Source organism: Pseudomonas sp. FFUP_PS_473 (assembly GCF_002858665.1).
Lineage (GTDB): Bacteria > Pseudomonadota > Gammaproteobacteria > Pseudomonadales > Pseudomonadaceae > Aquipseudomonas > Aquipseudomonas defluvii.
Window position 1 is genome coordinate 173,015 of sequence record NZ_PJQQ01000005.1, and the last position, 42,786, is coordinate 215,800.

Here is a 42,786-nt window from a genome sequence, read left to right on the forward strand (position 1 = left end):
TGCCGCCATCGAGGCTGCACGAGCCGGCGAGCAAGGGCGGGGTTTTGCCGTGGTAGCGGAAGAAGTCCGAAACTTGGCGCAGCGCACCCAGGCATCCACTGGGGAAATCACCACGATCATACAACAGCTGCATCACCACTGCCGCGAGGCGAGCGAACGTCTACTCGGCAGCCAGTCACTCTCCTGGGACTGCGTCACGCTCGCGACCGACGCGCTGGAAATGCTGCAGAGCATCGCCACAGCGGTATCGGCCGCGGAGCAAATGAGCCAACAGATCGCCACAGTCGCGCAGCAACAAAGCCATGTAGCAGCCGAGGCTGGCGACAGTATGGAGCGGGTACGGGACATAGCCAGCCACAGTGGCTCGGCGAGCATGCATCTGCTGGGAACGGTGCGAGAATTGGGGGTCGTGAGCGGGACCCTGGGTGCGGCCGTGGGTGGTTTGCGCACCTGAAGATCAGAGCCACCGCCCGCAGTAGACAGCCAGCAACCCGCAAGCAAAAATCAGCCAGGCCACCGGCGCCGTCGTGCCGGTGTAGCACAGGTTGAGCAGCAGGCCGACGAGCATGCCGCCACCAAATGTCGCACTGTTGAGGATCGCCGCAGCCTTACCCGCGCGGCGCTCCTGCGCGGCCATCGCCAGGGCCGAGGCATTTGGGTTGACGAAGCCCACCGCGATCACCGCAAGGAACAACCCCGGCAACAGCAACCACAGGGTACTGTCGACAAGCTGCGCGTTTATCACCAGCAAGGTACCGCCAACCATCGGCAACAGCAGTGCCGCGCGCAGGATTTCCAGCGGCGTGAAGCGAGGCAGTAGCAGGCGGTTGCAGTACCCAGCGAGCATCACCCCCAACGCATTGGCGCCGAAGAAATAGCCGAAATGCTCGGGCGTGATACGGTGCACGTCAATCAACAGCAGCGGCGAGCCGATGATGTAGCTGAACATTGCGGCCATGACCACGGCCTGGACGCTGACGAATGTCATGAAACGGCCCTCCGCCAACAACGCACGGTACTCGCTGGCCACCGCAGCGAAGCCAGCGCCGCTGTGGAGCGGCCGAGGGTCGTCGAGCACCCGCCACACGCCCAGGAACATTAACCCGCCAAACACTGCCAAGCCCCAGAAGATGCCGCGCCAGCCGGTCACGGCGATCACCCAACTGCCGAGCAAGGGCGCCACCACCGGCGCTGCACCCATGATCAACACCAGCAATGACAGGTTGCGCGCGCTCTGCTTCAGGTCGCAACGGTCGCGGATGATGGCAAATGTCAGCACTGCGCCAGCGCAGCCGCCTATGCCTTGCACGAAGCGCCATACCACCAGCGTGGCCAGGCAGTGGACTTGGGTAATTGCCAGCCCCGCCAACACGTACAATGCAAGCCCGAACAACAGTGGCCGCTTGCGCCCGAATTGGTCGCTGACGGGGCCATAGCAGAGCATGCCGATCAGCATGCCGATGAAGTAGGCGGAAAAGCTCAGCTCGATCTCGCCCGCCGCGGCGCCAATATCAGCGCGGATCAGGGCGAAGGCCGGCAGGTACATATCGGTGGACAACGGGGCAATAGCGGCGAGGCTGCCGAGCAGCCACAGCAAGGAGGCCGACACCGGTCGGACGAGTGTGATCGAGGTGTTCACAGGTCTATCCTTTATTGGGGAACGCCAAGGCAGTACGGCACAATCGCCTGCAGGGGCGGCCTTGTGCCGTAAAGGGCCGCGCCTACACAGGGGCGGCGGAGTTTTCGAGAAGGGTTAACGACGCTTGAGCAGATCCAGCGACACATCCACGATCATGTCTTCCTGACCACCCACCATCCGCCGCCTCCCCAGCTCCACCAGGATGTCGACGGTTTTCAGGCCATAGCGCGCCGCGGCGATTTCCGCATGGCGCAGGAAGCTCGAATAGACGCCGGCATAGCCCAGCGCCAGTGACTCGCGGTCAACCCGCACCGGGCGGTCCTGCAAGGGCCGTACGATGTCATCGGCCGCGTCCATCAGGGTGTAGAGGTCGGTGCCGTGGTTCCAGCCGAGGCGTTCGGCGGCGGCAATGAACACCTCCAGCGGCGCGTTGCCGGCCCCCGCGCCCATGCCCGCCAGGCTGGCATCGATACGGTCGCAGCCCTCCTCCACCGCCGCGATCGAATTGGCCACGCCAAGGCTGAGGTTGTGGTGAGCATGCATGCCTGTCTGGGTCTGAGGATCCAGCACTGCCTTGAACGCACGCATGCGATCGCGCACGTCCTGCATGCTCATGGCGCCACCGGAGTCGGCCATGTAGATGCACTGGGCACCGTAGCTTTCCATCAGTTTGCCCTGGGCCGCCAACTGCTCGGCCGGGATCATATGGCTCATCATCAGAAAGCCCACGGTGTCCATGCCCAGTTCTCGGGCATATTCGATGTGCTGCCTGGACACATCCGCTTCGGTGCAATGGGTCGCCACACGCACCACGCGGGCACCGGCATCATAGGCCGCCTTGAGATCATGGACGGTGCCAATGCCCGGCAGCAGCAGTGTGGCGATCTTGGCGTGGCTGAGCACATCGGCGACTGCCTCGATGTACTCAAGGTCGGTGTGGCGACCAAACCCGTAGTTGAAGCTTGAGCCTTGCAAGCCATCGCCGTGAGCAACCTCGATGGAATCGACCTTGGCCTGATCCAGCGCCCGGGCAATGTCACGCGCATTGTCCAGCGTGTACTGATGGCGGATGGCATGGCTGCCGTCGCGCAGGGTGACGTCGGAAATATAGATTTTCTTGCTGTTCATGGTCGTCGTTCCTCAGCCGTTGATCATTGACAGGGCCATGCGCTCGGCGGTGGCCATCGCAGCGGAGGTCATGATGTCGAGGTTGCCGGCGTAGGCCGGCAGGTAATGGGCGGCGCCCTCGACTTCGAGGAACACCGAGGTTTTCAGGCCCGAAAAAGTCCCCTGCCCCGGGATCTTCAGGTCGCGCACCTCGTCGAATTGCACCTTCTGCTTGAGGCGATACCCTGGCACATAGGCCTGCACGGCTTGGGCCATCTCCGTGATGGACGCCTCGACCTGCGCCTGGTCGGCTGCCTCGGACAGCACCAGCACGGTGTCGCGCATGATCAGTGGTGGCTCTGCCGGGTTCATGATGATGATCGCCTTCCCCTTGCTGGCGCCACCGATGACCTCGATGGCGCGGGAGGTGGTTTCGGTGAATTCGTCGATATTGGCGCGCGTGCCGGGGCCCGCCGACTTGCTGGCGATGGACGCGACGATTTCGGCATAGTGGACCTTGGCGACACGCGACACCGCCGCGACCATGGGGATGGTCGCCTGACCGCCGCAAGTGACCATGTTCACGTTCAACTGGTCGAGGTTCTGCTCCAGGTTCACCACCGGTACGCAGTAGGGACCGATGGCCGCCGGGGTCAGGTCGACCAGGCGGATACTCGGCTTGATCGACCGCAGGAAGGTATCGTTCTTGACATGGGCTGCGGCGCTAGTGGCGTCGAAGACGAAGTCGATGTCCTGGAACTGCGGCATACGCACCAGCCCCTGCACACCTTCGTGGGTGGTGGCCACGCCCAGGCGCGCGGCGCGCGCCAGGCCATCGGAGTTCGGGTCGATACCGACCATCACCGACATGTTCAGGTGCTGCGCATGGCGCAGGATCTTGATCATCAGGTCGGTACCGATGTTGCCGGAACCGATGATGGCGACGTTGAGTTTGTTGTTCACAGGCAAGGCTCCAGCCAGGCCGGCCCTGGCGGCCGACCCTGGCGCTCAGTTTGTTTTGCCGACCTTGCGCAACACCAGGAACACCCCGATGAAGCCGCTGAGCAGGCCGCTGATGAAACCGCTGATACCATTACCCAGCGAGTTGTCCAGAACACTCTGCGGGAAGGGTACGAGGTACTGGTTGACGAGGAAGGCCAGGCAGGCGGCGATGGCACCGCCGATCAGACCGGCCAGCACCGATTCCTTGAGTACGAAGTTCATGACAGGTCTCCTTGGCGCGGTATCAGGTGAAGCGTACCGAGCAGGCGCCGACGCCACCGATGGATACCTGCAGGTTGTCACCGGCCTTGACCGGCACCATCGCGCCCAGTGAGCCGGAGAGAATCACCTCCCCGGCCTTGAGCGGCACGCCCAGGCGCCCCAGGGTATTGGCCAGCCAGGCCACGGCGGTGGCTGGCGACCCCATGCTGGCAGCACCGGCGCCGGTGGCAACGACCTCGCCGTTCTTCTCCAGCACCATGCCGCACAGGCTCAGGTCGACCTCACTGAGCGACACCAGCCGGTCGCCGAGGACGAACACCCCACAGGAGGCGTTGTCAGCCACGGTGTCCTGGATGGCGATTTTCCAGTCGCGGATGCGTGAATCGACGATCTCGAAGCACACCATCACCCCTTCGGTGGCGCGCAGCACATCCGCGACGCTGACCCCTGGCCCTTGCAGGTCATGCTTGAGCACGAAGGCCAGCTCACCCTCGGCCTTGGGCTGGATCAGCGTGCTGCTGTCGATGGCCTGGCCGGGGTTGACGGCCATGGCATCGGTGAGGATGCCGAAGTCCGGTTGGTTCACCCCCAGCAGGTTCATCACCGCCTGGCTGGTCACGCCGATCTTCTTGCCCACCACCTTCTCGCCATCGGCCAGGCGTCGCTCGATCAAGTGTTTCTGGATGGCATAGGCCTGTTCCAGGGTCAGTTCCGGGTAGCGCGCGGTCAACGGTGCCACCGACTGTGCCTGGCGCAAGGCGAGGTACAGTTCGGCACCGAGGTCGTGCAGCAGCGAATCATCAAGGTTCATGGCAATCTCCTGGTCAGATGGGCTGGCTGAGGGTCAACAGGGCACGCTCGACCACCTTGGTCTGCTCTTCCACCGGCGCCCGCGCCTGTTCCAGGCGGCCCAGTTCCATGGAGCACTCGGTGACCAATCGGCAACGTCCCTCGCGGCGTTGCATGAAGCGGCCGAAGACGTCGGCCGCACCGCCGCCACGGGTCAGTTCCTCGGCCAGCACCAGTGCGTCCTCGATGCCCATGCCGGCACCGGAGGCCAGCTGTGGCGTGGTCGGGTGCGCCGAATCGCCGATCAGCAACACCCGGCCCTGGTACCAGGGCGCCGGCAGGATGAAAGCCTCCAGCGGGCGGAAGTTGATGGCCGGATTGTCCTTGGCGCCCAGGCTGTCGCGAATCTCGGCGAGGATGCCGCCGTAGCCTTCCAGGCGTTGCGCCAGTTCGTGGTGGAAGCGCTCGGGTTCGATGAACACCTGCGGCGTGCGCTCGAGCAGGAACATATACATGTGGCTGTCGGACACCGGGGTGAAGCCGACCTTGTGCGGACCACCAAGGAAATAGGTACGCCGCTCAACCGAGGCCGGCCGCTCGAGGAACAGCCGCCAACAGCTCTGCCCGGTGTACTCCGGCTTCGGCGCCTGCGGGAAGATCAGGCCACGGACCCTTGAGAACACCCCATCAGAGCCAAGCACGATGTCGTAGCGCCCGTGGCTGCCATCGGTGAAGGTCACATCCACGCCGTGGTCGTCCTGCTCCAGCACCTCGACGCTGAGGCCCAGGCGGATGTCGCAGCCACCGGCGCGCACATGCCGGGCAAGGATGCCGTGCAGGGTCGGGCGCATGATGCCACCGCTGCCCAGGGTCGGGCTGTCGGTCGGCATCGGCGTTTCCAGCCGGCGCAGCGGTTCGCCCTGAGGGTTGCAGACCTGGATGCCCTCGCCGACATAGGCCTCGTCGGCCATGTCCGGGTAGACACCGAGCTGGTGCAGCGCGCGCAGGGTCGGCCCGGTAATGGTCAGGCCGGCGCCCAGGGCGCCCCATTGCGGGTTGCTGTCGATCAGGTCGACTTCGACGCCGATGCGCCGCAGGGTAATGGCGGCGGCCATGCCGGCCGTGCCGGCGCCGACGATCAGGACCTTCTGTACAGTGTGTTGCATGGCGTTTTTCCTTGTTCTTGTGGTTCGCTACGCAGGGGTTTTCACTCGGCCGCGAGGAAGTGCCTCACCAACTGGCCGAAATCACGGGCATGCTCGATCTGGGTCCAGTGCCCGCAGCGCCCGAAAATGTGCAACTGGCTGTCGTCGATCCATTGCTGCAGGGTCAGCGAAGTGGCCAGGGGGATGACTTTGTCGTCGCGCCCGTGCACCAGCAGGGTTTTGTGGCGGATCCCACGAATCGCCGCTTCGTCATGGGCCATGGCATCGACCCAGCGCTGGCGTGGGAACGGGAACATGGCGCTGTAGGCTTCGTGGACACCAGCGCGTCGGCTGGCCTCGAAACGCATGCGCACCAGGTCGTCACCCACCAGGTTCTGGTCGTAGGCGAAGATGCGCATGATGGCGCGCATGTTGTCTTCGGAAGGCGTGTATCCCCACACGGCATCAAGCCCCGGGGTCAGCTCGAAAGGCACGCCGACGCTACCCATCAGGATCAGCCGCTTGACCCGCTGCGGGTGATGGATCGCCAAGGCCAGGGCCATGGAGCCACCGAAGGAGTTGCCGATGACGTTGACCTGTTCCACCCCGAGCGCATCGAGGAAGTCGACGATCTGCTGCAGCCACAGCTCGCGGGAATAGACAATGCCATCCGGTACCTGGGTAAAGCCGAAGCCAGCCAGGTCCGGCGCCAACAGGCGGTACTGGTCTTTCAGGCCCTGGATGCTCAGGCGCCAGTTGGCCCAGGCACTCACGCCAGGGCCGGAGCCGTGCAGCAGCAGGACCGGCTCTCCGGCGCCGACATCGTGGTAGTTGGTAAGGATCGAACCGGTATGCAGGCTTTGCCCGACTTCGGAGTTCTGTTGGCTGTTCATGGTGGTATCCCTTTTGCTCAGATATCGGCGCGGCGCCAGACCAGGCGCGCACTGCGGGCTTGCGGGGTGCCTTCCTCGAGGCGGGCGCTGAGGGTCAGGGTGCCGTCGGCGTTGACCTGGAAGCGGCGCTTCTGCTCGCCGCCGACCCAGTTGGGAAACTGGCTGATGTCGACCCTGTGGATGATCACGTCACCCTGCACCTCGTAGCGTCCGCCGTAAGCCAGCATGCTGGTGTAGGCGCGGGCCTTCTCGCTGTCGCTGGCGTTCCACTGCCCGCCGGTCTCGAAGTTCGGCCGTTCGGCACGGGCGATCATGCAGGCCATGTGGCCGCCGGCGGTGTAGAGGATGAAGCCGTTGAGCTGATCGCCCATGGGCAGTTCGCGCCGCCCATCGTCAAAGGCCTGTTCCCAGGAGAGGATTTCCCAGCGGCCGACCGGGTTGAGAGAGGATGTGGACATGGTGGAAATCTCCATTCAGCACTGCGCCTGAAGAAACGCGGTGACGACTTCGTTGTGCTCGGCTGCGCTTTCAAACTGGGCCCAGTGCCCGGTATCGCTGGCGCAATGGAAAGTGCCACGCTGGACCTGGGAGGCGATGTGCTGACCCAGGGCCGGTGGCGTGCGGTTCTTGTCGCCCCAGTAGACCAAGGTCGGCGGGCTGATCTGCCGGGCCAGGGCATCGCTCACCAGGTGCTGGCGAATGGTCGGACCGGCCAGGTACTCGCTGATGAACTGCGCCTGCACCGCCGCCAGGGCCGGCTGGCGATACAGCGCCTGGCGCACCAGCACCGCCTCGTCAGTCAGCCGCTCAGGGTGCGCGAGGATCCGCGTCATACGCGTCCTGACGTTGGCGAAACTGGGATCGCGCAGCACTTCCAGGGAGCTGGCCAGGTTGCTGGACCAGTCCGGCTCGACATAACCGTCAATGGCGCCGGGGTCTGGCGTGTAGCCCATGGTGGTGGTCAGCACCAGCGCCTTGACCCGCGACGGATGACGCAGGGCCAGTTGCATGGCGACCCACCCACCGAGCGACTGGCCTTCAACGAACGCCGTGTCAACGTGCAGCTGGTCCATGACGTCGATCACCTGGTCCACCAGCGCGGGGATGATTTCGGGCTGGTAACCCTCTGTCTGCGATTTGCCGTGCCAGAGAAAATCCAGGGCGATAACATGGAAGTGCCGCGACAATTCGGCAATGTTCAGGGCGTAGTTTTCTGCATGGCCTCCAGTGCCATGCAGCAGGATCAGGGCCGGCCCTGCGCCGGCTTCGATGATGCGAGTACGGTATTTGCCGCGCAGTTCCCTGACCTGGCAATGCAGCAGTTCAATCCAGTACGGCGTGGGCGCGGGGTTGGGCTGGGACATCAAAGGGCCTCCAGAGGTTTCCCGATCAAGCCGCCCCCCTCACCGTCGCAAAGGCGACAGTGGGCGGGCAGTGGCGAACGGGTGGTGGAACGAATGAAGCCTTAAAGCTTCTGTTCCTTGCTATGGGAAATCGGCCCCTTGAGGGTGCCGTCGGATTTTTCCAGACCGAACGTCCATTCCGAGAAGATGTGCGAGACGGCCGCGAAGTCCTGAGCCTCCCACTCCTCGGTAACCATGTCTTCGTCGGCGGCATATTCCCAGGAACCACCGAACGGCGACTGGAAGTACCAGAAGCACGCCGAGGAAATGGTATGCCGGCCGGGGCCGGCAAAAGTGCTCCAGCCCAGCGACTCCAGGTGCTGGCCACCGCCGATCACTTCGTGGATATCACGCACCTTGAATGCGAGGTGGTTGAAGTGGGTACCGGGCACCCGCGCATTCATGAAGAACACGTGATGATGGTTACCGGACGCCGAGCAGCGCATGAAAAGACCACGGTTGGCGTAGCGGTCGGAGACGATGAAGCCCAGGCGTTCGACATAGAAGCGCGCGGCTTCGGCGGCATCGTCCACACCGATGGCGATGTGGCTGATTTCACGCGGCATGGCGACCTTGTACACCTGGGCACGGCGGTTGATGCGCTCAGCCTGGCCGGGGGCGTTGTAGCGGGTGACTTCGTAGTTCACCGGCTTGCGCCGGGCGACACGAAAGCCCAAGCGGATGCCAAGGTCGTCGACGCTGTGCAGGGTACCGTCGGTGCCATACTCGACCTTGCGATCACGACCCAGCTCCTCGGCCAGGGCCGCCAGCGAGGCCTGGTCCTCGACCCCCCAGATAATCTGGCACAGGCCGCTACCACCCCCGATCGGCGTGCGCTCAGGTAGCGCAGGGTCAGCGCACACCACCTGCACTTCCGACCCATCGACGGCCCGGAACACCTTCACTTCGGGATCGCTCGACGGCTGGTAGGCGAGCCCCCAGTCGGCTGCGAAGCGACATGCCTCGGCCAGGTTCTCGACCGCGAACCTGACCCCCTCGACACCGGTGAAACGAAATGAATTGCCCGTCGCCATGATTGCCTTCTCTGCTGTTCTCGTCGTAATTCGTCGTAGCCCAGCCTGTTGCCTGCCAGCGGGCTGTTCGATGAGGGTGATGTTAGGTAGCGTGTTGCAACTGAGCCAGAGGGATTCCCTCAAGGCAGTTATCCAGGAAATGCAAGGCTGTGTGAAACGCGCAAAGCCGCGCACTACATGGCCTCGCACAATGCGAGCGGATCAGGCGAGGCCTTCTGCGGCCAGTGCAGCACGCACTGCCGGACGGGCGCCGATGCGCTCGCGGTACGCTTGCAGATGGGGCCACGGCGACAGGTCGATACCGATCGGTGCCATCCAACGAAGGGCGGTGAACAGGTAACCGTCGGCAACGCTGTAGTGCGCCCCCAGCAGGAATTCGCAACGCCCCAACTGCTCGTCGAGGTATGCCAGGCGTCGCAACAGATTGGCCCGCGCCGCGGCCTTCCAATCGTCCCCGGCAACTGGGTTGAAGAAGGCCCCGCAAGACTTCTGCAATTCGCTGCCGATGAAGTTCAGCCAACCTTGCAACTGGTAGCGCGCCCGGCTGCCATGGGCGGGTGCTAGCGCCTTGTCCGGTACTTGGTCGGCAATGTACTGGACAATGGCCGGGCCTTCGGTGAGCAGTTCGCCGTCGTCGAGCAACAAGGCCGGGACGTAGCCCTTGGGGTTGATGGCCAGGAAATCGGCGCCGCTGGCAGTGCGTTTGCTGTGCAGATCGACGGCTTCGATTTCGAACGCCAGGCCAGCCTCGGCCAAGGCGATATGAGGGCTCAGCGAGCAGGCGCCGGCCTTATAAAAGAGTTTCATGGGGGACTCCAAGAGGGTGACGGGGCTGATGCAAAGCCCCGTGGATCAATCAGGCTGCAGAACCCGCAGGCTTGCGTGGCCCGTTGAACGGTGCCCAGTTCTCTTCGAGCATTTCCATCAGATAGGCCTGTGCGCTGTCGGCATGCAGCGGCTTTTCCCGTGGCACCCAGCTGTCATCATGCTTGTCCATGTCGGCGTCGTACTCGAAGCGGCAGCCCAAGGGACTGTCGAAATACCAGAACCAGTTGGAGCCAAAGCCGTGGCGCCCCGGCCCCCAGAAGCTGCTGTAGCCCAGGTCGCGGAAGCGGTTGCCGGCCTGCATCACCTCGCTCGGCCCGCCGAGGTGGAAGGCCATGTGCTCAATGCCCTTGAGCTGCGGCGGGGTCTGGATCAGGAACAGGGTGTGGTGCTCCTGGGTGGCTTTGGAGCGCATGAACGGGCCGCCGCCGAGGCGGTCGTTGACGCGGAACTGCAAGCGCTCCACGTAGAACGCCTCGGCCTTGGTCACGTCCGGCACGAACAGGGCGAAGTGCCCAAGGCTGCGCAGTTGGGGCACGACCACGGCGTCGTCGACACCAACGCAGTTGACTGGCCGTTGCAGCGGCGAGCCGGGGGCGTTGATCTTTTCCGCGGGCAGGCTGAACTCGCGACGGCGAGTGAGCTGGAACACCAGCGGGATGCCCATGTCGTCGCAGGCTTCGATGGCGCCATCGGCCAGGCGCTTGACCTCGCGGTCCTTGCCCAGCTCGGCGGCGATGGCGTCCAGGCTTTGCAGGTCGGCGACGCCGTAGACGATCTTGCGTGCCTTGTTGGTCGGGCTCAGCGGCGGGGTCAGGCCTGGCGCGTCGGCCTGGCAGATGATCACCCCGGTGCCGTCGAGGGTTTCGAACAGCAGGCCGTCGCGCACCTGGCCGGCGGCTTTCAGGCCGAAGTCGAGCATGTAGCGGCTCGCAGCGTCGATGTCATCCACAGCGAAAAGCACCGCATCGGGACCGATGATATTCATGAAGGGTTGCTCCTTGGGTTCGCACAATACTGTTCAGGGGGCTGCTCACCCCCTACGGATCAGGACGTGATGCTGACGTTCTCGCCGCGACGCAGGGCCGCCATGCGCTCGTTCAATTCGCCATCGACGTAGTACAGCTCGGTGTAGAAGCCGATCTGCTCACGGGTGTCCCAGTAGCTCCAGCGGCAGTTGCCGAACGGTCCCTGGAAGAACCCGGCCATGGCCTTCTCGATGCCCAGGTCGCGGTAGTGTTGCTCGGCCAGTGCATATTCCTCGGCGCTGGCCTGACGGAAGCCGATGTGATGTGGGCCGTAGCCACGGCTGTCGATCCAGTCCTTGTACAGGCTGTTGCCGCCGTCATGACGGGCCAGCTCGATCAGGGTGTCGCCGGCAAAGCCGTAGGCGCAGCTGAACTGGAAATCCCCCGGCTGGCCACGGTACTCCTTCTCGATCTGCTCGCGGGCCAGGCCCTCGGCGACATTCCACACCGCGACACCGTTGGTCTCGCTCCACATGCGCATGGCGGCCTCGAGGTCCGGGACGACGAAGCAGATCTGGTCGAATTTGCGGCCGATCAGGTTTTTGGCGATCTCACTCATGGGTGGCTCCGGTTCTCATTGTTCTTGTACGACACGCAGGCTGATGGCCGCCGCCGGGCAGTCGCGCACCAGCTGTTCGAATTCTTCCTTGCGCGAAATATCGACGAAGCGCTGTTTCAGCACGGCGATATTGGCTCCCGAGTCGAGTTCAAACACGTCGTCCGAGCCCAGGCACAGGCCATAGCCCTGGCACTTCTGGGTATCGAGGATCACTTCTACTTTTTCGCTGGCCATGGCTTGGCTCTCTTGTATTTGTCGGTCAGAGGAAGACGCCCAGGTTCGGCGTCTGCAACACGGCATGGGTGATCAGCGCGCGGCGGCGCAGCAGCTTCACGCCATCGGCGGTTACCCGCAGCACGTCGTGGCGGCGCACCGGGATCACGTCGCCCAGCTCGTCGTGGCCACGCTGGCGGTAGAGGATCATGGCGCTGGTCACCGCAATCTCGTCAGCGCGCTCGGTCGCCTCTACCAACACGCTGCCCACCACGCGCAAGGTCCGCGACGGCGGTACCTCGGCCCAGGCATGATCGCTTTCCAGGCGGGCGATGCGGGTCTGGATGTGCGCCTTGCAGTCCTTGATGCGGAAGGCCCCTTGGGGAAACTCGTCGGCGTAGTTGCGCATGGCAATGCGGATCGGCACGTCGTAGTCGATCTCGTCATCGAGCAGCGCGAACCAGTCGCGGAAACGGCGTTCGTCGAGGATCAGCGCCTCGCGGGCGAGGAATTCATTGGCGATTTCACGCATTTCGTGCAGGTTTCCCATCACTCGCAGCCTCCCTTGTCAGCACACGGGTCGACCGGCTTGGCCACCGGCTTGCCTTCGCTCATCTCTTTTACCCAGCGGCGCCAGAAACGCTCCTGGCTGTATTCGCCATAGATCGAGCGGTGGAATTCGCCCGGCCCTTTCCAGTCCGGGTCCGGCCCGCTGCGCTTTTGCTGGTAGTTCAGCTGCATCTGCTTGGTACGCCCCCACGGGCTGCTGGCGACCTTGGCGATGCCCTCCCAGACGGCCGTGTCGTCCTGCTCGAAGATGCCACCCGAACCGAAACCGAACTGCCCGGCCATGTAGGCGCGGTCGTGGAACTCTTCCGGCAGGAATGCGTATTCCAGCTCGTAGTTCCACAGTTCCATCACTCCCGGCGCTACCGGCTGCCAGACGCGAATACTGGTGAATGGCACCGGCATGTTCCCCGGCACGTCCGGCTGCGGAAAGCGCAGGAAGCTGAAGTTGGGGAAGATGGTGCCGATGGTCGGCGGTACCGTCTTGAGCATCTCCAACTGCGCCTCATCGAGCTGGCTCAGGTCGAACTGCTCGCGGTACTCGGGCGGGTAGCCCCAGAAGTCGAACATCGGCGCGATCAACTCCGGCAACGCATGGCCGATGAAGCTGTTGCCGTTGCCGAAGTCATAGCCGCTGGCCAGGCTGCTGACCTGGTTGACCCCCGGGATGAACTCGGAAAGCGACGCAGACAGGTGCGCCGTGCTGACATGGTAGGCGTCGCCACTGAAGTTTTCGGCACCGCTCTTCCAGTCGGCCTTGACCACGAAGCGCTCCGGCTCCTTGAGCACTTTCATGCCGTCCGGGTGCAGGCCGAACAGCGCGTCGAACATCCACGCCGCACCGCCCAAGTACTCACGCAGCGGCGCGATATCCTCGTTCAGGGTGGCAAAAATGAAACCGTGGATGCTCTCCACCTTGGCCGCGCGCAGCAGCCCCCACTCCTTCTTGTCCAGCGGGCCGGCATAGGCGTCTCGCAAGTGCGGGGCGCCGGCCCAGTCGCCGTTGTTGCGGTACACCCAGCCATGGTAGGGGCACTTGAAATGCTTGGTATTGCCCTTGTCGTGGTGGCACAGCTCGGTGCCACGATGGCGGCAGTGATTGAGCAGGACGTTGATCTGGTCGCTTTCGTCGCGGGTAACGATCACCTTGTCGATGCCCAGACGACGCAGCACATAGTCGTTCTTGTTGGGGATCTCCGAGGTGTGCGCGACAAAGATCCAGTTGCGCGCATAAATGCGCTCCATCTCGGCGCGGAACACCGCATCGTCACGGAACACTTCCACCGGCAGCAGCCCTTCGTCCATGCCGCGGGTCACCCGTTGGCAAAGGTCGTCCAGGTACTGGTCGGGGTTACCGGGGTAGATCAGATCGTAGTTGATCACGGGTGGCTCTCCTCATGCTTGTTGTTATTGGTGCGGAGTCTTCGATCAGTGCGGGGTCAAGGCCCCACGGGCTCCAACTGTGATGATTCGGGGCTGGCTTGGGCCGTCACCTGGGCCTGGACGGCGGCCTTGGGCTTGAGCAGGAACACCGACAGTGCGGGGACCAGCACCAGCGCGCCGAGCATGTTCCACAGGAACATGAACGCCAGTAGCGCGCCCATGTCGGCCTGGAACTTGATCGGGCTGGCGAGCCAGGTGGCTACGCCGATGGACAAGGTGATGCCAGTGAGCATCACCACCTTGCCGGTGAAGATCAGCGAGCGGTAATACGCCAGTGACAGCGGCTGCCCGGCCTTGAGCTGGACCAGCATCACCGACAGGATGTACAACGCGTAGTCGACGCCGATGCCCACGCCCAGGGCGATCACCGGCAGGGTCGCGACCTTCACCCCCATGCCCAGGGCGACCATCAGGGCCTCGGCCAGCAGCGAGGTCAGCATCAATGGCAATACCGCGACCAGCACCGCGCGCCACGAGCGGAAGGTGACCAGCGCCAGCAACGCGACAATGACGTACACCAGCAGGTTCATCTGCCGCCAGGCGTCGCTCACCACGCGGTTGGTCGCGGCCTCGATACCGGCGCTACCGGCGGCCAGCAGGAACTGCACCTGGTCGGTGTTATTGGCAACGGCAAAGCGCTCGACATGCTCAGTGACGCGGCTCAGGGTCGCCGCCTTGTGGTCGGTGAGGTACACGTACAGCGTCAGCAGCGAGCAGCTGTCGTCATACAGCCCACGGGGCGCGCTGGCGGTGATGGTGTTGAGCATGTCCTGGTTGGCGACGAAGTCGTACCACTTCGGGTTGCCCTCGTTCAGCGCCGCGCTCATGCGCCGGCTGAGCAGTGCCAGGGTATCGGTGCTCTCCACGCCTTCGAGCTGGCGCAGTTGCCATTCCAGGGCATCGACCTTGTTCAGCGTCTGCTGGGCCGAGCAGTAGCCGGCGGGGGTCTTGACCATGATCGCCAACACATCGCTGGAGGCGCCGTAGCGGCTGTTCATGAACGCCATGTCGCGGTTGTAGCGGCTATCCTGGCGCAGCTCCGGCGCGCCGGGGTCAAGGTCACCGACCTGCAGGTGCCGCGCCACGCCCCAGCCAGCGGCGGCCAGCACGATGGCGCTGGCAATGGCGGCGATGGCCCAGTTGCGCCGAGTGAAGCGGTCAAGAAGGCGCCACAGCGCATGGCGCGCCGCACCGCTCTGCTCGGCCAGCTCGGCGCGCAGGCTGCGCTGCGCGGCACGTGGCGCGACGCCAACGTAGCTGAGGATCACCGGCAGCAGGATCAGGTTGGTGAAGATCAGGATGCCGACGCCGATGGACGCTGCCAGGGCCAGCTCGCGGATGACTTCGATGTCGATCACCAGCAGCACGCCGAAGCCGACCGCGTCGATCATCAGCGCGGCCAGGCCAGCGCCGAACAGCCGGCGGAAGGTCAGGCGAGCCGCGACCAGCTTGCTCGCACCGCGCCCGACGTCCTGAAGGATGCCGTTCATCTTCTGCGAGCCATGGCTCATGCCGATGGCAAAGACCAGGAACGGCACCAGGATCGAGTAAGGATCCAGCGCGTAGCCCAGGGTCGGCAACACGCCGAGCTGCCAGACCACAGCAATCAGCGAGGCCGTCACCACCGCCGTAGTGGAGCGCCAGCAGCGGGTGTACCAGTAGAGCACGGCACTGCTCAGCACCAGGGTGGCGAGGAAGAACAGCAGCACGCTGCGCACGCCATCGATCAGGTCACCCACCAGCTTGGCGAAGCCGGTGACATGCAAGGTGTAGCCGCGTTTTTCGTACTTCTGGCGCAGTTGCTCCAGGGTATGCCCTAGCGCCGCGTAATCGAGGGCCGGCCCATCGCCCTGACGGGCCAGCAGCGGCAGGTAGATCACCGACGAGCGGAAGTCGGTGGCCACCAGGCGGCCGATCTCGCCGGAGCGCGCCAGGTTGGCAGCCAGTTGCTGCAGGCTGGCGGCAGAGCCGTTGTAGCCATCGGGAATCACCGGGCCGCCTTCCAGGCCGTCCTCGGTGACACCGGACCAGCGGGTCGATGGCGTCCACAGCGACTTCATCTGCATGCGGTTGACGCCGGGCATGAGGAACAGCTCGTCGTTCAGCTCACGCAGCGCGTCCATGTAGCCCGCGTCGTAGATCGTGCCGCGGGGGTTGGCCAGGGCAATGCGCACGGCGTTGCCCAGCCCCACGAGGTCCTTCTGGTGGGCGGTGAAGTTCTGGATGTAGGGATGCCCCTGGGGGATCATCTTCTCGAAACTCGCCGACAGTTGCAGGTGGCGCAATTGGCTGGCGAAGAACAACGTCAGCAGCCCGCACACCAGCAGGACCAGCAGGCGATTGTTGAAGATCGCCCGTTCGACCAGCGAACCGGAGCGCGGATTGAATTCAGGCATGGCGTCACGTCCTGGCAGGGGAAGGTTCAGGTTCATTGCCGCCCCTCCGTACGCCGGTCCAGGCGCAGAGTGGTCAGGCCCAGGTTACTGAGCAATACGACGCTGTCGGCATTGACCGGGACGATGCCGTTGAGCGCAGGCATATCCTGGTGGGTCAGCGGCACCAGTTGGTCGGCATCCAGGGCCAGCACGTGGCCAGCCTGGGTCACCAGGTACAGGGTGCCGTCGGCGCCCAGGCTCGACGCGGTGAACGACGCACCGTCAGCGGCTTCCAGGCGCTGCCAGTGGCTACCGCCATCGACGCTGCGCAGCAGGCTGCCCTTGAGCCCCGCCACCACCAGGCCGCCATCGGCCGGCAGTTCGGCGGTGAACAGGCTGCCTTTGTAGGACATGTCGAGACGCTGGAAACTCGCCCCGCCATCGCGCGAATGCAGCACCAGGCCACGCTCGCCGGCCACCAGCAGGTCGTCGCCGCGCTGGCGCACGCTGTACAGGTGCAGGCCATCGGGGTTGTCGAGGCGGTCCATCCAGGCGGTCCAGATACTGCCCTGATCCGATGAGGCGAAGATCATGCCGTAGGCGCCAACCACCAGCAGGTGGCCATTGGCATCGATGGCGGCGTCGAGGAAAGGCTTGTCGGGGCCCTCCTCCACCATCAGGCGGGCGCTGTCGATGCGCGCCTGGTCGCCCTCGGCCTCGGCGGCGGCCAAGGCCAGTTCGGCGGCCTTGCGACCGTCCAGGCGCTGCTGCCAATGCTCACCGTTGTCGTTGCTGGTCAGCACCACGCCGGCATGACCGACCGCCACGCCCTGCTCGCCGGCAAAACGCACCGCCGTGAGGGTGACGCTGACCGGCGCGCTGACCTGACGCCAGTGCGCCCCGCCGTTGTCGGACAGCAGCACCAGGCCACGCTCGCCGACGACCACCAGCCGACCACTGCCGGTGGTCGCGGCGCCGAGCAATACGGCCTTGTCGGCCTGGGTGGAAACCAGCGCCTCGCGCTGCGTCGGCTCGGCGACCTCAGCGCTGGGCAGCGATGCGCCAGCGCACGCACAGACCCCACACAACATCGCGCCAAGCACGCGATTGCGCACCTTGCAGGATTTGCGACTCATGGGCATTGCCTCTTGTTTTTGTTGTGATAACAACCGCACATCGCGGCAGTGGGGTCGAGTGTATGGACAGGCCTTCGGCGCTGCTACGCGGTGGGGTCTAAACCAGATATCCATAAAATGCAGGACAGGATGGGGGTTGGGCTAGATCTTGCGGATTTCGCAATTGTGTGAGCAATGCAAAAGGGCCGCAAAAGCGGCCCTCGGGTTTCGGTTCGGTGCCCGGCAGCGAATCAGCGCACGCTGCTGCTGGCAAGGCCGTCCGGGGAGAACACCTTGTCGTTCCCCATCTCCTTGAGGAGGTAGTGCTTGGGCTTTTCGTTGTTCAGCTGGGCAACGAACGCCGTGTTGGCCTGCAGGTCGTTGTAGCCGAAGGAGGCGATGGCCGAGCCCGGTAGCTCCGGCACGCTGATGACCTGCGACCACAGCGTACGCCACAACTGGCCATTGGCATCCCAGCGGTCGGCCAACACGCACACCCAGGTGTCCTCGTCGCAGTAATAACGGCTCTTCGCCGCCTGGTGACGCTGGCCGGCCCGCACCTTGGCATCGACCACCCACACGCGGTGCTTTTCCCAGCGCACGTGGTCAGGGTTGAGGAACTGGCCCTTGAGCATGTCGGTATCCTTGGGCGGCTGCAGGATGCTGTTGGCGTTGTAGGGAATGTACAGCTCCTGCTTGCCGACCAGGTTCCAGTCGAAGCGGTCCATGCGGCCGGTCCAGGTGTACATCTCGTCGAAGGTCATGACCCCCGCCGCTGCCGGGGTCGGCGTGTCGCAGCACCCATTGGGCAGCCTGCGCACACGGCGCTGGCCCTTGAGGTAGACCCAGGTCTGCAGCTTGTCAGGGTCCAGGTATTCGTGGGCCAGCAGTGCCTCGCCGGCACGCAGTGGCGGGCCGATGTTGCGGATCGCGACCTGCCAGAACGGCTTGCCTTCGCTGTCGAACTGCTCAAGGTTGCTGTTCTTGTCATAGTACGGCAGCTGCTCGTTGATCTCGGCGTCGGTAACCAGCACCGCGCGGCCATCGGCGACGACCTGGTACCAATTGTTGAAATGCTGGAAGCGTGCCCCACGCCAGCGCAGCACGTGGTTCCACATCACCTCCTCCGCACTCTGCGGGATCGGGAACGGAATACCACCGTACACACCTTTGGGCACGCCCTTTTCCAGGGTGCCGCGGGCGGCGTTGGCCAGGGTGTTGTCATACACCCACTGCGGCGCCGCCGCGGTACGGTGCGTCGGGTACACGTCAAGGCGGTAGTCCGGGTATTTCTTGAGCATCGCCTGTACGCCCTCGCTGAGGTTGCCGGCGTACTGCCCCATGTTCTGCGGGGTGATCGAGAACAGCGGCTTTTCCGCCTTGAACGGATCGCCACGGCGGCCACCGGGGGTGTCGCCCGGGGTCGGGGTGGTCAGGCCGCCGTTCCAGGCGGGGATCGAGCCGTCGGCGTTGCCGGCCTTCTGTGCGCCCACCGGCGTCAGGTCGCCGCCCTTCAGGCGCTGCACCTGGTCGGCCGGCGCGGCCGCCTGGGCTGGCAAGGCCATGACGCAGGCGAGCAAGGCAACGCTATGGCCCAAGGCAAGTAGTTTGTTCATCACACGCTCCTCATTCTTGTTGTAAACAGATGGCTCAGAAGCTCCGGCGAACGGTGAAGGCGACGAAGTCGCGATCAGCCCGGGCCTGCTGGTAGCTGTAGGAATTGCTGTCATCGAGGAAGGTCCCGGCCGACCCGAAGAAACGGGTGTAGGCCAGGTTCAGGTCCCAGGCATTCATGTACAGACCACTGATGCCAAGGGTGAAATCGCCACCGTTTTCAGGCGGTACCGCCGCGGGGCCCAACGGGTTGCGCGAACCGCGCGGGGTGAAGCCCACCCCCATCGGCAGGCTGATGTCCCAGCCGAGCATGGCCTGGCGGTACATGGGCTCGAAAACCATGCGCATCGACCAGGCATCGCGGGTCACATTGGGGTCCAGGGCCGCTTCGCCGGCTGCGCTGTCATGGCAGTTCTGCTTGCATTTGAGCAGGCGGGTCCAGGCCACTTCAGCGGCCAGGTTGGCCTCGTTCCACAGCGCCGTGCGCGGCACGGTCCAGATGGTCGACAGGTTGACGTGGGCGGTGTCGCCCACGGCATAAGCCGGGTGGTCGCGGTTGTCTGGCGTGGCGCCCCCGATGGCGGAAGTGTCTACCGCATGGGTGGTGGCCAGGGACTGGTCCTTACGGATCGAGGCTTCCAGGGCCAGGTTCAGATCGCCGTAGCTGCGGCTGGCACTGAAGCCGAACAACTTGGTGTCCTCGTGATAGGCCAGGTAGTAGCTGGTGGGCAGCACCGGGCCAAGCGAACCGAACGGCTGGCCCAAGGCTGTGACCTGCTGGAAGTCCTTGTCGTGGAAACGCAGGGCGTAGAAGCCCAGGTCGAACTCGCCCACCTGCCAGCGCAGTTGCACGCCGAACTGGCCGTTGTCGCTGGCATCACGATCGGAGCCTCGAATAGCCGAAAGGCCGCTGGCCGGGTCGAGCACCAGGCGCTCTGCGCCGGCGCCGACGATATCAGAGACCGAAAAGTAGCTGCCCGACGCCGGGATGCGATTGTGCACATAGCGGAACTGGTAATAGGCACCCAGCGACAGGGTATCGCTGAGTTGCCATTGCCCGGACACCTGCGGCACCGGCAGGACGAATTCCTTAGCCTCGGCCGTGGGGTCGTCCAGCAGCCGGGTGGTATCGAAGGGACTCTGCGCTCCGGCGATCGCGTTGTTGGCGAAGAACAGGCTTTCGCCCCACACCAGCGAGTGCTGGCCAAGGCGGCCGCTCAGTTCGGTGTCGCCCAGTTGCAGACGACCGAAAACGAACGCGTCGCGCAACTCCACATCACGCCCGTGCTGGTCCCGCGTCGAGTCGGTGAACTCGTCGCTGTCACGGCTCAGTTGGTTGGGATAGGCGCCGCCGGCTGTGCCGGGGTTGTCATTGTGGCGGTTGTAGACCGTGTCGTACCAGCCTGTGGCACTGACCCGTGCGCCCAGACCATTGGCGTTCGACATATCGAGTTCGCTGAAGACTTCGCCGCGGTTGGAAACCAGCCCTCGGCTGAAGTTACGGTCGCCGTCGTCAAGGTTCGGCTTGGACAGCAGGCTACTGTCGCGCGGCTGCACTCGGAACATCGCCGAGTAACGCAGGGAATTGGTCCAGTTGACCTTGAGGCCATCATCGGATTCCCAACTGAATGCCGCCCAACCCGGTGACGGCGTGATGGCACCGACCAGCATGGCGATACTGGCGGCAAGCGGAAGGCGGACAGACTTTTGCTGACTGTGTTTCATGGCGCTACTCGCTCTTATGATTGTTCTGAAGGCCACAGGCTGCGAAGCGATCCGCCGCAGCCGGCGGATCGTTCGCGGGACAGATGCTGCTACACGGCGGCTACACCGTCCCAGCACAGGTACTTGAGTTCGAGGAATTCCTCGATGCCGTAGTGCGACCCCTCACGCCCCAGGCCGCTCTGCTTGATGCCACCGAAAGGCGCCACCTCGTTGGAAATCAGCCCAGTGTTGATACCGACCATGCCCGCCTCCAGTGCCTCGGCGGTGCGCCAGATGCGCGCGGCGTCGCGGCTGAACAAGTAGGCAGCAAGACCGAAGTCGGTATCGTTGGCCAGGGCAACGGCTTCAGCTTCGCTGGCAAAACGCAGCAGCGGCATCACCGGGCCGAAGGTCTCATCGCGGGCGATGGTCATGTCGCGGTTCACATCGGCCACCACCGTGGGTTCGAAGAACGCCCCGCCCAGCGCATGCCGCTTGCCCCCGGCCAGCACCCGGGCACCTCCGGCGATCGCGTCGCGCAGATGCTCCTCGACCTTTTCCACTGCTGCAGCGTCGATCATCGGGCCGATCTGGACGCTGGGCTCCAGCCCGTTGCCGACCTTCAACTCGGCGGTGCGCAGGGCCAGGCGCTCGGCCAACTGCGGATAGATTCCCTCCTGGATCAGCACACGGTTAGCGGCGATGCACGACTGCCCGGTGTTGCGGAACTTGGCATTGAGGATGCCCTCCACCGCCAGGTCGAGGTCAGCATCGTCGAAGACGATCAGCGGCGCGTTGCCACCGAGCTCCATCGAGCACTTCTTCACCGTTTGCGCCGACTGCGCCAGCAGCACCCGGCCTACCTCGGTGGAGCCGGTGAAGGTGATCTTGCGCACCAGGCGGTGCCCGGTGAGCACGTTGCCCACCGGCCGAGTGGCATTGCCGGTCAGCACGCTGAACACACCGGCTGGCACCCCGGCACGGCGTGCCAGCTCGGCCAGCGCCAGCGCAGTCAAGGGCGTCTGGCTGGCCGGCTTGACCACCATCGAGCAGCCTGCGGCCAGTGCCGGCCCGGCCTTGCGGGTGATCATCGCGGCGGGGAAGTTCCAAGGCGTGATGGCAGCGCAGACGCCAATCGGCTGCTTCAGGGCAACGATGCGCTGGCTGTCCTTGGGTGCCGGGATCACATCGCCGCGCACGCGCTTGGCCTCTTCGGCGAACCACTGCAGGAACGACGACGCGTAGTCGATCTCGCCACGCGCCTCGGCCAGCGGCTTGCCCTCTTCCAGGGTGATCAGAGTGGCGAGGTCTTCCTTATGCTCCACCACCAGTTGGTACCAGCGATGCACCACCTCCGCGCGTTGCTTGGCCGGCACCTTGCTCCACGTCAGGTAGGCCTGGTGCGCCGACTCCACGGCCAGTTCCGCCTGTTCCTCGCGGCACACCGGCAGTTGCACCAACACGTCGCCGCTGGCCGGGTTGCGCAGGCTGTAGTGGCCATGACCGGTGTCGGCCAGCCACTCGCCATTGATGAACGCGGCCTCGCGCCACAGCAACGGGTCTTTCAGTAGTTGCTTGCTCATCGGTCGCTCCTCAGCACTGGAAACGGCCGATCAGGAACTGGCTGTCGTCATCACTGGTGCATTCCAGCTTCGACGCTACCAGGCCCTGACGCAGGACTTTCATCAGACGGTCAGGAATGCGGCCGCCCGGGGCACGCAGCGGCCCGCCATTAAAGCCGGCCAGCCAGTCCATGTACTTCCAGTGCGCACGGTTGATGTAGTTGGAACCGGGCATGTAGGCGCCGGTCGCCGCGCCTACCGCGCCGCGCGCTGGCTGGGCCTGCCAGTACAGTTGCATGGCCTGCTCCCAGTCGCCGTTGCGCGCCAGGTCGAAGGTTTTCGGGAAGAGATCGCCCATCCATTGCGTGTAGCTGGTGCCGGAGAACTGCAGGTCCATGAACTTCATCAGCGGGATCACGTCGCTCTCGATCGGGCAACTGATGATCACTTCCTCGCCGAAACGGTGATAGGTCTCGATCAGCCCGCCTACATGCGGGAAGCCCTGCTCAGCCTTGATCGCGACGATATTCGGGCAGTCATCGAGCAGGCGACGGATCAGTGCCGGCGACATGCCTTGCGGGTGCACCCGCTCGAAGCCCCACAGCGGGATTGGAAACAGCATCACCGCCAGTTGCGTGGCATCGCACAGTGCGCGGGTGTAATCGTAGATTTCCTGCTCGCTGGTGGGCCAGAAGTTCGACGGGTAGGACAGCAGCACGATGTCGGCACCGGCTTTCTCGGCCAGTTGCACCGCCTCGATGTTTTCCGCCAGGGTGCCGAAACCGGCGTGGAAGAACAGGCCCAGCTTGTCGCCGGCGGTGTCCTTTGCCCAGGCGGTGAACTGTGCGTTCTCTTCAGGCGTGATTGCCACCTCAGTACACAGCAGGGTGTAGGTGAAACCCAGTTCGGTGAGCTTGTGGATGTCGTGGCGGATGCCCTGCTCGTTCAGCCGTTTGAGGTCAGCGCTGTAGCTCGGGATGGTCACGCCGGAGCAGCCGACGAGCATTTCCTTGGCCCAGGCGCGGGCGTCTTTACGTTGGTAACTGGCCATTCTTGTTGTTCTCCTGGAAGGCAGGTGGGGTCAGCGGTCGATCGTCACGATGCCCGCGGGGATGAGTTGATAGCTGTTCGAGGCACGCGCTTCGCGCAGCAGCATTTCGGCGGTGACCACGTCTTGCAGCGCGGTGCCGACCGACTTGTAGATGACGATGTCCTCGGGGGAGCGACGGGCCGGCTCGCGCCCGGACATCACCGCATCGAGGCCGACGGTCTTGCCCGCCACATCGACGCCGTCACGGATCGCCGCCAGCGCATCGCCGGTCTCGTGCAGCACCTCTTCGGGCATGTCGGCGATGATGCGAGTGGCTCGGGCCATGGCACTGGAGTCCACTTCGCGCTGTTCTGGCAGGGTCGAGCCGATGGACAGCACCACCATGCCCGGTTGCAGCCATTCACCCAGCAGTACCGGCGATTCGTCGCGACTGCGGGCGGCGCAAAGCACCACATCAACGTCCTTGATCGCCGCTTGCGGGCTGTCGACAGCGCTGACCTGCAGGCCTGCGGACGTCTGGAAATCCTTGGCAAAACGCTCGCGGCTGGCCGGCGTCGGGCTGAAGACGCGTACCTGGGTGATTTCGCGCACCGAGGCCAGCGCCGTCAGCATGTTCTGCGCAACCGAGCCCGAGCCAATTACGCCCACCCGCACCGCGCCTTCGGGAAGTGCGGCGTTGGCCGCAACCACCGCGGTGGCGGCAGTACGCAGGTCGGTGATGCGATTGCCATCGATGAGTGCGGCCAATTCCATGGTGCGCTGGTCGAACAGCGAGATCAGGTAGCTGGCACGACGGATCTTCGGTGAGGCGGCAATCAGCTTGCAGCCCATGTATTCGTTGGATGGCGACACCGCACACAGGCTTCGCAGCCAGAAACCCTCGCCCCGCGCCATGATGCGCGGCGGCACCATCGCCGGAAGAAGCGGCCGGGAGTAGGCATCGGCCAGGGCGCCGATGACCTTCGGCCAACTGGCCAGGCGGGCGACATCGGCGTCGGTCAGAAATACGGTGGACAGATTGGCCACCGGGTTATCGAGTGTGAATACTGCGTCCATAGGATCCTCCAGAACCGTTGCGCCGAGTCTATGAAGCGCGGCACTTACGAGCTATGCGAGATGACCCAATACAGATATCTATAATTTGCTGGACTGTTGAATTCTAAAAATCAGATAACAGCTTTATGGCTTCAAGTGGCGCAGTTGAAAACGCACTCGGTTATGCTGCGGGGTATTTATAACGCGTGGATAATCATGTTCCACATCGATGAAGTTACAGCCTTCGAGTGTCGACTGATCGGGAAGAGCAGATTGTCGAATATCAAGCAATCTGAAACACCATTGGATCTGGCGATAGTGCGTTTGCCAGGGCTGCGGCACATCAACATCTGATTGAATGACGTGAACGTTCGGAACGTTGTAAGCGGTTGAACGTTGGAGCGGGTAGTTGAACTCACCAACCTCTTCGCGGACAAGCCCGCTTGTGTCTTCAGAGACCGTTAAAATCCCAGGTGAGAGCGGTGGATGACAGACGGCGGTGCCCTAAGCACGAGGGGAACATCGCCGCCCTCTCCCTCTGGCCTGAAGCCCGAACAGTTGCATGAGCGGGAACTCGAACCTACAAGCTCGGGCTAAGCCACAGGGCTCAAGTGATCGACAAGAGCATTCCCACGGCGGGCTTGCAGGCCCAGGTGGCTGACGTGCCCACAAGCCTCGAGTGCCACCAGGCTGGTCGGATAAATTGCAAAGAACGCCAGCACTTCATCACGCCGCAGCGTGATACGTTCAATCCTTCCAGTGCATGAATCACCAGTGTGCAATTGGAAAACCTTCTTGGCGATGTCCATGCCAATTACGCTATGTTCCATGACGGATCCTCCTGCTCAAGTGGTGTTTGTTATCCACTCTCCATTTTGGCACCTTGATGCCGGAGGGAGGCGTCCATACCATCAGAAAAAGACTTCCCGTTTCTGGTGAAATACGCCGATACCGTTGCCCGATGAAACAGATGACCTTTGTCGATGCCGATGCCGAGTACGCCGGCAAGCGCTAGCAGCCCCGCAAGGAGCTGTTCCTAATCGAGATGGATCACTACAAATAACGCATTCTCGAACGTATAGGGGTGGATCGAAGATTGATCGAACGACGCCATTTTAGCGGAGGCATGAAGAGGAAAAATCTTCGCTATGTGAATGACAACGCCAACCAACCGACGCAAATGGTTCGAGCGGGATTTCTATTGCTCGAGCATTTCTCGTTACCCGCGTTCACTCAAGTGCTGGATACGATTGTTACCGCGAATCTTTTGCGGCCCAAGTTGTTCTCCTCTCAGACGTTCGGCTTGAACGATGGGGAGGTCATCAGTGATTTAGGCTTGATCATCCGGCCAGATACCCGTATCAATTGTTCGGCGCTTAAAGGCCTGGATCTGTTGGTCATTTGTGGCGGTTACAGGACAGAGCTCAAGGCTTCCGATGAGCTCATCCAATTATTAAAGACCGCTGCGGGGCTGGGCATCACGCTCGCCGGATTATGGAATGGCGCATGGTTCCTCGGGCGCGCCGGACTGCTCGCTGGTTACCGGTGCGCGATTCACCCCGAGCATCGTCCCGCACTGGCCGAGTTCTGCAAGGCCACGCAGGTTAGCAGTGAACCTTATGTGATAGATCGAGACCGGCTTACGGCCTCAAGCCCTTCCGGTGCATTCCACATGGCGCTGGACTGGATCAAGGGCCTGCACGACAAAGCCCTCGTCGAGGGCATCGAGGACATTCTTGCTTTTGAAGAATCTCGCTACCGACGCATCAAGCCGACAGAGAATATCTGTTTAAGTGAGCCGCTACGCGAGGTGGTCAAGCTGATGGATGCCAACCTCGAAGAACCGCTAGAGTTGGAGCAACTGGCAGCCTACGTCGGACGTTCACGCAGGCAGCTCGAACGCCTGTTCAGGGAGCAACTGGGAACTTCACCGCAGCGCTATTACTTGGAGTTGCGCATCACCGAAGCGCGTCGGCTTCTGCAGCACACAGAACTCTCACAAGTCGATGTGCTGGTTGCTTGTGGCTTTGTTTCACCCAGCCACTTCAGCAAGTGCTACAGCGCTTACTTTGGCTATCGCCCATCGAAGGAAGTCCGCCTGGTCAAGTAGATATGCATTGATTCAGCCGATGCTCAGGCTGATACCTCTCGCCATTCGTGAGGCGAAAGCGCTCAGGGATATGGTCGTGCGTTGTCACGACCATTGGCGTATGACCGGAAGTGTTATAACCATGCGCGCCAGTCCGCACCGAGGGCAATCTCAACTTTATCCTTGATCGAAAGCGATTGAACGTGGCGTGCTCAAGGGCAAAGCTGCACCTGCTTTTCTTCGGGCATCGGGATTTTTTGGGGCGGTGGTGCTCAAAAAATGCCCCTGAAGCAAACCTCTTTCCAAAGCTGATGTCTCACGCCTTTAACCTGGCTGTCACGTTTAAGAATGCGGAGCATGAAGGACTCAAGGAGTGCTGAGCATGGAAATCCTGGCGATAAGGGCGATCGCGTCCGCTAAAAAATACGCGGACACCATCGTCCTTAAGGCTGGAGTTCGGAAGGTGAGTTTGCCAGACGCTTACAGAGCTCCAGACAAAGCCCGCCACACACCTCACTGTATCTTGCTCCAAAGCACCTGCGACCAAGGTTAACGCTATAACTGCATTGAAAATGCTCTGCGCCCTATGGTGAGAAATTCAGCTCGCCCTGAAACTATTTGTTCAAATATGAACCGGCCGTCTTGCTGTCGCAGGTAGCGCTGAGTGCCACACCCATCGCAGTTCGTCCGGAAGCCAGCCGGTCTCTGAAAAACTAGATCCGCTTTGGCTTTACAGACTGGGCAATTTTCCAAGGCGAGTATTTCTTGGTTGAGCTGTTCCAGCGCTAGTCCTTGACGAGTTGAGTTAGCCGCAATCAAGGCATTTTTCAGCAATTTAACTGACTCTGGAGGCACGATCTCCCGCACCTCTAGAGCATGGGCCTGATGGTCAACATGCACACCATGGATACCGTCCGCTAAAGTCAGCACTTTGACTGGGATTTTGGTGAGCGGCCGGCTATACGACAGCAGTACCATCCGGTACAGGGCCTGATCAACGAGCTGGCCAAAGCGTTCCACACAGTACATATCCGATGGCGACAGAGTAATCCAGTGTCCCTGATACGCAGACTGTTGGGGCTCCTGCCCAATAGCGGGCCATGCGATGAACCTCTCGACAGGAAGCTGCTGAAGATCCTCCGACCAAGGCACTTCGGTTAGCCAGGGCACTACGGTGAGCAGAACGTCCTCAGCAGCAGCCTCACTTGAGGCGACGCTCACCAACTGCCACTCCAACCCGATCTGCTGAAGACGTATGTGCCTACCAGCCCATGCCCCCTCATCCTCCCCATCCAGATACGGACGGAGCGCATGGCGCAAAACCAGGCCGGCATAGCGAGAATAGGCATTTGCCAGATACTGGTTCTGCCTGAATCGCTCCTCAGGCGTCGTGCGATTAGCTACCGTCGTATTAGCTAAAAGATCCCAAAGAATCGCCAAATGCCGGTAATGCGGGTCATGACTGAGGATATTGGTCAGATGCAACGCGCCTGTGACCTGTGCCTGCCGGCTGACCAGCAAGTACAAACCATTTTGCTGCAGCCCCGAAATGACTCGGTGCAGACACTGAAGAGTCCCTAGCGTTTCGCTTAGAAGTTCAGAAACCTTGCTGGTTGCCGCCTGATCAAATGTCATTCCCCAGAGTCGGCAAACCTCGTGAGAAAGACGAAAATCAACATCCTCAGACCGATAGAACTTCAGTGCCTGGTCCAGGGTTGCCTGCAAGCTTTTCAGTGCTGACAACCGCCAGTGCAAATGACGCTCAGTTTCGTCAAGTAACCGGGCATAAACACGGTTTTCGTAGATGCCGTAATCATCCTCGCTGAATCGCGCCAAAACCTTCTTGGGAACCACACCACTCAGTGTCTGCCGCTGCCAGCACTCCGAATGCGATGCCAGATGCACCAGAGCACCTTTGGCCAAGCGCCGCGCCCGCGCGACATCGGCCACCTCATCCTCGTAGTGAAGATCCAGGCGCGGCCGCTGAGATATCTGATGCAGGTGCCCTTGTTGCACCACATCAAGCAAGTGCTTCTCAAAGGGCAGGAGATGGCTCTGAGCATCAATGATCGCAGCCGGCATCAGTGGCGACATCAATGAAGACTTCTGCATGTCGGTATCGATGGCTGCTATGGCTTTGTACAGCAGCTCTGCTGCCGTAGCCTGTGCCTGCTGCGGTAACACAAAGGAGCGTACCTCACTGCCCAGCTGGCAGCGTTCGCCGCCATCACTCACCAGAACGCCTGAGAATGCCGGTGTGTGGCCATTGAAAGCAGGTCCGCTAGCAGCAAACTGATAGCGACCCGGCTCTATGACAAGTGGTAGCTGGCGACATTGCCCGCCAGCGAGTCGATCGAGCCACATCAGCTGCGGCCTTCCAGGCGTCGGATATCGGCATCCAGCAAGTCGAGTGACTTTCGTGGATCACCATCAAGGTCAGCCTCAACCCAGAAAGTCTCCAAGGCGTCTTTCAAGTTTCTGACTGCCTCAACACCAACGTTGTAACGACCTGTGACCTTGCCCGGGCGCATGACGCGAGTGGACAGCAAGTGATCCAGCGCCTCGCCAGAGGAGGCGCCACATGCAAGCATCACCGGAATGAAATCCAGCGCCTGCTTTTCAAAACGGTTGCCCCACCCTAACGCAAACTGACTACCCAATTGCTCAGTGAAGGCGTCCCCGGTCAAACGCTGTAGTAACCCAATAACCTCCCCCTTTCGATCTATACTGGCTTGGGTGAATGCTTTGCGCAAAGAGCGATAGGAGTAGTTCACCGGCTCCATTTTCTTGATATCGAAACGATGATCCTGCTTGGGCAGTGTCATCACATGAGCACGATCATAGGTCTTGTCAGCCAGCTCATTGGTAGTTTCATCATGGTTGGCCGTACCAATGAACCAGACATTTCCTGGCACCAGGATCTTGCGCCCCTCATGTAGCATCGTGGGTGCATTTGGTAGGGCCGTCTCGGACAGACTGATCAAGCGCTCGTCCCGATTGTTCTTCTCCAACGCGGAGAGGAACTCGGCAAAGTACTGCTCGGGGCGAGATAGATTCATTTCGTCCAGCAGGATGACGTTACAGGTGTCCTGCCAGCGAGGGGTCTGAGCCTTGTACAGGGCCTGCAAACAGTCTTTCTCGTAAAAGCGCCGCTCGAAAGCGTTGTAATGCCCCAGTAGATCGTCGCGGTCACGCCAACCGGCTTGGACGGCGATGTCCGTGCAGAAGCCTCCCATTGCCTTGGCAAAAGCCTTGGCCAGACTGGTTTTGCCAGTCCCGCTGATGCCCTGGAAGACATGCAATTGGCTCATGGACAAGCCGCCAAGCAGCACGCGAATATCTTCGAGTGGATAGAACAGTTCTACATGCTTTTCGGCCTTGGCAATCCGGTGCTGCAGCTCTTCGACAAACAACTTAAGATCGGGCACTTCCTCAAGTTCCATGCTGGCTCGGTACTCACGATCCGAGTCCATCAGCGACATTGCCGGGAATGGCGTCTGCGTCTTCTGTGCGCTGGTCAGTTGCTCAATGCGGCTTTCAAGATCATCTATATGCACTGCCAGCGTATTTTTGTGCTGTTCCAACACTCGCTTCTCACGCGCAATAGCCTCCAACTCAGTCGATGCGACGCGCTTGCTGCTCAGTTCTCGCCGCAGCTCATCGAGCTTCGGGCGCAGAGCTGAAAGATCCCGCTCCAGATCAGCCTTGCTGTTGCGCAGGTATTCATTTTCCCGCTGAAGCTCAGCGGTGTCCGACTGTTCCAAATCACGCTTCAGGGCCCTGTTTTCCTGGGCCAGGCTGTCAAGCTGCTCCAGAATCTCTCTACCTGTTCGCTCACCCAGCGCCAGCTTTAGCTCCTGCATATCAGCCAGCTGTTTCTTTAACTCTTCAGCTTTATTCCAGGCCCTATCACGCTGACTTTCCAGGCTAGAAATGGTTTGAGCATGGTTCGTACGCTCTGCCTCCATTTCAGTGGCAATCCGCTGTTCCATTTCCACTTCTGCAGTTTTAATTTCGGACCACTCGCGATCAAGCCTGCTGCGCACACGATCAATCGCTATCTTGCTTTGATTAATTTCGTGCTCTCGCTGATCCAATTGACTAACGCGTTCAGCCTCAGCCTCGGTAAAGTTGAATTTGACCTCTGCCAGACGTCGGGCGACCGAAGAAAGCTCGCTATCAAGCTGGTGCTTCTCTTCCTGTAACTGTTGTAGATGGGCTTCATGCTGCCGAATCAGCTGGCGCTGACGATCCTCAAGCTGGCGTAACGCCTGCTCGTTCTGCTCAACAAAGCCTGCATGCGCGTTTACTTCACGCAAAGTCAGGGAGCGCTCGACATCCAGCAGCTCCGACTTCTTCTTGGCGAACAGCTTTTTCTCGCTCTCCAGCTCAGCCTTGTCGCTCTGCAAAGCAGCGGCGGCTTGCTCGAGGGCCTGCTGTTGTGTCGTAACAACTTGCTCCCGTGCCTCAACAGTTAAAGCGAGCGTATTAGCCTCGCTCCAACGCTCTGAAGCCTCATCGCAGAGGCGTTCCTTGAACCGCACCAGTTCCTTGCAAATATCCGCGAACTGCTCAATCCATCGTGCAAGATCAGTGTCGCCATCAGACTGGAAGCGCTCGCACACGCTGCGCAACCAATCCGGCTCGACGTGAATATCAAGGCTCATATCAAAAGACTGATAGACCTTGGATGCATTCTCAAATGACGCAGCCCAAGTAGGGACATGCTTCTCAAGCGAGGGGCGCTGCAGTCCAGTAGCGACAGGTGCGACCGCTGGTATCTGCTGAGGGCCAAACTTATTCGAGCTCTTCTTCGCCATTACATCCATTCCTTAAAACATGCGGTGAAGCTTAGGGCGTACTGAATACTGCCCAGCGCCATGCAACTGGTGATTTGAGTTGTTTCTCGTCCGGTAAAACTGCTCTGGGCGTGGCTGCTCTGGTTACGTAGGTCCGCAAGCTCCAGGAGCTTGGCCAATTGCAGCTCCCGGTCACCGAGCACCTTAAGCGGGTGCTGCCGCGCCTGAAGAGTGCCCATTGATGCGGCAAACAGTAGTGCCTTAAGTGAGTCGCTTGGCCTGGAGCAGGCCCTGAGAACTTGATCAATCTTCTGCCTAGATAGCAGCCTGATGACATCCTCTGTGAATGCAGGAATCTGCAACGCTGAGAGAATCCGCTGATTGAGCTTCGGATCGGGCCGCTGTTGTTTTGGTAGCTGCCCAACATCGGCCGGATACGTGCGAATCAGCCACTGCATGACAACCTCCAGCAGCTTCTGGCACTCCATCATCGCCGCATCCAACTCTTGGTCGTGGCTGTCGCCTTGGTTGAGCTTTTCTCTGCGCACCAACAATGCAGCCAAATGCCGCCTGATGTCGGGCTGGCGTTCAACCCAAGGGAACTCAATTAGCACTTGCAGCTCTGTCTGCTTGCGCAAGGCCTCCAACCATTGCTCGACACTTTGATTGTCGGCACGCGGCACACTCACCAATGGTTCAAGACGAGCGAGCAGTTTGGCGTCACGCTCAATCACCTGAAGAAGTGTGCCCTGCAGCCACCAGGCATTCTCACGCAGCTCAAATGGATCCTTGACCGACCACAGGTCAACGCCATCGCCATCAGCTGTCACCCAGATAAGTACTCGCGCAGATTGCGGTGCATCATCTAGTCTCTGCACGCCCTGCAAACTGATCTGTTTCGGCAGTTGGTTGCCTTGGCCGAGCTGCTGACTTGCTCGATAGTCTTCGCGATAATCCCGGTAGGCTAGCGTCAAGGACTCATGATCGAGTGCAGGTAGATCAGCTCTTCCTCTTGCGATCCTGTAGGGCCGGATGGTAGTTCCGGTCTTTCTTTCGCTCAGGAATTCAGGGTAGTGAGCCAGCGGATCCTTTGGCTCCAGTTGATTTAGCTGAGCAACCAGGCGCGGCCAAAACTGTCCCGTCAATGCGTCCTGTAGCAAATAGCCAGTTTTCAGGTTGGCCTCGTCTGTTTCCTCGTCGTCTAGCAGGCGCTCACCCTTGGCCGTCAGTGCCTGAGCATTCTCTACCAGCCAGCCATTACTCACGCCTTGAGCCAAAATCAGCTTGATCAGGTTCTGGTGAAGTCCGGTCAGCTCGGCAATTGCCTCATCACGGACAGTGCGTGCACGAATCAACCCGAGTACCGCACGCTGAAACAGATTCAGCTCAGGTCGCTTGGCATCCGGGTACAGCACTCGATGCACCAGCACAGGCCAGAGCACCGGCTTTTTCTTGCCCCTCGGGGCGGCCCCGAAGCTGAGATATGTGCCAGTTTCAACGAAGGCTGCCATGCTCACCTCCACACATCTGGTAGAAGGCCGCCAGTGCCGGTACCGCCTCCTCTGCTTCGGGACTGGTGGCCAGTGCAGAATCACCCACGCAAATCAGCATTTGCCGCTGGCGACTCATGGCCACATTCATTCGGTTCGGTAAACGTAGGAAGCCAAACTGGCGATTCAATTGCTTCTCACGATCCACGACTACATCGCCACTCGATGGCCCCGGTCTTGCCTGTTGATAGGTGCGTACGCAAGACAGCAAGACAACATCAAATTCCTTGCCTTGAAAGGCGTCGACTGAGCCCACGCGTAATCGCTCTTCGAGGCTGACTGAGCCATCGCCTCGTACCTTTCTGGCCCATTTGAAATGCTCGTGTGGCTCATAAGTGCCGTTGCGTTGCTCCATCAACACGACCCCTTCCATCCGCTGCTGAGCGAGTTTCTCCATGATCAGATCACGTTGCGCCGCATAGAAGGTGATGATACCAATCGAAAGGCTGTCACCTCCGGCCTGCATCAGCCTTACCACTTCTTCAGCAATGCGCTGAGCCTCAATATCCCGGACCCGGCTGTTACCGGTCCCGGGGCGCTGATCCTTGCCCTGGGACACGGGTACGTCGATCCATTGGCATACTCGGCCCCGGTAGTGCGGCTCAAGTTCCCCTAGAGCATTCAGCAAATCCTGGGAGAAGACAAAATCCTCCGCAGCCCTACCCGAACGTACCGCACCTAGACCAACAGCCTCGTAGAACTGTTTACTGACAAAGTCCCCAAGTATGGGATGCATTCGGAACTGGGTATCCAGCATCACGACCCGGCGAAATGTGTCCTGCTTCTCAAGGTCTTGCAGCTTTATACGCATGCGTTCGAACAGGCTGGAGCGAAAAGCAGTCAATTGCAGCTCGGTGAGCTCGTGCTCTTCCTGCAGCTGCCCTTCAATGTCAGGCTCAAGCATGTGAGGCAACTGCCGGTCGTCCCCCACCAGGATGATGCGTCGCTTGGCCATGGACATCGGCACAAACAAGTCCAAAGGGTTGGCGCGTGCGGCCTCATCGATCACCACGGTGTCGAACTCAATATCGGTGCTATCCAAACCAGCTACTGACTTCAGGCTCGCCATCTGCCGGCCTGCAGCTTGCTGGCAGGTTGCCCCCACCACCATGGAGTACTCATTGACCACAGCCTGAGCAGCATTGCGGTCCATCGCCAAGCTGTCGGCTAGCTGCTCCAGCACCCAGGCCACACCCTGTTTGCGCTGGCGTAGCTTGCTCTCCAGATGCCTGTCGATTTCATCAAGCAGAGCCTGCCCCTCAGGGTCTGCCTGACGCCTCAACTCCGTAGGCCGGTAGTCGGGTAAATACTGTTCGAGTAGACGAGCCTGGCAGTCCGCAAGCGCATGTAGGGCAGATTCCGCCAACTGGGAGCTATCCGCAGCGTCTTGCAGCAATGTCAGCGACTCGGCACTACTGCCTTGGCCATGACGCTTCAACCAACTGAGCAAATCCCAGGCTCGATCAGGACCATCGTCGCCAAATGAAGAGGTCTCGACGCGTAGTGCTCGAATGCGTCGCAAGGCTTGTCCGGCCGGCCGACTCTCGGCCAAGCTGGGCGCCTGCTTCTTGAGTTGCTCGATATAGTCTTCGAGCTGACTTTCCAGCCTGGGCGGCAATACCAGACCGCTCTGATCCAAACCTCGCAGTCCGTCCAAAATGCGGTCGAATGCTTCCGCCTGTTGAGCTGGTGATACACCGACAACTCGAGCTAGGGCTAACTTGGTCGACAAATCCCTAATGAGCTCCAGCTCTGGGTATTTGCTGTACTCCGCAGTGATTTTTTCCTGCAAATGGGCTGCATGTCGCTCAAGCCAGGGATCGATCAGCGCTCCCTCATCGCTCGCACCGCGCTTACCACCCACGCGCGCGCCAGGTAAGCCGAACACATCGCTACGATCCAGAGCGTTGTCTACGGCATCATGCTGAAAACTGCTGATCAAAACCTGCGCAGAAATGTTCTGATCCCGCGCTTCTTCAGCCAAGCGACGCTGAAGCGACGCGATCACCTGAGTCTTGCCAGTACCTGGAGGGCCAATAATGATGGCTAAATCCGGTGTGTTCAGTGCCGCATACAAGGCATCCTTTTGCGTAGGGGTAGGCTCCCCTCCTTTGAACGTTTCCCGTGCGTAGGGCGTCATCGCTGGAATAGTTCGGAGCCTAGCTGCAGGTACCGCAACCCCCTCCAAAAGCCACTTCAACTGCGGCAAGCGCTTGCCCGAGTCAATGGACTGCTTCGCCGCAAGGCGCCGCTTGCCTACGGAGCGCTGGCCTGCCAGTGACAGGTAGAGCCAACCCTCATCCTGTTTCGGGCGAACATCACGCCGGTTCGAGGCCGTCTTGAATACAACACAGTCAGGCTCAAAACGTATGGTGCCACGCGGTGTACTCGCGGCCGTCTTTGTCTCGTCGGAGCTCAGTTCCTCCGCCCAGTCTGGACGCTCGGTACCTAGGTCAAACTGGGTATCACTTGGCAATTCGAGACTGCGCCAACGCTGACGAAACTCTCGGTAGTCGTCCTGTGACTTCGGAGTCAGACGCCAGATGTTTTCACGCCCTTCTTCGCCGCCCTGACATTGCACAAAGCGTAGTGAGCGTAGGGTCTCAGCTTGCTGCAATGCACTCTGCCATTCCTTGTCGTTGTAAAGATTCCACAACTCCAAATAACTGGCACTGTCGCGCAATGCGGCATCCAGCAACGCCTTTTGGCTAGCGCTATTGAGAGCTGCGGCAACAGAGGCATCACGGAACTCAAACTGGCCGATCAGCAGAGAGAACGAGCCGTCACGGCGGGAGTGACGGGTAACGCGCTTGATCAGCAGTCCACGGTCCTGCCGTTGCTCCACATCGGCGCGCCACCACTTGCCCAGCAGTTGGAAGCCTCCTTTGGACGTGCTGTTGCTAAAGCGCGCGACTGTGAGCCAGTCCCCCTCGGCCAGCCCACGCACCAGAAACTGCTCCGCGAACCATCGGCAGGCGAGGTCGACGCTCTTATCCGCGATCTCCTGCTTGCTGTAGAGATCATCGGCAATCAGCTCGTCGACCCCCAGTTCAAGCTGCATGGCAGATACTTCGACTGGTGCGCAGTACTGCACCAGCAGCTTGCTACCCTGCTTGCTGGTCAGCAACCAGCGGCTCTGATCGCGCATTACCAAACGGCTAAATAGACCATGGTCAGCCGGAGCACAGTTGACCCTGACACGTGAGTCCTCCTGAACCACCAGCCAATCATCCTGATAGCTCTGGAGGAAGATTGCCTGGCCGGCCAGAAAGCCGTCGATACGCTCATCCGTAGAGAGAGCCAGCACATCCTCGGACAGCATAGGAAAGTCTTTAAGTTCCATACGCCATCACCACCTGAACTGCCAAATGATATGTGACTCTTCCAAGTCGCCTACATGGATCTGGTAAGGTTCCTCGTGCTGTCCACGTAGGCTTTCCTTAAGCCCCTGGTAGCGCTCCAGCGGCTTTTTCGCCGCCCCCCGCTGTAGATGCAGTTTGCTTTGGGGCAGGGGATGAATACCGAGCCCCTGCTCGGTGTACTCGATGTGGATATGGTCGTCAGGCCAACGGTCATAACTGAACGTTGGCATCAGGCGCTTGAGCTCCAAGTGGCCTCCCGGTTGCAGCCATACCTTGCGGCCAGTCGCCATCAGGTCACCTAGCTCATCGGGCGGATTCCCATCTTCTACCGGTAGAGCGATGAACTCCTCGAGCAACACCAACCGGCTATCGGCAGGCTCGTCACAGAAAAAGCATGACGCATCATCAAGTGAGTCAAGCTCCCCAGGCAGCAAGGTAGTGCCGCCACAACTTGCGCAGCAGTAAAGACGCTCGTCAATTTCCGCCAGCGCCTCAAGCCACTCGGCCATACTCGGTCGCTCACTGGCGCGATGCCGCCCCTGCTCGAAGCAGCGGCTGAAGAGCACCGGCAGCCGACTGTGCTCCATCAGTTGGATGGGCAGGTTGGCAAAACACTGATTGGCATCGTCCTGCAGGTCATAGATCCAGGGATGCTCACCGCGCAGCGCAGCCTCTTCTTCCTCGGGCTCACCGTCGCTAACTAGCTCGCCCTTGAAGGGGTGGTTATGGGTCAGCAACTGGTAAGCGATGACCGCAAAACTCCAGCTGTCCGTCAGGCTGGACAACAGCGCGTCACCACGCACCACTTCCGGGGCGCCATAGTCAGCCGTGTGCAAAGTCAGGCCGCTGTGCGCTTCCAGACTGATATTGTCGCAGTCAATCAGCCAGATTTCCGCATGGATGGGGTCATCCGATACGAAGATGTTGCTCGGGGATAGATCGCCGTAAAGCATGCCGCGCGCATGCAGTTGATTCAGCGTTCTGGCCAGTTGACTCAGAATACGGATGCGCCGGCGCAGGCCGCCCTGCCGAAGATAATCGGCAGACGCCTCATCCTCTGCATTGATGAAACTGTCGAGCAGGCGTTGCAACGGCACCAGCCCATCCATCAGCTCCATAACGTAGCCGAAGCGCGGCTCAGCCAGCAGAGCCAGCGGCCTGGCCAGTTTCAGATCACTGAGATCCTGGTGAATCAGCAAAGCAATATGGCGATGCCAGCGTTGGCGGACTTGCTCATCTTTATTGGTAAAACCCTTGATCAGAACCTGGGGATACTGAGTCCGGTAGACGATACCCTGGCCACCGCGGCTCAATTCCTCCCGCAGCTCATAAACCGAGCCTTTGGTGTCCTGCACCACGCGCTTCTGCTGCGCTGTCGTAGTCGTGGTCATCTGCTTCAATCCGTTCTGAAAATTCCAGCGATGCTCTTATCGTCGCCATGACGAGGTGTGGACCAGCTATGTAGCTCTCGTGTCAGCCACTGGCGCATGCGGCGTTTGCTGCAGCGCAACTGACGCTGGTAGATCGCATCGAAGAATGGCTCTAGCTGTTCTGGAATCAGGTCATCCGATATACCGTCAGTCATCAGCAACACGCCATCACCCGGCTGGCTCAACTCAAGCACTGTGCTGTAACAACCCTGCGTGCCAGCCTGCGCCAATGTATTGGTCTGATTACCGAACCCCTGACGCTGGTCAGTCAGCACCTGAAATACACCCTGGTTTCTGACCAGCAGCAGACCATCCCCAACCTGACCAGCCGCACCTTGTCCGGATGCATCCACCCTGGCCCAGAGACAGGTCGTCTCATGGGCTCTGTAGCGATCACCAAAATGCGCCAGCCAGGCATCACGCAAAGCCGGGACAACCCCACCAGGCGGCATGCCCTGTCGCTGTCGGGCCAACTGCCTGAACAGTTGGACGGCCTTCTGCGAGCCAATATGACTAAGTGGCCGACTGCCCAGCCCATCAGCCACAGCGACACACCAGCCGCCTCCGCTACCGCTGACGCATAAGGCATCCTGATTGGGCGCACCATCCAGCTGATGCGAAGGGCCTCGCACGGATGCTCCAGCTGCCAACAAGGGCATCAGAATTCCCAGTCTTGGTCGTCAGCGCTAGGTATCTGCAATGGTGTAGATTGATTAGGCGTAGCCGACTGACTCCGTGCACTGACGCTCATAGTCACCGCACGGAAGAAGCGGTGAATATCGCGAGCATTTTCGGCACGGAACAGCGGTGCCTCAGGGTCATTGGCGAAGTCGCCTAGCATGGCCTCATCGGCATCGGCACCGATAGCCATGGCAAAGCGAGTAGCCTTGGAGGTGCGCTCACCGTTGACCAAACGGGCAAAGGCACCTTGCCAGTCATCATTGGGGTAGCCATCGGATACCAGCACGATAACCGGCTTGTAGGCACGGGCAGGGATGCAATCTTTGTCTTCGATCATCTCGTAGGCCAACGACAGGGCGCCGCCCAGCGGGGTCATGCCTTCTGCAAGCAGCGGCGTAAAGCTTTGCAACTGATGAGCCGGGGTCAGCGGCAGGTTAACCTCAGCTTGGCTGCCGCCAAAGGTGATCACGCTGACCTGGATCTCCGCGCGCAGGCGGCTCTCAGTTGAAAAGCTGGCGATCATATCCTTGAGCCCTTTGTTCAAGGCTTCGATTTTGCCGTCGACGGACATACTGCCGCTGGTATCTGCCAATACGATGACCGGTAGCGGACGAGCGCTTTGGATTTGGAATTTCTTGAGTTCTGACATTTTCATACTTCCTTAGTATTCAGGTGCTCAGTCCTTTAGCGCATTCCGTGCCAACTCGTTTTCTTCTTTTAAAACAGCACGTTAGACACCAAGACAGGCCGAGAAGATTGCTGAAAAAGTAATATTTCTTATATAAACGTAAACTTGTTTGCGCGACCTGCGACCGTTTACAACGCCCAGTAATACTGCTTGATCTTCTGCGCCATCAGCCTACGGCGCTCGGCCAGGAACACCTCGAACTGCTCGGGCTGGTACGCTGCCAAGTCGCCTGGAAGGCAGTTGGCGACAAGATTGGCTCTGAGATCATCCACCCGGGTAATCGCACCATAGCGAGCCTCGCCCTTCTCGCACTGCGCGAACACAGCGTCCATGTAAGCCGCCGGTGCGGTGTCGCCGATTTTGATGTTCACTTCCTGCTGCACGTACACGTAGTTGGCCACCTGGTTGTACTTGCTTCTGAGCAGCCCCTGCTGCTTGAGGAAGTTCTTCGGGAAGATATGGTGGATATCGCCGTGATGAGTAAGCATGTCGCGCACGGTAATGTCCTTGGACAAGAAGCCCTTGTCACCGCGATTGGCCTGCGCGGCCCAGAACACCTTGATGGCTGGGGCGTTCACTGAGGAAGTGTTCAGCGCCTGCGGCAGGCCGAAATCCCAGAAAGCGTCGGACAATTCGGCGGCTTCGATTTCCGACAACACCTCGGCAAACAGCCGGTCGTGCACGGCCTTGATGTCCTTGTCAAAGCGCGACTCCGGCGAACCCGAATAGCGCCCAGTAAGCAGCGACATGACAAACCAGCGGCGTACCCAGCTTTCAATGTTGGGGTTGTTGCCCAAGTCGCGTTTGAGCTTAAGGTACAGCACGTAGGCGAAGTTGAGTGCGTTGACCGAGCCGATCATCGAGCTGTCCACGTAGCCGGCCGAACGGATGATCATCAAAAAGCGCTTGAAGTGCGTCTCGTTGATGAACTCTTTCACCCCTTCGCTCAAGGTCTTGAACGACGCCTCTTCAATTTCCTTCTCGTAGCTGCGAGTCTCGAAGTTACGCCCCGAGAGCAGGCCGACCAGATCCGACAGTCGTCCACGGTTGAAACGAGTGGTGAATGCAACCCGCAACATGTCTGAGTAGCTGGGGTCGTACAAGTCGTCGTTCTCGCCCTTCAGCCAACGCATGGCCTTGAAGTAATCGGTCTGCACGAACGCTTTGTCGTTGTTCTCGATGTGCGCGTAAAACTCCGGCGCAATGGACAGGTGACAGAAGTAGTCGATCGCCTTGCGTAGCGTGTTGCCGTCGAACTCCTCGTTGGCAGCGATCTTCGACATGGCGAAGTCCGCCTGACTCAACACCACACCCTTGGAATTGATGCGGATAAAGATTTCGGTGACCGTCTCAATATCCAGATCAGCCGCCAGCTCGATCAGACCGATTTGCTTCTTGGTGATATCGCACAGCCTGTCCAGCCGTTCGTAGAGCAGGTCTTCGTCCACCCCGGGGTTCAGCTCCAGATAGTCACGGCCCACCTTGTGCGCCTTGAGCTCACCGCTGACGATGGGTGCGATATCGGCAAACCAGGCTTTGTCCTTCTCGATGGCCGGGTTGCTTACCTCAAAGCGCTCCTCAATAGGGTGAAAGGCGATGCGGATACGCACCTGCTGGTAATCCTGGTTGATTACCTGCTGCCCGGCGATGGCGGCCGTCAGTGCCGTTACCCGCTGCTGACCATCGATCAGCACCTTCTTGCCTTCGGCCAGCGAGCCGTCCTTTAGCTTCACCGTCGGGTTGCGCCAGGCAATGATGTAACCCACCGGAAAGCCCTGATACAGGCTGTCCATCAGATCGCGCACCTTGGTGGCATCCCACACGAATGGCCGCTGGATTTCCGGAATGGCGATTTCACCGGATTTAACCCAGCTCAGCAGCGTTTCAATCAGGTGCTGATTGACGGAATATTTTTGCGAAGACATGCGCATTCCTTTGCAAACGTGAAAGCAACCTGCCAAGAGCGGCCAGCGGCTGCGACAGAGCGCTGCAGGTCCGGTATGGCATTTTGCCCGATGGTAGCAAATTACTATAGCTTCGATGTCATTGATGGGGTCCACCCTGCATCTGCAGACGCGCAGATCGAAGCCGACTGCCTCGAGGCAGCGCCGGCAGCGAAAACCACATGATCACTCGTGGAAGTATGCCCAGCGTCCTAGCAGAGCTTTCGACTCGACCTGGTCATAATTCTGCTTTGGTAAGTAAACGAGTTGGTCCCAGTTCAAACCACTACCCGCTTTGAACAGCAGAGCCCATTGATTGCCATACAAACCGTTGAGAGCCGCCTCGCCCGTTACAATCTCAAGTGGCGGCAGCCTGCCTGGGATCGCCTCGACGAAGCCAGGTACCAGTTGCTCCAAGCGCTCTGGCGGTTCGCCAGAAGCCTCAATGTAATGCTCTATCGCAGTGACCAACACAGCAGCACGCTCACCGGCCCGTTCATAGCCTTCCATTCTCATCGCTGTGCCTGCCTGCAAACCGGCAAGGCCGCCCATAAGCACACCCAGCATAATGGCCGGGAGATACTCCAGCCACTTTCGGGTCACCAGCATAACCAGCAGTGCAACAAGCACATGGATGGCGGAATAAATCGCCAGGAAGAAAACAATAACCTCCGAGCTGTTGCGTCCCCAAGGCGCATAACCAAGCAGCGGGAATCCTCCCATGACCAAGCTTGGTGCTGCAGCGATGATTGCAGCAATAAAAAAGCGAGCTTTATGTTTCCGCATAAAGCCCCTATATAAAACTCAAAAAACAAAGCACACGCTACGCACAAAATGAACAAACATTACTCAGCCGACGAGTAAGCAATTGAATGCTGCATGTACGAGCTAACGCTTTCAAGATATTGCGCAAAGAAATTAAAGTATCGACTACCGCTTGGCAAAAGCACCACTATGTTTTCTTTTGCTCTAGTCAAACCAGTGTAAACAAGCTCCGGCCCATCCAGATCATTAACGATTACAAAGACCGTGGGTGATTCAAAACCTTTAAAGCTATGAAGAGTCGATAACTTCATCACACCGCTATTCAGATTGAAACCTTGCTTACGGCTGGCGCTTAACTTGCGCAGCTCATTCTTTTCTTCCGCACGCCCAAGTCTTTTTCCGCGAACCCTTTCAATATCTTCCTTAGAAGCAAAGCTTGTAATCGTCCGCTCCTGATGACGAGTCCCCGTGCGGATTGCAAAATCGACCTCCCTCAGAAGGTCTTCCTTTGACGACACGATGGTAATGTCATTCGGGTGAATACATTCGCGCTTCGCAATAGCGACAATTACCTCAGCAACATCAAGCAACCTGCCAGCTGACCATGTCCCTACGGTACTCAAGCTAATCCCTGGCAAAAAAGCGGTTTGCTGATAAGATTCATCCCCATCAAAAATATATTTCTCTGAAAGGAACTGTTTCTGAAAGGCAACAGACAACTGCAATACCGGAGAATCCTGCTTATATCTGAAGCTTTTAGACAGGCGCTGCCAGCGCCCAAAACCGGAGATTATGCTTGCTCTTTTTTCCTCATCAACAGCACGCTCATAGATATTCTGTTTCTCATCCGCAAAAAGAACCATCTCTCCATCTTCAGCCAGAAAATTCTTTCTTATGATTCGCTGCCACTCGGGCTTGTAGTCTTGAGCCTCATCAATGAGGATGGTCTTATACCTATCGACAGCATAATTACCTAAAATAGCTTCATTCGAATAATAATGCTCTTCAAGGTACGCGCTGGGGTCCACCAAGCCCTCCGGGGCCTTCACATCGATTCCAGCACTGCTTAGGGAAGGTCTTATATGGACGCCTCCCGGAGCTCAATAGGTAGCCATGCTGGCGCGTAGGTAGGAGCAGTCTTATATCCGGCCTGT

At 60.4% G+C, this 42,786-nt stretch carries 35 protein-coding genes and 1 pseudogene (1 of these 36 running past the window's edge); 2 read left to right on the forward strand and 34 right to left on the reverse strand.

The window, feature by feature from the left end; genetic code table 11:
- On the forward strand, positions 1-454 hold the 3' portion of the coding sequence (locus tag CYD26_RS25835; RefSeq protein ID WP_371917193.1) for a methyl-accepting chemotaxis protein. 260 nt of this gene lie to the left of the window's left edge; only the last 454 of its 714 coding nucleotides appear in the window; its start codon lies off the left edge, out of view; the stop codon is at positions 452-454.
- Positions 455-457: 3 nt separating this feature from the next.
- Here CYD26_RS25835 and CYD26_RS05295 read toward each other — a convergent pair whose 3' ends face one another.
- From CYD26_RS05295 to CYD26_RS05410, 24 genes and pseudogenes are all read right to left on the reverse strand, one after another.
- Complete coding sequence (locus CYD26_RS05295) at positions 458-1,639, reverse strand: multidrug effflux MFS transporter (RefSeq protein WP_158240124.1); 1,182 nt, start codon at positions 1,637-1,639, stop codon at positions 458-460.
- A gap of 114 nt (positions 1,640-1,753) precedes the next feature.
- Positions 1,754-2,767, reverse strand: coding sequence for a 4-hydroxy-2-oxovalerate aldolase (gene dmpG, locus CYD26_RS05300; protein WP_102051977.1), 1,014 nt, complete (start codon positions 2,765-2,767; stop codon positions 1,754-1,756).
- Positions 2,768-2,779: 12 nt separating this feature from the next.
- Positions 2,780-3,709, reverse strand: a complete 930-nt coding sequence (locus CYD26_RS05305) for an acetaldehyde dehydrogenase (acetylating) (RefSeq protein WP_102051978.1) — start codon at positions 3,707-3,709, stop codon at positions 2,780-2,782.
- Between the two features lie 45 nt (positions 3,710-3,754).
- Complete coding sequence (locus CYD26_RS05310; RefSeq protein WP_102051979.1) at positions 3,755-3,970, reverse strand: hypothetical protein; 216 nt, start codon at positions 3,968-3,970, stop codon at positions 3,755-3,757.
- Between the two features lie 22 nt (positions 3,971-3,992).
- Positions 3,993-4,781, reverse strand: coding sequence for a 2-oxopent-4-enoate hydratase (gene dmpE, locus CYD26_RS05315; RefSeq protein WP_102051980.1), 789 nt, complete (start codon positions 4,779-4,781; stop codon positions 3,993-3,995).
- A 13-nt stretch (positions 4,782-4,794) separates the two neighbouring features.
- On the reverse strand, positions 4,795-5,925 hold the full coding sequence (locus CYD26_RS05320) for an FAD-dependent monooxygenase (protein WP_102051981.1): 1,131 nt from the start codon (positions 5,923-5,925) through the stop codon (positions 4,795-4,797).
- Positions 5,926-5,966: 41 nt separating this feature from the next.
- Positions 5,967-6,797 (reverse strand): alpha/beta fold hydrolase, encoded by an 831-nt coding sequence (locus CYD26_RS05325; protein WP_102051982.1) that lies wholly within the window; start codon positions 6,795-6,797, stop codon positions 5,967-5,969.
- A gap of 17 nt (positions 6,798-6,814) precedes the next feature.
- On the reverse strand, positions 6,815-7,255 hold the full coding sequence (locus CYD26_RS25300; protein WP_102052012.1) for a lipocalin-like domain-containing protein: 441 nt from the start codon (positions 7,253-7,255) through the stop codon (positions 6,815-6,817).
- A gap of 15 nt (positions 7,256-7,270) precedes the next feature.
- Positions 7,271-8,161, reverse strand: coding sequence for an alpha/beta fold hydrolase (locus tag CYD26_RS05335; protein ID WP_102051983.1), 891 nt, complete (start codon positions 8,159-8,161; stop codon positions 7,271-7,273).
- Between the two features lie 101 nt (positions 8,162-8,262).
- Positions 8,263-9,234: a VOC family protein gene (locus CYD26_RS05340; RefSeq protein WP_102051984.1), complete on the reverse strand. Its 972-nt coding sequence runs from the start codon at positions 9,232-9,234 to the stop codon at positions 8,263-8,265.
- Between the two features lie 201 nt (positions 9,235-9,435).
- Complete coding sequence (gstA, locus tag CYD26_RS05345; protein WP_102051985.1) at positions 9,436-10,041, reverse strand: glutathione transferase GstA; 606 nt, start codon at positions 10,039-10,041, stop codon at positions 9,436-9,438.
- Between the two features lie 49 nt (positions 10,042-10,090).
- Positions 10,091-11,047 carry a VOC family protein gene (locus CYD26_RS05350; RefSeq protein ID WP_102051986.1) on the reverse strand — a complete coding sequence of 319 codons (957 nt, stop codon included), beginning with the start codon at positions 11,045-11,047 and terminating at the stop codon, positions 10,091-10,093.
- Positions 11,048-11,106: 59 nt separating this feature from the next.
- Positions 11,107-11,646 carry a VOC family protein gene (locus CYD26_RS05355; protein ID WP_102051987.1) on the reverse strand — a complete coding sequence of 180 codons (540 nt, stop codon included), beginning with the start codon at positions 11,644-11,646 and terminating at the stop codon, positions 11,107-11,109.
- A gap of 15 nt (positions 11,647-11,661) precedes the next feature.
- Complete coding sequence (locus CYD26_RS05360) at positions 11,662-11,880, reverse strand: ferredoxin (RefSeq protein WP_102051988.1); 219 nt, start codon at positions 11,878-11,880, stop codon at positions 11,662-11,664.
- Positions 11,881-11,905: 25 nt separating this feature from the next.
- Positions 11,906-12,409 (reverse strand): aromatic-ring-hydroxylating dioxygenase subunit beta, encoded by a 504-nt coding sequence (locus tag CYD26_RS05365; protein WP_102051989.1) that lies wholly within the window; start codon positions 12,407-12,409, stop codon positions 11,906-11,908.
- A complete protein-coding gene (locus CYD26_RS05370; RefSeq protein ID WP_256587952.1) occupies positions 12,409-13,809 on the reverse strand; it encodes a Rieske 2Fe-2S domain-containing protein in 1,401 nt (466 codons plus the stop codon). The genes CYD26_RS05365 and CYD26_RS05370 overlap by 1 nt, the downstream gene beginning before the upstream one ends.
- A 56-nt stretch (positions 13,810-13,865) precedes the next feature.
- A complete protein-coding gene (locus CYD26_RS05375; protein ID WP_102051990.1) occupies positions 13,866-16,301 on the reverse strand; it encodes an RND family transporter in 2,436 nt (811 codons plus the stop codon).
- The gene (locus CYD26_RS05380; protein WP_158240125.1) at positions 16,298-17,380 is read right to left on the reverse strand and encodes a YCF48-related protein; all 1,083 of its coding nucleotides are present in this window, start codon (positions 17,378-17,380) and stop codon (positions 16,298-16,300) included. Before CYD26_RS05380 ends, CYD26_RS05375 begins: the two co-directional genes overlap by 4 nt.
- 230 nt (positions 17,381-17,610) lie before the next feature.
- Positions 17,611-18,975, reverse strand: coding sequence for a DUF1329 domain-containing protein (locus CYD26_RS05385; RefSeq protein WP_102051992.1), 1,365 nt, complete (start codon positions 18,973-18,975; stop codon positions 17,611-17,613).
- 34 nt (positions 18,976-19,009) lie between these two features.
- Positions 19,010-20,698 (reverse strand): DUF1302 domain-containing protein, encoded by a 1,689-nt coding sequence (locus CYD26_RS05390; protein ID WP_102051993.1) that lies wholly within the window; start codon positions 20,696-20,698, stop codon positions 19,010-19,012.
- Positions 20,699-20,787: 89 nt separating this feature from the next.
- Complete coding sequence (locus CYD26_RS05395) at positions 20,788-22,260, reverse strand: NAD-dependent succinate-semialdehyde dehydrogenase (protein WP_102051994.1); 1,473 nt, start codon at positions 22,258-22,260, stop codon at positions 20,788-20,790.
- A 10-nt stretch (positions 22,261-22,270) separates the two neighbouring features.
- Complete coding sequence (locus tag CYD26_RS05400) at positions 22,271-23,290, reverse strand: dihydrodipicolinate synthase family protein (RefSeq protein ID WP_102051995.1); 1,020 nt, start codon at positions 23,288-23,290, stop codon at positions 22,271-22,273.
- Positions 23,291-23,320: 30 nt separating this feature from the next.
- Positions 23,321-24,346, reverse strand: coding sequence for an ornithine cyclodeaminase family protein (locus CYD26_RS05405; RefSeq protein ID WP_102051996.1), 1,026 nt, complete (start codon positions 24,344-24,346; stop codon positions 23,321-23,323).
- 581 nt (positions 24,347-24,927) lie between these two features.
- Positions 24,928-25,155 (reverse strand): annotated as a pseudogene (locus CYD26_RS05410) (IS110 family transposase); the annotation flags it as partial.
- Between the two features lie 296 nt (positions 25,156-25,451).
- Between CYD26_RS05410 and CYD26_RS05415 the strand changes: the two are divergent.
- Positions 25,452-26,435 carry a GlxA family transcriptional regulator gene (locus tag CYD26_RS05415; protein ID WP_102051997.1) on the forward strand — a complete coding sequence of 328 codons (984 nt, stop codon included), beginning with the start codon at positions 25,452-25,454 and terminating at the stop codon, positions 26,433-26,435.
- Between the two features lie 534 nt (positions 26,436-26,969).
- On the opposite strand, the gene CYD26_RS05425 is transcribed toward CYD26_RS05415, so the two are convergent.
- From CYD26_RS05425 to CYD26_RS05470, 10 genes are all read right to left on the reverse strand, one after another.
- The gene (locus CYD26_RS05425; RefSeq protein ID WP_256587953.1) at positions 26,970-28,778 is read right to left on the reverse strand and encodes a hypothetical protein; all 1,809 of its coding nucleotides are present in this window, start codon (positions 28,776-28,778) and stop codon (positions 26,970-26,972) included.
- Entirely contained in the window at positions 28,778-31,234 is a 2,457-nt protein-coding gene (locus tag CYD26_RS05430) for an AAA family ATPase (RefSeq protein ID WP_102051999.1), read from the reverse strand. The genes CYD26_RS05425 and CYD26_RS05430 overlap by 1 nt, the downstream gene beginning before the upstream one ends.
- Positions 31,234-32,724, reverse strand: a complete 1,491-nt coding sequence (locus tag CYD26_RS05435; RefSeq protein ID WP_102052000.1) for a hypothetical protein — start codon at positions 32,722-32,724, stop codon at positions 31,234-31,236. The genes CYD26_RS05430 and CYD26_RS05435 overlap by 1 nt, the downstream gene beginning before the upstream one ends.
- Positions 32,708-36,106: a DEAD/DEAH box helicase gene (locus CYD26_RS05440; RefSeq protein WP_178081690.1), complete on the reverse strand. Its 3,399-nt coding sequence runs from the start codon at positions 36,104-36,106 to the stop codon at positions 32,708-32,710. The genes CYD26_RS05435 and CYD26_RS05440 overlap by 17 nt, the downstream gene beginning before the upstream one ends.
- 6 nt (positions 36,107-36,112) lie before the next feature.
- A complete protein-coding gene (locus CYD26_RS05445) occupies positions 36,113-37,516 on the reverse strand; it encodes a protein kinase (protein WP_102052002.1) in 1,404 nt (467 codons plus the stop codon).
- A gap of 5 nt (positions 37,517-37,521) precedes the next feature.
- Positions 37,522-38,214: a PP2C family serine/threonine-protein phosphatase gene (locus CYD26_RS05450; protein ID WP_102052003.1), complete on the reverse strand. Its 693-nt coding sequence runs from the start codon at positions 38,212-38,214 to the stop codon at positions 37,522-37,524.
- Positions 38,214-38,885 carry a VWA domain-containing protein gene (locus tag CYD26_RS05455; protein ID WP_102052004.1) on the reverse strand — a complete coding sequence of 224 codons (672 nt, stop codon included), beginning with the start codon at positions 38,883-38,885 and terminating at the stop codon, positions 38,214-38,216. Before CYD26_RS05455 ends, CYD26_RS05450 begins: the two co-directional genes overlap by 1 nt.
- Positions 38,886-39,052: 167 nt before the next feature.
- Entirely contained in the window at positions 39,053-40,849 is a 1,797-nt protein-coding gene (locus CYD26_RS05460; RefSeq protein WP_102052005.1) for a DUF262 domain-containing protein, read from the reverse strand.
- Positions 40,850-41,053: 204 nt separating this feature from the next.
- Positions 41,054-41,653 (reverse strand): hypothetical protein, encoded by a 600-nt coding sequence (locus CYD26_RS05465; RefSeq protein WP_102052006.1) that lies wholly within the window; start codon positions 41,651-41,653, stop codon positions 41,054-41,056.
- Between the two features lie 59 nt (positions 41,654-41,712).
- Complete coding sequence (locus CYD26_RS05470; protein ID WP_145991783.1) at positions 41,713-42,660, reverse strand: UvrD-helicase domain-containing protein; 948 nt, start codon at positions 42,658-42,660, stop codon at positions 41,713-41,715.
- Between the last annotated feature and the right edge of the window lie 126 nt (positions 42,661-42,786).

Coding starts and splice junctions, on each gene's coding strand:
- dmpG (WP_102051977.1), bottom strand. CDS start 2,767: ATGAACAGCAAGAAAATCTATATTTCCGACGTCACCCTGCGCGACGGC.
- CYD26_RS05310 (WP_102051979.1), bottom strand. CDS start 3,970: ATGAACTTCGTACTCAAGGAATCGGTGCTGGCCGGTCTGATCGGCGGT.
- dmpE (WP_102051980.1), bottom strand. CDS start 4,781: ATGAACCTTGATGATTCGCTGCTGCACGACCTCGGTGCCGAACTGTAC.
- CYD26_RS05320 (WP_102051981.1), bottom strand. CDS start 5,925: ATGCAACACACTGTACAGAAGGTCCTGATCGTCGGCGCCGGCACGGCC.
- CYD26_RS05325 (WP_102051982.1), bottom strand. CDS start 6,797: ATGAACAGCCAACAGAACTCCGAAGTCGGGCAAAGCCTGCATACCGGT.
- CYD26_RS25300 (WP_102052012.1), bottom strand. CDS start 7,255: ATGTCCACATCCTCTCTCAACCCGGTCGGCCGCTGGGAAATCCTCTCC.
- CYD26_RS05335 (WP_102051983.1), bottom strand. CDS start 8,161: ATGTCCCAGCCCAACCCCGCGCCCACGCCGTACTGGATTGAACTGCTG.
- CYD26_RS05340 (WP_102051984.1), bottom strand. CDS start 9,234: ATGGCGACGGGCAATTCATTTCGTTTCACCGGTGTCGAGGGGGTCAGG.
- gstA (WP_102051985.1), bottom strand. CDS start 10,041: ATGAAACTCTTTTATAAGGCCGGCGCCTGCTCGCTGAGCCCTCATATC.
- CYD26_RS05350 (WP_102051986.1), bottom strand. CDS start 11,047: ATGAATATCATCGGTCCCGATGCGGTGCTTTTCGCTGTGGATGACATC.
- CYD26_RS05355 (WP_102051987.1), bottom strand. CDS start 11,646: ATGAGTGAGATCGCCAAAAACCTGATCGGCCGCAAATTCGACCAGATC.
- CYD26_RS05360 (WP_102051988.1), bottom strand. CDS start 11,880: ATGGCCAGCGAAAAAGTAGAAGTGATCCTCGATACCCAGAAGTGCCAG.
- CYD26_RS05365 (WP_102051989.1), bottom strand. CDS start 12,409: ATGGGAAACCTGCACGAAATGCGTGAAATCGCCAATGAATTCCTCGCC.
- CYD26_RS05375 (WP_102051990.1), bottom strand. CDS start 16,301: ATGAACCTGAACCTTCCCCTGCCAGGACGTGACGCCATGCCTGAATTC.
- CYD26_RS05380 (WP_158240125.1), bottom strand. CDS start 17,380: ATGAGTCGCAAATCCTGCAAGGTGCGCAATCGCGTGCTTGGCGCGATG.
- CYD26_RS05385 (WP_102051992.1), bottom strand. CDS start 18,975: ATGAACAAACTACTTGCCTTGGGCCATAGCGTTGCCTTGCTCGCCTGC.
- CYD26_RS05390 (WP_102051993.1), bottom strand. CDS start 20,698: ATGAAACACAGTCAGCAAAAGTCTGTCCGCCTTCCGCTTGCCGCCAGT.
- CYD26_RS05395 (WP_102051994.1), bottom strand. CDS start 22,260: ATGAGCAAGCAACTACTGAAAGACCCGTTGCTGTGGCGCGAGGCCGCG.
- CYD26_RS05400 (WP_102051995.1), bottom strand. CDS start 23,290: ATGGCCAGTTACCAACGTAAAGACGCCCGCGCCTGGGCCAAGGAAATG.
- CYD26_RS05405 (WP_102051996.1), bottom strand. CDS start 24,346: ATGGACGCAGTATTCACACTCGATAACCCGGTGGCCAATCTGTCCACC.
- CYD26_RS05415 (WP_102051997.1), top strand. CDS start 25,452: ATGAAGAGGAAAAATCTTCGCTATGTGAATGACAACGCCAACCAACCG.
- CYD26_RS05425 (WP_256587953.1), bottom strand. CDS start 28,778: ATGTGGCTCGATCGACTCGCTGGCGGGCAATGTCGCCAGCTACCACTT.
- CYD26_RS05430 (WP_102051999.1), bottom strand. CDS start 31,234: ATGGCGAAGAAGAGCTCGAATAAGTTTGGCCCTCAGCAGATACCAGCG.
- CYD26_RS05435 (WP_102052000.1), bottom strand. CDS start 32,724: ATGGCAGCCTTCGTTGAAACTGGCACATATCTCAGCTTCGGGGCCGCC.
- CYD26_RS05440 (WP_178081690.1), bottom strand. CDS start 36,106: ATGGAACTTAAAGACTTTCCTATGCTGTCCGAGGATGTGCTGGCTCTC.
- CYD26_RS05445 (WP_102052002.1), bottom strand. CDS start 37,516: ATGACCACGACTACGACAGCGCAGCAGAAGCGCGTGGTGCAGGACACC.
- CYD26_RS05450 (WP_102052003.1), bottom strand. CDS start 38,214: ATGCCCTTGTTGGCAGCTGGAGCATCCGTGCGAGGCCCTTCGCATCAG.
- CYD26_RS05455 (WP_102052004.1), bottom strand. CDS start 38,885: ATGTCAGAACTCAAGAAATTCCAAATCCAAAGCGCTCGTCCGCTACCG.
- CYD26_RS05460 (WP_102052005.1), bottom strand. CDS start 40,849: ATGTCTTCGCAAAAATATTCCGTCAATCAGCACCTGATTGAAACGCTG.
- CYD26_RS05465 (WP_102052006.1), bottom strand. CDS start 41,653: ATGCGGAAACATAAAGCTCGCTTTTTTATTGCTGCAATCATCGCTGCA.